The sequence below is a fragment of the Affinirhizobium lemnae genome (assembly GCF_022968395.1).
Classification (GTDB): Bacteria; Pseudomonadota; Alphaproteobacteria; order Rhizobiales; family Rhizobiaceae; genus Neorhizobium; species Neorhizobium lemnae.
Genome location: NZ_JALJQZ010000029.1, coordinates 1 through 53165, shown reverse-complemented (window position 1 = coordinate 53165; position 53165 = coordinate 1). Strand labels below are relative to the sequence as shown.

Genomic DNA, 53165 nt, shown 5'->3' with positions numbered 1-53165 from the left:
CAACTTCATGGGATTCGTCAAACTCGCAGCCATCGCCATCTGGCTCAAATAGCTAAATCGTCACTACCGCCTAGCGCCGTTTGCGGGCATATTTATTGGCGATGTAGAGCGCAGTCTTGCCCTTCAAAAAGCCAACCACATGCGCAACTGAATACTTCGGCGGGATCGAGATCAACATATGCACGTGGTCGGGCATAAGATGCCCTTCGTGGATCTCGCATTCCTTTTGTCGAGCAAGCCTATGCAAAAGCTCACCCAATTCACGACGCACGTCCCCGTAAAGGCGTTTCGTCCGGTATTTGCTTGCAAAAACGATATGGTACTTGCAGTCCCACGTCGCATGCGATTGCGATCGTTCTTCCATAAAACCTCCGTTTAACGTCTCGTCCGCGCTAACGGTCCAAGCCGGAGGTCTCTCCACTACGATGTAGAACTCGTCCAGTCCTCCACCGTAGGTGGAGGTTTACTTTGATTACAAAAAAGGCGGCCGAAGCCGCCTTTCTAGAGAATATGAGCGCTGGGCTCAATGTTCCTTGTTTGCATAAACCGACTTCTTCGTCAGGTAGACCAGGATCGTGAAGATCGCCAGGAAGACCATGACCATGAAACCGGTCCGCTTGCGCTCTTCGAGATGCGGCTCGGCAGCCCACATCAGGAAGGCCGAAACGTCCTTCGCATACTGGTCGAGCGTCTGCGGTGAACCGTCGTCATAGGTCACCTGGCCATCCGACAACGGTGGCGCCATGGCAAGCGCGACAGCATTGGCAAAATACGGGTTGAAATGCGTTCCCGTCGGAACGTCGACACCCTGCGGCGCTTCCTGGTAACCGGTCAGCAGCGAGTATATATAGTCCGGACCGCCTTCCTGATACTGCGTGAAGATGTCACCCACAAAGAGCGGGAAGCCACGGGTAATGCCACGCGCCTTGGCGATCAGCGAGAAGTCCGGCGGAGCTGCGCCACCATTGGCCGCTGCGGCGGCCTGCTTGTTCGGGAATGGTGACGGGAAGTGATCCGAAGGCACGGCCTTGCGGGTGAACATCTCACCATCATCATTCGGGCCGTCCTGAACTTCATATTCCGAAGCGAAGGCTTTCACCTGCGCTTCAGAGTAACCGAGGTTCTCAAGCGTTCTGAACGCCACCAGATTCATCGAGTGACAGGCGGCACAAACTTCCTTGTAGATCTTCAGGCCGCGCTGCAACTGACCTTTTTCGTATTTTCCAAACGGACCGGCAAAGGACCACTCAAGGTTCTTCGGCTTTAGGACGGGAAAGTGGCCACCCTGAATTGCGTGCTGCGTTGCTTCCGCCAGACCGTGTCCCTCTTCGGCCTGTGCCGAAGAGATGCCAAAGGCTGTAAGAGAGGCGACCAGAGCGAGGCTCGTTACAAGCTTTTTCATTATCGTTATCCTCTCTCTCGCTTCAGGCCTGAGCCGCCGCAGGTTTACCCTGCTTCTCGAGAACCGCTTCGGTAATCGAGTTTGGTATTCTGCGCGGCGTTTCCAGAAGGCCGAGAAGAGGCATGATGATGAGGAAGAAGCCGAAGTAGTAGGCCGTTCCGATCTGGGAGAAGATGACGTAGAGGCCATCCGCCGGCATGGCGCCGAGCCAGCCCAGCATGATGGAGTTGGCCACGAAGATCCAGAAGAACAGCTTGTACCAAGGACGATACACTGCGGAACGAACCTTCGACGTATCGAGCCACGGCAGGAAGAACAGCACGATGATCGCGCCGAACATCACCAGAACGCCACCGAGCTTGGAATCGATCGGGCCGACGTTGAAAGTGATTGCACGCAGCATGGCGTAGAACGGCAGGAAGTACCATTCCGGAACGATGTGTGCCGGGGTCTTCAGCGCATCCGCCATGATGTAGTTATCCGGGTGACCCAGATAGTTCGGCATGTAGAAGACGAACCAGGCATAGACCATCAGGAACACCGAAAGACCAAGAGCATCCTTCAACGTCGCGTAAGGCGTGAAGGGAACCGTATCGGTCTTGGTCTTGACTTCAACGCCCGTCGGGTTGGTCTGGCCCGTCACATGCAGCGCCCAGACGTGCAAGATGACAACGCCTGCGATCATGAACGGCAGCAGGTAATGCAGGGCGAAGAAGCGGTTCAGCGTCGGCTGGTCAACGGCAAAGCCGCCGAGCAGGAACTGCTGGATCCACTCGCCAACCAGCGGAAAAGCCGTGAAGAAGCCGGTGATGACCGTTGCACCCCAGAATGACATCTGGCCCCAGGGCAGAACATAGCCCATGAAGGCGGTTGCCATCATCAACAGGAAGATCACCACGCCGAGGATCCACAGGATTTCGCGGGGCGCCTTGTAGGAGCCGTAGTACAAGCCGCGGGCAATGTGCAGATACACCGCGATGAAGAAGAACGACGCGCCGTTGGCATGCATGTAGCGCAGCAGCCAGCCGTGGTTCACGTCGCGCATGATCTTTTCGACGGAATTGAAGGCGACGGTGACTTCCGCCGCATAATGCATGGCCAGAACCACACCGGTCAGGATCTGAACCACCAGCATCACGGCCAGCATGCCGCCGAAGGTGTAGGCGTAGTTCAGGTTGCGCGGAACAGGATAAGCGACGAAGCTGTCATACATCAGGCGAGGCAGGGGAAGCCGCGCGTCGATCCATTTTTCGACAGCCGTCGATGGTTGATAGTTGGAATGCCCACCACTCATGTCGTGTCCCCTCAGCCGATCCGGATCACAGTATCGGAAGCAAATGTAAATGTCGGAATTGCAAGGTTCTGCGGGGCCGGACCCTTGCGAATACGACCCGCCGTATCATAGTGCGAGCCGTGGCAAGGACAGAACCAGCCGCCGAAATCACCGGACTGGCCGAGCGGAACGCAACCCAGATGGGTGCAGGAGCCGACCATGACGATCCAGTTTTCCTTATCCTTGCCCGCGGAACGGTCCAGATCCGTTGCCTTGGCATCGGCCGCGAGGTTGGCGTTGCGCGCGACCGGGTCCTTGAGGTCCGCCAGAGCCACGGCCTTGGCTTCTTCAACTTCCTTCGGCGTGCGGTTGCGGATGAAGATGGGCTTGCCGCGCCACTTCACCGTCAGCGACATGCCCGGCTGGACGCTGGCCACGTTCACCTCGATGGAGGCGAGCGCAAGCGTCGAAGCATCAGGCCGCATCTGATCGATAAAGGGCCATGCAACCGCAACGGCACCAACCGCACCTGCCATACCTGTTGTCAAATAAAGGAAATCACGGCGTGTGGGCTCGCCCACGGTGCCGCTATTCGTGTCGTGCTCGCTCACGTTCAACCCATCCTCTGCGCAGAAATGTACTGAATTTGCATTGCCCCTCACCCTTGCGAGTCCAATTCGGACACAATTGGTCGCTATTCTCCCCGAAATTTGTCTAAGCGTGATCGGAGGATATGTCCAGCCTCCCCACTCAGCTAACGGCAGATTGTCGCGCCCAGAGGGCGCAACGCAACACCGCTCCCCCTGGAGCGATGATCACGGCACGCCCTGCCCCGGACCTTATCAACTGTCACTAGCATGATTCGCTGGAACGGGGCTGTGCGCCAGTGAGATAGAATGTCGCACATCTTGCGAATGTCAGGTTTGACCCCCATGAGGCCGCCCGCACACCACACTTGATATAGATCAAGGCGGGATGGCGTTCCTCAGAGAGTATGCGCTTCAGTCCGTGCCGGGCTCAACCGCAATAAACCCGCCGGATTGCCGCGCCCACAATTCAGAGTAGAGACCGCCGCTCGCGATCAGTTCCGCATGCGTGCCCTGCTCCGCGATGCGGCCCTTGTCCATCACGATCAGCCGGTCGAGAGCCGCGATGGTGGAGAGGCGATGGGCGATGGCAAGCACCGTCTTGCCCTGCATCAGCGCATCGAGATGCGCCTGAATGGCCGCCTCCACTTCCGAATCAAGCGCGGACGTCGCCTCGTCCAGAACGAGGATCGGGGCATCTTTCAGCATGACGCGCGCAATCGCAATACGCTGGCGTTGGCCGCCGGACAGCTTCACGCCGCGCTCTCCCACATGCGCATCAAAGCCCGTTCGGCCCCGCTGGTCCTGAAGCTTCTCGATAAAATCATAGGCTTCGGCGCGTTTTGCCGCCTGCACCAGCAAAGCCTCATTCGCATCCGGACGCCCGAACAGAATGTTGTCACGCACAGAGCGATGCAGCAGCGACGTATCTTGCGTGACCATGCCGATCTGAGCGCGCAGGCTCTCCTGGCGGACCTTCGAGATATCCTGCCCGTCGATGAGAATGCGGCCGCCTTCGAGGTCGTAGAAGCGCAGAAGCAGATTGACCAGGGTGGACTTTCCCGCGCCCGAACGCCCAACGATGCCCACCTTTTCGCCGGGGCGTATCGTGAGATTGAGATGCTCGAGCACGCCTTTCCCGCGACCATAGTGAAAGCTCACATCCTCGAAACGGATTTCCGGCTCGCGCACCACGAGCGCCGGGGCGTTTGGCGGATCTGCGAGATCGATCGGCTGCGAAATCAGGTCGGCCGCATTCTGCACGGTACCGTAGTTTCGCATGATGCCGTTGAACTGCGTCATCAGCCGCCCCAGCAGAAAATTCAGGCGAAGCACCAGCGCCAGCGTAAAGGCCACGGCACCGGAACTGATCCGCCCATCCAGCCAGAGATGGATGCACAGCGCGGCCATGCTGGTGATCATGACGCCGGACAGCAAAGCCATGGACGCGCGCACGCCGGTAATGAACCGCGTGAACATCAGCGTCGTGTTCTGGAAGACCTCGAAGCCCTCGCGCATATAGCGATCATTGGCTTCGTCACGCCCGAACAGGCGCAGCGTCTGGATATTGCTGTAGGCATCGACCATACGCCCGTTCAGCATGGATGCGGCCTCCGCCGTCTCGCGCGAATGGAAACGGATTCGCGGCACGAAATAGCGCGCAAGCATCGAGAAAATGCCGACCCAGACCAACACGATCACCGCAAGGCGCCAATCCAGACCGCCGACGAGCGTCAGCATCGAGACCGAATAAATGCCGACAAACCAGACACTTTCCATGAGGGAGGTCACGAGATCGCCGGTCGCCTGTCCGCCGGACCAGACCTTGGTGACGATGCGGCCCGCGAAATCGTTCTGGAAAAACGAGAGCGACTGGCGCGCCACGTGCTGGTAACTCTGCCAGCGCACGAGATTGTAAAATCCCGGCGTGATGATCTGCTGGTCCACCAGTGCATTGGCCATGGCGACAAGAAACCGGACAAGCGCAATCAGCACCAGCATGCCTGCCAGTTCCCAGCCGTGCGCGGCCAGAAGACCGGCCCATCCGGCGGCTCGGTCCGTTCCCGCCAGAATATCGACCAGCCGGCCTACAAACCAGAAGAGGGCCGCCTCGATGGCAGCCGTCATACCCCCCAGTACCAGCATGGCGACAAAGGGAGATTTGGCTTGGCGTATATAGAACCAGATGAAAGCGATGGTGCCGGATGGCGGGCGCAGATTGTCCTTGTGTGCGAAGGGATCTAGCCAGGTTTCGAAACGGCGCGCGATGGATGAAAATATCATGGAGCCCGATATAGGCGGATTCCATGAAGAGGCAAAGTTAAAGCCTCTTCATCTTGAGGCCAGACCATTGTGCAACCGGCTTGTCTTGCAACAGGTAAGAAAAAATCATGCCTCCAGGACGTGAGCCTTTTCCGCGACATCGAGACGCACATAGGAACCGGGTGACGGAAGCGCTACGCTGGAAGTCTTGATGCGAATAGGCGGCAGCGCTGCGCCATTCAGCGCAACGGCGATGGTGGAGGTCGCGCCTGAAAATTCCACATCGACAACCTGCCCCGTGGTGTCGTCGGAGCCGCTGTCGGTCGCGATACGGATCTGCTCGGGCCGAAGCATAATTTCCACCTTGCCCTTGTGATGACCGGCAATGGACACATTGCCCAGGGCGCAATTGGCGATGCTGCCCTTGGCAATGGCCGGAAGCAGCACGGCATCGCCCATGAAAAGAGCCGTGGCACGATCCTTCGGGTGGAAATAAAGCTCCTGCGGCGTGCCCGCCTGCACCACCCTGCCCTCGCGCATCACCACCACGCGATCGGCGAAGGAAAGCGCCTCCTCCTGGTCATGCGTCACCAGAATTGTGGTGACACCCGCCGACTGCAACAGACGAGATACCGTTTTGCGCATGTTCTCCCGCAGGCCGGTATCCAGCGCGGAGAATGGCTCGTCCAGCAGCATCAGGCGCGGACGACAGGCCAGCGCACGGGCAAGCGCCACACGCTGCTGCTGACCGCCGGACAGCTGGTGCGGACGGCGCGACAGCATGCCCTGATCCAGTTCCACCATATCCAGCAGGGAGAGAATTCGCTCGTTGCGCTGGCGGTCCGTGCGGGAAATGCCGAAGCCGATATTGTCCGCAACCGTCAGGTGGGGAAACAGCGCGCCATCCTGAGCGACGATACCAATCGAACGAAGATGTGCCGGCACGCTTGTCTCGGCGTCAGCCAGCAGCTCGCCACCAACTGAAACGTGCCCGCTATCCGGCGTCTCGAAACCCGCAATCATCCGCAGAAGCGTCGTCTTGCCGGAGCCGGAGGGGCCAACGACGGCGGTGCGCATGCCGGACATGGCTTCGACACTCACCTGATCCAACGCCTGCACCTTGCCATAGCGCTTGGAGACGTTTTCGATGGAAAGCACGGTCATTGTCCCGCCACCCGCTTGGATTGGAGATGAAGATAGAGCGTCATCGGCATGGAAAGCACCACCATCATCACCGCATAGGGCGCGGCGGAAACATAGTCGATCTCGCTCGTCAACGACCAGAAGCGGGTGGCGAGCGTATCCACGCCAAGCGGCGAAAGCATCAGCGTTGCCGTCAACTCATTGGCGATGCCGAGAGCGGCGAGTGCCACGCTGGCCGCGGCTCCCGGTGCCGCAAGCCGGAAGGTAATCTCGAACACTGCCCGCCGCGGTGGTCGCCCAAGCGCGGTCGCAGCTCGCTCCAGCTCCACCGGCGCCTGCGCAATGCTGGCGCGCAAGCCCACCATGGCGCGCGGCAGAAAAAGAAGAACATAGGCCGCCAGAAGTGTAGCGAAGGTCTGGTAAAGCGGCATGAAGTAGCGCACCGTGACAGTCACCAGCGCCAGCGCCACGACGACACCCGGAAGTGAGCCGACATAGTAGTGGCACGCTTCCAGAACCCGCTGCACACGGCCGGGCGCCCGCACGGAGAGCCACGCCATAGGTGCGGCCAGAGCGGTCGCCAGCACACCGCCGACCAGGGACAGCACAAGTGTCTGAAGCAGGGCGTTGCCCAGCATATCGGCCTGCCAGATGGCAAGTCCGCCCAGCCACATCCAGCGCCCCAATGTGTAGAGCGGTACACCGATGGCAAGACCGGCGACGAGGATTGGCAGCAGGAGGCACGGCAGGGTCAGCGCGCCGAGTGCATGAACGACGGACGGACGGGCAGTGCCTGTGCCAACCCGCGCATAGCGCTCGTTGCCGCGCAGGATTATTTCCAGCAGCAGAAGAAGCAGGCAGCAGAGCACCAGAACCCCGCCCAGCATGTTGGAGGCAGGGCTGTTATAGGAAGACTGGAACTGATCGACGATGGCAGTCGCGAAGGTATCGAAGCGGATCATCACGAACAGCCCGTATTCGGACAGCAGATGCAGCGCAATCAGCAATGAGCCGCCGCAGATGGCAAGGCGAAGCTGCGGCAGGACCACACGAAGAAAGACCCGGAGCGGTGACAGGCCAAGCGACGCACCGGCATCTTCCAGCGCGGGATCGAGCCTGCGAAGCGAGGCGGCAACCGGCAGATAGAGAAATGGATAATAGGCGAGGACCGCCACGAAGACGGCACTCCACAGGCCACGCATGCCGGGCAGGAACGTGATCCAGGCATAGCTGTGAACGAAAGCCGGAATGGCAAGCGGCGCGACCGCAAGCCCCGAAAAGAAACGCCGAAACGGCAGATCCGTCCGCTCCGTCAGCCAGGCAAGACCCACCGCTACGACAATCGAGATCGGGATGGTGACGACTTCGAGGTAGACCGTGTTGATCAGCAGTTCGCCAACGCGGGGACGAAACACCAGTTCGCGCACTGTTTCCCAGCCGACATCGAAAGTCACCAGCACAATGAAACCAAGCGGCAGCAGGCTGAAAAGCGCGACACAAAGCGCCAGCAGCGTCGCAACCGGATGCGGACGGAGCGCTGGCAGAAACCGATGTCCGCCGGTGCGGCCGCTTGACCGCCTCAGCGATGAGGCATGCTGCAACAAGGGTTCGCTCGCTCCGTTCAGGCCACGCTCTCAAAACAGCGGGGGAAATGCCAAAACGACCGGGCCTTGCGGCCACGGTCGCTTAATCTGATTAGAAGTTTGTCGGTCAGAACTCAACAGGCTTGAAGCCGATCAGAGAATACCCGCCGCCGTCATGAGTTCGACAACCTTCTTGCTGTCCAGCTTGGAGGCGTCCACCTTGGGCGCCTGAAGGTCCTTGATCGGCACCAGCTTGGCATTGGCATCGCCGTTGATGGCGTATTCGAAGGAGGTGCCGTTCTTCAGAATATCCTGTCCGCCCTGACCGGTTACGAACTTCAGGAATTCCTGCGCTTCCTTCTGATGCTTGCTGGATTTCAGAACACCACCACCGGAAACGCTCAGGAACGCGCCCGGATCCTGATTGCGGAAGTAGTGCAGGCCGACATTCTTGCTGTTCTCGCCGGTCTTGGCCTGATCACCGAACCAGTAATAGTGATAGATGACCGCACCTTCGACTTCGTGCGCGTTGACGGCCTTTATGGCAACGCTGTTGCCCTTGTAGGCAACGGAATTCTCTTTCATTGCCTTCAGCCACTGCGCGGTTGCCTGCTCGCCCTTCGTTGCAAGAAGAGCGCCGACGATCGCCTGGAAATCGGCACCGGCGGGAGATGCACCCCAGCGTCCCTTCCACGCCGGATCGGCGAGATCCAGCATGGACTTCGGCAGCTTGTCTTCCGTCAGCTTCGTCTTGTCATAGGCAAAGACGGTGGAGCGGCCGGCAATACCCGTCCAGTTTCCATTGGCAGGACGGAACTGTTCCGGAACCTGGGCGAGCGTGGCAGCATCCACCGGCGCGAAGAGACCAGCCCCATCGACCAGCGTCATGGCGGGAGAATTCTCGGTCAGGAACACATCCGCCGGAGACGCCGCACCTTCCTGGATCAACTGATTGGCGAACTGCATGTCGCCACCCTGGCGCATGGTTACCTTGATGCCGGTTGCCTTGGTAAAGGCTTCGATCCACTCGCGACCGAGACTCTCGTGCTGGGCATTGTAGACGACGATGCCTTCGCCATCCGCAGCATGGACAATGCCCGCAAAACCGGTGCCTGCAAGCGCAATGGCAAACAGCGTGGACAAGCGGCTGACTGACTTCATCGATAAATCTCCTTCAACGAGACCTGCGGCTCCACAGGCGTGAGGCTCTATAGATTTATTTGATTGTAACTTTCAAGTTTGAACACGTCCTCATACAGGGAAATTGGACGATCTGCGTCAAGATATCGCCGCACCAGATAGGATGCAGCGATCAGAGGATGAGAAGCGCTTTGAATTTCTCGCTTCGATTGAGGCGACCTATTCGGCCGCCTCGGTCTCTTCTTCGGTATCCTCATCGCCGAGGAAGCCGCCGGACTGGCGGTTCCACAGATCGGCATAGACTCCGCCGCGGCCCACCAGTTGGGTATGCGTTCCCTGCTCGATGATCCGACCCTGATCCAGAACGATCAGGCGATCCATCTGGGTCAGCGTGGAGAGCCGGTGTGCGATTGCAATCACCGTCTTGTCCTCGATCAGCTTGAACAGACTTTCCTGAATGGCCGCTTCCACTTCGGAATCGAGCGCGGAGGTCGCCTCGTCCAGAATGAGAATGGGCGCATCCTTGAGGAACACGCGCGCAATCGCGATACGCTGGCGCTGGCCACCGGAGAGCTTGACACCTCGCTCGCCCACATGGGCGCTCAAGCCCGTCCTGCCCTGCTGGTCGACGAGCGTCTGGATGAATTCCCAGGCATTGGCCCGCTTTGCGGCCTCGATAACGTCCTCATCGGTCGCCTCGGGACGGCCATAGGCAATGTTGTCGCGGATCGATCGATGAAGCAGAGAAGTGTCCTGCGTCACCACGCCGATTTTTGCCCGCAGACTGTCCTGCTGGACCTGCGAGATATCCTGCCCGTCGATCAGGATCTGGCCCTTTTCGACATCGTAGAACCGCAGCAGCAGGTTCATCAGCGTTGTCTTGCCGGCACCGGAGCGACCGACAAGGCCGACTTTTTCACCTGCCTGAATCGTCAGCGAAAAGTCTTCGATCACGCCCTTCTTCTTGCCGTAGTGGAAACGGACGCCATCGTAGACGATTTCCCCCTTCGGGACAGTGAGCGCCTTGGCCGCAGGCTTGTCAACGATGTCATGCGGCTTGGTCATCATGCCCATGCCGTCATAGATCGTGCCGATACTCTCAAACAGCGCCGCCACTTCCCACATGATCCATTGCGACATGCCGTTGATGCGCATAGAAAGGCCAATGGCAACAGCAATGGCGCCAACCGAGACATTGCCCTGCAACCAGAACCAGATGCCGAGCGCGGCAACGGAGAACTGAACAAGCGCGTTGTTAACATCGACCGCCATGTTGAGCAGAGAAATCTGCCGCATCTGGCGATGAACCGTGCCCAGGAACTCATCCATGCCTTCTCGCGCATAGGTCTCCTCACGTCCGGCATGGGAGAAGAGCTTCACCGTGGCAATGTTGGTGTAGCTATCCACGATCCGGCCCGTCATCATGGAGCGCGCATCCGCCTGCTCGCTGGAACTCTTCCGCAGCCGCGGAATGAAGAAGCGCAGGATCAGCCCGTATATGACAATCCACACAACCAGCGGCACGCCCAGGCGCCAGTCCACTGTCGCGACCAGCGCAAGCATGGAGACGAAGAAGCTAATGGCGTAGACGAAGACGTCGATGATCTTGATCGTGCCCTCGCGCACGGCAAGCGCCGTCTGCATGACCTTCGTGGACACGCGACCGGCAAATTCGTTGGCAAAGAAGGTCATGGAGTGACGCAGCAGGAAGCGGTGCATCTGCCAGCGCGCAATCATGGGGAAGTTGCCGGCCAGCACCTGGTGCATGGTCAGCGTATGCACGATGCCAAAGGCAGGCAAAGCCAGCAGCAGAAGCGCCGCCATGCCAGCCAAACGCCATCCTTCGTTGGCGAGGAAAGTCGCGCGGTCGGCATTGCTCAACCAATCCACGATATTGCCGAGGAACTGGTAGAGAAACACTTCCAGGACGGCGATGCCCATGGAGCAGATGCCAAGCAGCAAAAGCCAGGGCCAGACCGGCTTGGTGTAATACCAGCAAAACGCCAGCAGGCCCTTCGGAGGCAATGCGGGTTCACCCGCTGGATAAGGGTTCACACGTTTTTCGAACCAGGAAAACATGATGTAAGGCTCCGTCGATCGGAACGCATTGCCGCCGTCCCGTGCACTTGGTGCGGGACATGGTGAGGCAAATGCAGAATTCAATTGGCGAGGCCATGATGCGGCCACGAGACGAAATGAAAGGGAAGTTTGGCGAGAACCGTTAAGCGCTCACACCATTGCCACAAGATTGGGCCGGAGAAGGCGCATACGCACGGTCATATCCATGTAGGGCCTCCTTGTCTGGTGTGCTGGTTGTCTAGCGCTCAGGATGCGAAGCGTGTAGCACCTCCGGGAAAAATTGGAAAGCCGCAATCTCGGAGTGCCCTTGAAAGTCAGCGATCGTGTGAATGTCGCGTGACAGGCCCTGTGGATGAGGCAAACCCCAATACGTCTTCTATCCCTGACTTGGTGACCCCGCATGACCACAGCCCTGCGTATCGCGCTCTATCAGCCGGATATTCCCGGCAACACCGGCACCATCCTCCGCCTCGCAGCCTGCATGGGCATCGGCGTCGACATCATCGAGCCCGCCGGCTTTGTGCTGTCAGACAAGAACCTGAAAAGAGCCGGCATGGATTATCTCGCAAGCGTCACCATGACGCGTCACGTCAACTGGCAGCGGTTCGACGCGTGGCGGCTGAGCGAAGGCCGCAGGCTTGTGCTGGCATCGACAAAGGCTGCCGAGCGCTACACCGATTTTGTCTATGCTGAAAACGACATACTGCTCTTCGGCAGGGAAAGCGCGGGCGTGCCGGATGATGTTCACGATACGGCCGACGCGCGGATTATCATACCCATGGTCGAAGGACAGCGATCCATCAATGTGGCCATGTCCGCAGCCATGATTACCGGCGAGGCTCTGCGGCAAATCGCCTGGCGGTAAAAAGCAGCTACAGGTAGTATTGGCGAACGCGAAGGATTATGACACACTCTGTGTGCAGCGCACAATTGTGGTGGCGTATGTGGGCGTGAGCGTCTTGCCGCACCAGTGTCACGAACATAATTTACGAACGAACACCGAAACCGGAGACACGTCGATGTTCCCTTCAGCATTTACGCATAACATCACGCAGATTGCCCGTACTCTCAGCATGCCGGAGCGTTTCCAGCACTCGCCTTTGCGCAATCTTTCTCTGGAACATCTTCGCCGCCGCAATGCCACGCTCGACACCCTGTTCTATGATGTCAAATGTGTGTCGGCAGAAGAAGCATTCTACATCAGTAGTTGTCTCGCGGCAGAGGGCGCGATCCTCATCGTGCCACCGACGGGCGCAGAGCCACTACGGCTTTGCGATACCGTGGATGATTTCTTTCTGGCGGGCGGAGCAAAGATCGAGACACTGGCGATTGCCGGTGTTGGCAGCTCTGCTCTCGGTTCCGCGGCGCTTGGCCGCAATATCGCAGATGCGACAGGAAAACCGGTAGCCGTTGTCATTTCGGGTTATGGCATTGCAGATGCGGTCACGGAAGCCATGGGCGGAAGTTTCCTGTTCGGCTACATGAACTCAGTGCGCCACGCTTTCGAACGACTGGATGAATTCTTCGGACGTCCGCAATTCGGGGTCGCAACGCGTCTTAGCACAGACAAGCTTTGCCAGGGCAGCCTGGACACACAGACCGTACGGGCTCTACTTGTCGATCCCCGTCTATCGCTGAAGCTCATCGTCGGCCATTCGAAAGGCAACCTGGTTCTAGCGGAAGCGCTAAGCGATCTAGCGGACAATGAAGAAGGACATGCGCGGCGATTAGCTGAAGCGCTCACGATCGTGACGATCAGCGCCCGCATCGCCATGCCGCTCCCGTTCAGGAATGCTATCGACATCATGGGCGAATGGGATTGGTTCGGCGAACTCAATTCACGGAAGTCCGTGTCATCCGCCCACATCGTCCCGCAAGCAATGCATCATACGAACACGGAACTGCCGAACCATATTCCCGTCACCGCGGTCCTGGAAGAAGTGCTTGCCCGGGTTCCGGGCGCCGAGATCGTTCCCACTGTAATCGGGGTTGAAACAGATAAACCATCGGCTCAGCCGGAAACTGCGGAATCGACAACAAGCATGTCTACCGAGAACGCGGCGAGTACGCCCGTAGACAATACAGGAGCTGAGCAAGCGGATACGACGTATGAGCCGAGCCCTGTTGCCACCGATACGGACATAACACGGGAAACCCTTCTCGCAACAACGGCTCCCATCCCTGCAGTCGATGAGGCTGAGGAAAAACCCGTGGCGGCACCCCTTCCCTATAAGCCGAAGCGCGGCTTCCGGCGGGGCAAGTAGTCGTACGGCGATCAACGCGCGATCAATGGAAAGAATAAGCTGAAGGGGCCGGTAGAACGTTCTACCGGCCCCTTCTCTCGAACCACCTCCCTCGACATTACTAGGGACAAGGGGCATACCGAAGGCAGGTTCAAACACAAAAATCTATTGCAGGGCGCGAAGCGTAGCCGCCATGGTTACATTGGTAATATTGAGACCTGTTTCACGAAGCCTCGATTGAACTGACAGGGCAGCAAGCCTTGCAGCATCTTGCTCCATGCCGGTGTCGATCAAACCTCGGACATCGCCGCCGACATTCTCCATGATCCGCGCAACTGTCGCCGATGCGCCGCCGACACGAGCGCCCGCGGCATTTACGTCAACGGAAGCGTCCGTCAGGCCGCGCATCATGCTGCCAACAGCGGAAAGCATGCCTTCTATCTCATCATTCCCCACCGAGCGCGACACCGCTATTTCCCGGGACGATGGAGAAACTGCTATCTGGGCGCCTGCTTCGAGCAGGTGATAATCATAAGGCGCACCTGATCTTGTGATGCCGGAATAGGATCGCGTCAGCAGTCCGTCGCTCGCATCCTCCCTAGCAACGAGGGTGGTTTTCGCCGTATCGAAATCGATGATGTTTATCGCCACATCTCCATTACGATCAGAGCTGACGGAGCCGACCATCGACTGGACTTTGGGCACCTTACCTGCTTCGCTTTGAAGCCAGTTCTGGCCTTGGAAAGACCCCGCTTGGGTGATGTCCACCAGCCGTTCCTTCAAGTCGGAAAGGGCTGAGTTTACACCGTCTTTATCGACGCCGGGGGTCTTTGCGAGATAGAGCTTCGACTGAATGTCGGACATGACCTCGGTCGCGGCATCAAGCGCGACGGAGGCCTTGTCGGTCAACGCCGCAGACAGAGCCTGCGCATCCTCAACGCTGGAAAGAGAAATGCTGCTGGACTTCATCGTCGTTGCGATGGACCAGTAGGATTCACTACCTGCCGTTTCCGCGACCCAGCCTGCTGGCGCGGCCCGCTCTGACCTCACAGGCTGTGCGCGCGTCGCCTCGGTCCGCCCGGAAATCGGTAAACGGGTCAAGTCAGTGAGGATACTCGACATCAAAACTCCGCTGATCAGAAACGGCTACACATGACCGGTTCAGTGCACCTTTTAGCGAAGAATGTTTTTGGGTTCCGTTTCGGAAATATCTAAAGCTTTAACTAAGGATCCCTTCTTGGGAAGCATCCATCTCAAGCACAATCAATCAGCACTGGGCAGCCGCCGCATCGTGAATTCAATCTCGTCGCCGTCAAGCTGACGCCAGCTTTCAACCTCTGTCCAGTAGGCAGCCTTTGGGAAGGCATCGAACCACTCACGTGCCTTCTGGCGCGCTTCCGGTCTGGAAAGACGGAAGGTTTCCCGCACGAAATGGCTCTGACCGGCTTCACTCTGTGACTGCCGGTGTCGGTCGATCCGTCGTTTCAAGCCGTCGAGCGGCGGTGATGTGAATTTCGCCATGCGCTCTTACCTCTGACAGTCAGATAATAGCAGAAAGCGATAAAGCGAGTCGAATCATCTGCGACATCCGTTGTGATTGCGTCCGAGCGATTGCCTGTTTAGAACCCCTCCAATTCATTATGCGCGCATCAGCGGATTTGGAGGACAAAATGGAACGACCGCAGATTCCGATCGGCCTGCCCGACGACATCGAGGACAAGAAACTGCGGGCACGTCGCTGGTTCGAGCATCTGAGGGATGAAATCTGTGCATCGTTCGAGGCCCTCGAAGACGAACTGTCCGGCCCGTTGGCGGATCGCGCTCCAGGTCGCTTCCGACCGAAGGACTGGCTACGCGAAGGCGGCGCCGGTGGCGGTGGTCGCATGTCGATGATGGAAGGTCGCGTCTTCGAAAAGGTTGGCGTCCATACGTCCACTGTGCACGGCGAGTTCTCCGAGGAGTTCCGCAAGCAGATGCCGGGCGCATCCGAGGATGCGCGTTTCTGGGCATCCGGCATCTCGCTCATCGCGCACCCGGTGAACCCGAATGTTCCTGCCGTGCATATGAACACACGCATGGTCGTCACCTCTGGGCTCTGGTTCGGCGGCGGCGCGGATCTGACCCCCGTGCTCGACCGGCGCCGGACGCAGGACGATGCTGATTCGCAGGCTTTCCATCGCGCAATGGAAGAACCCTGTCGCAGACATGCACACGTTGCGGATTACGAGAAGTTAAAATTATGGTGCGACGAGTATTTCTTCCTCAAGCATCGCAACGAGGCACGCGGGATCGGCGGCATCTTCTTTGATTGGCTCTATCCCCGCGAGGAGGCTGGCGGTTGGGAGGCAAACTTCGCCTTCACACAGGATGTTGGAAAGGCATTTCGTGATATTTATCCACAGCTTGTCCGCAAGAACTTCAACACGGAATGGACCGAGCAGGACCGCGATGAGCAACTGGTTCGCCGCGGACGGTATGTGGAGTTCAATCTCCTCTACGACCGCGGAACGATTTTCGGCCTGAAGACCGGCGGTAACGTCGAGTCCATCCTGTCGTCCCTGCCCCCCTTGGTGAAATGGCCCTGACGCGCCCGTGAGGCGGTGTGACTGCAAAGTCCATTGACAAACTAGAGATCCATATCATCCTAATTGTGTCACTACACTGGAGGAGGATCATCATGGTCGCGTCAGGCAGCGTAGCAGTTCCCCCGAATACCCCTAGGCAGACAGAGACCCCTCGTTTGCTGGCAACTCCCGAACTGGTTGATCGATTGGCTGCGGAGCTTAGAGCTCGCAGTGACACAGACCTGCCCCATGCGTTTTATGTCGCGCAGGTTCGCCGGCAACTCGCATCGCAGGCGAATGAAAACATCCCCGGATCGTCGGAACCACAGCGTCGGGCGGGCTCAGCTCACCCCTCCGTTTTCCACGCCTGGGCGCTTTCGGACTAAGCATAGCCTATAGGAACCGGCAGGCTCCCCGCCCGTTTAGACCTCGGAGACACGTTGAGGAGCGCGTCTCCGAGCGTTGAAAACGGGAGATACATCATGAGACAGTTTGAATGCGGGACACTAGTTCCCGGTTGTGATTGGCATACACGCGCGGATCAGGACGCAGAAATTGTGCGCCGAGCTGTTGACCACATGCGCACGACCCATGGCGAAACCGTTATTCGCGAAACCATGGTCGAGCACATCAAGGAGCGTATCCGCGACGAACGTGCCGAGTCTGCACAACCCGCTGGCTGACAGCCGTCAGTCAGCCTGCTCAATGATTGCAGCCAGCCGGGTGGTCAATGCTGCCCGGTCGTCGACAAAATTGCGATCGACCCACTCGGCCTCGAGTTGCCCCAGCACCTTTCCGAATTTCGGACCCGGCGTCAGCCCCAGGTTAACAAGATCCGCACCGCTAACTGGAAATTGCGGCTTCACGAAAGCGATTGCCCGCTTCAACAGGCTGTCAAGCTTGGCCGCCTTCAGCATTTCGTCATTGTCATCAACAGCCTTGGCCCTTGCACTAGCCAGCGCCAGCCGCAGCCGCATGATGATCCCGGTCACGCCCTGCCGATAAAGCGCGCGATCGAGGGCGGCACCCGCCATATCAGGTGTGATTGAGGGCGCTGCGGCAAATGATTGAAGAGCCTCCGCCTCCGCGCGTGACAGGCGCAGCCTGTCCGCCATCACGCGAATACGCTCGCCGTCCGGCGGGATGATCGCCGCCAACCGTAGCATGGGATCCGGCTGCCATTTCAGAGCGGTCTCGGTCGCAACCAGACCATGGATCGCGTCGATGCCCCATTTTTCCGTTTCAGGCAGCACCGCTGTCAGCACGCCGGAGGTGCGCATCCACAACAGGGCGCGCGAAGGATCAGGCGCTGCCAGCAGCTTTCGCAGTTCAGACCACACACGCTCGGCAGACAGACTGTCCAGCTTGTCTTTGGCCCGTGCGCTGGCGCGCAGGCCATCGGCATCCGGTCTTCCCGATCCGTAATAGGCGAAGAACCGGAAGAACCGCAGGACGCGCAGGTAATCCTCGGCAATCCGCTGATGCGCATCTCCAATGAAGCGCAGCGTCTTTGTCTCGATATCCGGCAGACCGTTGACGAGATCGACGACCTCCCCATCGGCTGTCGCATAGAGCGCATTGATGGTAAAGTCTCGCCGCTCTGCATCCGCCTGCCAGTCAGTGCCGAAGTTCACCTTTGCGCGCCGCCCGTCAGTGTCCACGTCCTGCCGAAGCGTTGTGACCTCGAAGCCCCGTCCATCGATCACCAGGGTCACGGTTCCGTGGTCGATGCCGGTCGGCACTGCCTTGATGCCAGCCGCAGCCGCCCGTTCCATCACCACCTGCGGAAGATTGGTCGTGGCGAAATCGACATCACTGATCGGTGCGCCCATCAGGGCATTGCGCACCGCGCCGCCCACCACTCTTCCCTCGCCGCCATCAGTGTTCAACAAGGCAAACACCCGCTGGACAGCCGCATCCTGCAGCCAGGCCTCATGAGCAAGGTTCACCGTCATGCATAAAGCCTTTCATAAAGCGTGCGCAGAATGCCTGCGGTAATGCCCCAGATGTTCCATTCGCCATAGGGCATTCGGTAGAAATAATGGGTTGTACCGTTGAAATCGCGGCTGTCACGCTGATGATTGGCGGGGTCCATCAGGAAGGACAAGGGCACCTCGAATACATGTTCCACCTCTGTCGGGTTCAACTGAAGCTGAAAACCGCGTTCAACCACTGACAGCACAGGCGTGATGCGGAAGCCTGTAGCCGCAAAATAATCCGGCAATCGCCCCACCGGCTGAACAAAGCGTGGATCGAGACCGATTTCTTCCTCCGCCTCCCGCACGGCTGCCCTTTCAACGGAGCCATCCTCTGGATCAACAGCACCGCCCGGAAAGGCAATCTGTCCCGAATGCTTGCGCAATGTCGCGGTACGTTTCGTGAAAATGATCTTCGCGCCGTCGGCGTCATCGACAACTGGTATCAGCACTGCCGCATCCTTCAGCTTGCGGGCAGAAACCTCCGCAATGATCGCAGGGTTGAGTATGTGGTCCCCATGCTCGGCGGATGCGAGGTCAAGTGGGCTGCCCGACTGGTTGAGGGCGCGGCGCCGGAACTCGGCAGCGGAGTAGAAGGCTGGGTTCAGCAGCAGCTCGCTCATTGGCTCAATGCATCCAGTTCATCCGCGGGCATCACCGGAAAAAGACACGCGCCGGATCGTAGCGCGAACATCTCTCTGCCACCGATCTCGACGGTCTCGCCGCGTTCCACCAGATCATACATCACGGCACGCGAAACAAGCGCCTCCAGCCGCCCCCGAACCAGAACATAGGGCTTCAGCTGCCGCTTTTCACCGAGGATCTCGAAGCGGAGGGGATGCTTGGCATCGACAGAGACGAGGTCACCCACATTTGTGCGAAACGTGATGACCGGCAATCCTGCCTTGTCGGCCACATTCATCTCCACGGCCAGAAACGGCGCATCCTCCACGCGGATGCCGACTTTTTCCACAGGTGTGACGAGATAGGTCTTACCGTCCTCATCCTGGCGCAAAACCGTGGAAAACAGGCGCACCAGGGCCGGTCTGCCGATCGGGGTACCGAGATAGAACCAGGTACCATCGGCACGAATTTCCATATCCAGATCACCGCAAAAAGGCGGGTTCCAACGCTCGACAGGCGGTAATCCTCGTTCACGATTGCCGGTCTGATCGGCAGCGCGTGCGATCATGGCTGCCAGTCCCGCAGCGTCGCCTGCCGCTCTTATTGTCTCGTCTGCCATAATTTCATTCACGCTTGCTGTTAATGCAGTGCTCTGTCACGAGATAGTCATTCACAACGTCCTTGTCAGCCGCTATCGCGGGAATAAGTTGAAAAGGGCGAATTCTACACTTGATCGAGACGATTCGTTCGCCCGGCCTGATGCCGGGTCAGAAGAGCCAGATGGAGACCGAAAATGGGCGTCATGACTTCCACCGAAACTCCGCTGGACGAAAAGGCGATCGTCGCTGCCGCCGAGCAGGCGCTCGCCGACATCTCGACGGTTCGATCGGAAGTCTCCAAGGTCATCTTCGGCCAGGAGCACGTTGTCGAAAACACCCTTGTTGCAGTCCTCTCCGGTGGTCACGCCCTTCTCGTTGGCGTGCCGGGCCTTGCCAAGACGAAGCTCGTTACGACGCTTGGTACGGTACTGGGGCTAGATGCCAACCGCATCCAGTTCACGCCGGACTTGATGCCCTCGGATATCCTCGGCACCGAAGTGATGGATCAGGACGAGAACGGCCGCCGCTCTTTCCGTTTCGTCAAGGGTCCGGTCTTCGCGCAGCTTCTGATGGCGGACGAAATCAACCGTGCCAGCCCGCGCACCCAGTCGGCACTCCTGCAATCCATGCAGGAATATCACATCACTGTGGCTGGCCAGCGCTATGATTTGCCCTCGCCGTTCCACGTACTGGCAACACAGAACCCGCTGGAACAGGAAGGCACCTACCCGCTGCCGGAAGCGCAGCTCGACCGTTTCCTCCTTCAGGTGGATGTTCTCTACCCAGATCTCGCCGCCGAACGTCAGATCCTGCTCGATACCACCGGCATTGCCGAGGCACGGGCAACAAAGGTCATCGAGGCATCGCGCCTCCAGGAAATCCAGAAGCTCATTCGCCAGATGCCGGTAAGCGACAAGGTGGTGGATGCGATCCTGTCCCTCGTGCGCTCGGCCCGTCCCGGTCAGGGTAATACGATGACCGATCGTCATGTGGCCTGGGGGCCGGGTCCGCGAGCCGGTCAGGCACTGATGCTGTGCGCGCGCGCGCGTGCGCTTTACGAAGGCAGGCTCGCCCCCTCCATCGATGATGTGCACGCTCTTGCCGAACCTGTTCTCCAGCACCGCATGGCCCTGACATTTGCTGCGCGTGCCGAGGGCATGTCGGTGCGCGATGTCATCAGCGGCCTCGTCAAGCAATCGAATGCCTGAGTGGCGATCCTGTAACATGCGTCATCGTTCAAAGGAGCAGGCGTGGCATCCATAGGCCAGATCGTTTCCCAGACACCCGGCAGTGAAGTTCTTGCGCGCGCCCGCCAGCGGGCAGCACTCGTGCCGGATTGCATGGTGGAGGCGAAGCGGATTGCCAATACGGTGATCTCCGGCTGGCATGGTCGCCGCAAGCGCGGCGTTGGCGAAAATTTCTGGCAGTTCCGCCCCTATACCGATGGTGAAAACCTCTCCCGCATTGACTGGCGACGGTCTGCCCGTGACGATCATGCCTATGTGCGCGACCGCGAATGGGAGGCTGCCCACACGGTCTGGCTCTGGGCCGACATGTCCCCTTCGATGATGTACAAGTCTACCTATGGCATGGTGTCCAAGGAAAGCCGCGCCCTGGTTCTGATGCTGGCGCTGGCTGAAATTCTGGCACGGTCGGGCGAACGCATCGGCTGCCCGGGCGTGATGGAGCCGGTTTCCGCCCGCAACGCCGCCGAAAGGCTGGCAACCGCCATCATGCATGCGCCGCCGACCGAAGGCCTTCCACGAACGAACATGATCCGCGGCGCCAGCGACATCGTTCTCATCGGTGACTTTCTGGACGATGCGGACAAGATCATGGAACGCCTCTCGCCTCTCGCCAAGCGCAGCCTACGCGGCCACGTGATAGAGGTCGCTGATCCGGCGGAAGAGATTTTCCCTTATGCTGGCCGCACGGAATTCACCGATCCGGAAACGGGTGAAAAGCTGACGTCCGGTCGAGCCGAAACGCTGCGGGACGACTATCAGCGCGCCTATCTCGCGCGCCGTGAAAATCTTGGTCAGTCGCTGCGCCGGATGGGCTGGAATTTTGTCTTCCATCGCACGGACCATCTGGCGTCAGAGGCGCTGGTGGCCGTTCACGGTCATCTGTCCGGCAATCCGCCGCGCCTGGCAGGAGGACGCTGATGGGAGCCCTCGCCTTCGCAAGCCCATTCATCCTCATCGCGCTTGTGGTGCTGCCTGCCATCTGGTGGTTGCTGCGCCTGACACCGCCTAAGCCGCGGTCGGAAGTGTTTCCGCCGCTGGCCATTCTCGCCAAGGTTCTGAAGCGAGAGGAAACCCCCGCCCAGAGTCCTTGGTGGTTGACGCTTCTGCGAATGCTGATGGCAGCCGCACTGATCTTCGCCATTGCAAACCCCATTCTGAACCCGCGGACCGGCTCCTTGAACAATGGGGGGCCACTTGCTCTGATCGTCGACAACAGCTGGTCCACGACCGCCGACTGGCAGCGTCGCGTGGAAACGGCTGCAATGTTGATTGATGATGCGGAGCAGGCCAACCTGCCGGTTTCCATCGTGTTCACGGCGGATGCAACGCATGACGCGGTCCCTGCCAGTGCCGCCGCTGCCCGTGAGAAGCTGGCCGCAGCGCAACCCAAACCACTTCCGCCCATGAGAGAACGCGCGGCAGATGCCCTTGTCGAAGCCTTCAACGGCTCGCGTCCCGGCACTGTCGCCTATCTGAGCGACGGCATTGCAACTGCTGAAGACGCGGACATGGTGGCAGACCTCTCCAGTCTGTCGGCGGCAGATGTGCGCCTGATCACCGGTGAAGGATCAAACGCGGTGGCGCTGACGCAGGCTGCGAACGATTCGGGGGCCATGAAAGTGACCGTCGAGCGCCTGTCGCGCGATAGTGCCCGCAGCCTCACCGTCAACGCACTCGATCAGCAGGGTCGTTCACTCGCAACCGCACCCTTGAACTTCGCGGCAGGCGCTTCAACGGCCACGGCTGAAATTGCAGCGCCATTCGAATTGCGCAACGACTTCGCACGGCTTGCAATCGATGGCCTTGCTACCGCAGGATCGACCCATCTTCTGGATGATGGCTTCAAGCGTCGCCGTGTTGCCCTTCTCTCCGGCGATAGCAGCAATGAAGTGCAGCCGCTTCTTCAGCCGCTTTATTATATCAGTCGCGCCTTGCAGCCCTATGCGGACATCATTGAGCCCAAGAGCTCGGATCTGACGGCATCGCTGCCGGAGGTTCTGAACACCAATCCATCCGCCATCATCATGGCAGATATTGGCCGCTTGCCTGCGGAAACCTACGAGCCGCTGCAACGCTGGCTGTCGCGCGGTGGCGTGTTGATTCGTTTCGCCGGTCCGCGTCTCGCAGCGGCACCGGCAGACGATCCGCTGGTGCCTGTCAATCTGCGCCGCGGCGAGCGGGCGCTGGGTGGCGCTCTTTCCTGGGCGGAACCGCAGCCGCTTGCTGATTTTCCAGCGATCGGGCCCTTTGCCGGCATGCCACGCGCGGGAGACGTAACCGTCAACCGTCAGGTGCTTGCCGAACCCTCGCCGGATCTGGCGGAGCGCACCTGGGCAAGCCTTGCCGATGGAACGCCGCTGGTGACGACCCGTGAGGTGAATGCCGGTCGCATCGTGCTTTTCCACGTGAGTGCGGAGGCAACATGGTCAGACCTGCCTCTGTCGGGATCCTTCGTTGAAATGCTGCGCCGCCTGATGCAGGTTGCCCGTGCCGGTGGAGCGCAAACCGCTTCGCAGGGCGGAGAGGCTGCCGTGGCCCTGCCGCCCTATCGGCTGCTGAATGCTGAAGGCGTTCTGACAACTGAGATCGGCTCGGCAAAACCGCTGACGACGGCACCGGGTAAGGTTACATCCGCATCCTTCGATCATCCGCCAGGGCTTTACGGCAATGAGGACGGTTTCAGCGCGGTCAACCTCCTGCCACCAACAGCCAAACTCGAACCCGTCAACATGTCTGCCGAAGGCATGACCGTTGCCCGTGAGGGTCTCATTGGCCGCGAAACCGTGTCGCTGAGGCCTGCGCTTTTCACGTTTGCGCTGATACTCCTACTTCTCGATACGCTGATTGTCCTTGTCATGAATGGTGCCTTTTCCAGAGCTGCAAGGCGTGGCCGGATCGCGGCTGTCCTGGCAGCCTTGATTGCTCTGCCCTTTGCCCTGCCCGCTCCGCCCGCCCATGCAGCAGATGCGCGGCCCGGTGACGAACAGGCGCTGGAGCGGCTGGATACGACCCACCTTGCCTATGTCATCACCGGCGAGCCGGAAGTAGACCGTATCTCGGAAGCGGGCCTCGAAGGTCTCACCCAGTTCCTGACATTCCGCACAGCTCTCGAACCCGGAGCGCCGGTTGGCCTGGACATTTCAAAGGATGAACTGGCCTTCTACCCGATGATCTATTGGCCGATCTCCGCAACAGCGCCTATGCCCAGCGCGGCAACAATTTCGCGGATCGATGCCTATATGCGAAACGGCGGCACGGTTCTGTTCGATACCCGCGACCAGATCTCGTCGTTCGATGGCAGCTCGACCTCAGCCAATGGCCAGCGGCTGCAGGACATTCTGGCCAACGTCGATATTCCGGCATTGGAACCAGCGCCCGCCGACCACATCCTGACGCGCGCCTTTTATCTCCTGTCCAATTTTCCGGGTCGCTACAGCGGAAGCCCCATGTGGGTGCAGGCTCGCCAGGAAGCGCGCAATCCGGATCGTCCGCTCGCCGCGTCCGGGGATGGCGTCAGTCCGATCCTGATTACGGCCAACGATCTGGCGGGTGCCTGGGCGATCGATGCAAACGGCATCCCGCTGCTGCCAACCGTTCCCTCGGACGAAATGCAGCGCGAATATGCCTATCGAACCGGCGTGAACATCATGATGTACATGCTGACCGGCAACTACAAGGCGGATCAGGTCCATGTGCCGGATCTGCTGCAGCGGCTTGGCCAGTAGGATATCGGGATGAATATTGAATTCGAACCCTTTCTGCCCTGGTCTGTTCTCGCCATTCTTGGCGTTTTCGCACTGGTGCTGGTCGTGCTTTCGATTTGGCGCGGCATGCGGGGTGCAACGCTTCGCGCCGTCGCGCTTGCTGTTCTTCTCCTGTCGCTGACCAATCCAACCCTGACGCAGGAAGACCGCGAGCCACTGTCAACCATCGTGCCTGTGATTGTGGACCGCTCCCAGAGCCAGCAAACGGCCGAGCGTACCCGACAGACCGATCAGGCATTACAGGCACTTACCGACCGTCTTTCACGCTTTCCCCGCATCGAGCCACGCATCGTTGAAGTGAAGGATGAGGATACCGACACACCCTCGACCCGTCTGTGGTCCTCACTCAACGCAGCAACCGCGGATGTTCCGCCTGCGCGGGTGGGCGGCGCGATCTTCCTGACGGACGGACAGGTGCATGATCTGCCCGGAACCAATCAGGATCTCGGCTTTACCGCGCCGATCCATGGACTGATCACCGGGCGTGCTGGCGAATATGATCGGCGCGTCCAGGTCGTAAAGGCGCCGCGCTTCGGCATTGTAGGGGAAGAGCAGGAAATGACCCTGCGCGTGGTGGATGAAGGTCCGGCACCGGGCGGGGCTGCATCCGTTACGGTTCGCATGAATGGCGAAGTGATTGGCAACCTGCAGGCAAATCCGGGCGTTCCAATCCCCTTCCGCTTCAATGTGCCGCGTGGTGGCAACAACATCATGGAGTTCTCCGTTCCGGAAGTGGCCGGAGAGGTGAGCGCCGCCAACAATCGCGCCGTCCATGTCATTGATGGCATTCGCCAGAACCTGCGCGTTCTCCTGGTATCAGGCGAACCGCATGCCGGTGAGCGCGCATGGCGTAACCTGCTCAAATCGGATGCTTCCGTCGATCTGGTGCATTTCACCATTCTTCGGCCAAGCTTCAAGCAGGATGGCACGCCGATCAACGAGTTATCGCTGATCGCCTTTCCGACACGCGAATTGTTCATCGAGAAGATCAATGATTTCGACCTGATCATCCTCGACCGCTACCAGAACCTCGGCACGACCCCCATCCTGCCGATGCTCTATTACGATTACATCGCACAATATGTTGAAAAGGGTGGCGCCCTGCTGGTGGCAGCAGGCCCGGAATATGCCGGTGATTCGTCAATTGCGCTCACACCGCTCTCTACGGTTCTGCCTGCCCTGCCGAGCGGCAGCGTCCACAATGCTCCGTTCTTCCCGCGCCTTTCGGATGAAGGCAAGAAGCACCCTGTGACGCGTGGACTCGATGGCGCAGCCGCAGAGCCGCCGGCCTGGGGACGCTGGTTCCGCACGGTGGATGTGGATCCGCCGCAGGGCCAGACAGTGATGCTGGGCGACGGCAGCCGCCCGCTCCTCGTCCTGAACCGAAAGGGCGAAGGACGCATAGCAACGCTGTTGTCCGATCAGGGCTGGTTATGGGCCCGAGGTTTCGAGGGCGGCGGCCCGCATGTGGCGCTCTACCGGCGCATCGCGCACTGGCTGATGAAAGAGCCGGAACTTGAAGAGGAAGCGCTGACTGCGCGCGCCGTCGGCCGAACCCTGGAGGCGACACGCCAGACCATCGGCGACGATCCGGGTCCGGCGACCATTCGCTATCCGTCCGGCAAGACAGAGACAGTCGCCTTCACGGCGGCAGGTCCGGGTCTCTACCGGATCGAGAAGCGGATGGATGAAACCGGCCTGTTCGAAATACGCAATGGCGACCTCTCGACGCTGGTTCATATCGGCAATGTCGATGCGCCCGAATTCCAGGCCATGATTTCCACCGGCGATGTACTTGCACCCTATGCCCAGAAAACGCGGGGTTTGATCAGCCGCCTGGCCAATGGCGACGGCGTGACGATCCCCGATCTCCTGCCTGTGCGTGGCGAGGTCAGGATCAATGATCCGAACCGGATGGTCATCCGCATGACAGATGAAACCGTGCTGAAGGGTATCGATTCGACACCGCTTTTCGCCGGTTTTGCAGGACTGGCAGCGCTTCTTCTAGCAATTTCTGCCATGTGGTGGCGCGAAGGACGATAAATGGCATTTGATCTGGTTGTTTCCGACGTCGTGACGCCGGATATGGAAGAGGCGATTCGAGGGCCTCTGGTCGCGTACAACAATGCGCGGTTCGGCGAGAGCAGCAAACGCGACCTTGGCATCTACCTCCGTTCAGAGGCTGGAGAGATCACGGGCGGATTGATCGGCTGGACGGCGCGCGACTGGCTCTATGTTCAGTTGCTCTTCATACCGGATGAAAATCGCGGCCATGGCCTTGCTGGCCGACTCTTGAGCATGGCGGAAAACGAGGCACGGGCACGTGGCTGTGTCGGGGCCTACCTCGACACCATGAACCCGGATGCGCTCCAGACCTATCTGAAATACGGCTACAGGATCATCGGCAAGAACGGCCCGATGTCCGGCGGCCAATTCATCACTTGGCTGAACAAGGTTTTCTGAGAAGCTTATTCCGCGGCGAGAGCCAGAGCCACCGGTTGCCAATCCTGCCAAGCAATTTCGCCTTTCAGACGGGCATGAACATTTTCGCCAAGTGGCACGACCAGAATGCGCGCCGGATCGGTCGGTCCCGGAAAAGTCAGCGCGTTGTAGGCGACACGCTCGAACCCGAGCGGCATGTAATAGGGAGCGTCGCCGACAAGAATAACGGCCTCGGAGCCCTTGCGCCGTGCGGCCTCGATTGCGATGCGAACCAGTTCACGCCCGATACCCCGGTTCTTGTGCGATGGCCGCACGGCAAGCGGCCCCAGCAGATGCCCGTCAACCCCGCCTGCCTTGACTGCGGTCATCCGCACAGAGGCAATCGTCTCGCCGTCATCGGCGCAGATGAAGGAGAGCGACCGGTCATGCGGGCCCTGTTCGCGAATACGCTGCGATGACTTGGTGAAGCGACCGGGACCAAAGGCCTCGGCATTGATCAACTCGATGATTTCATCGTGGGAACAATCTTCAGTGAGGTAGACGAGATCGTGCTTGTTCATGAGCAGCCAGACCAGATAAGACAAAACAACGGCATTGTGAACGACGCCAAGGGGGCGTCCGGCAGTTCAATCAACGTCGTCGAAGTGTCAGGGTCTGGGCCATTATCGATTTCCTCACTTAGAAGATCGCAATAACAGTAAAATTTATAGTCGTCTATCGAAAACACACTGTCTTCATTGCGGAACTCGCTTTTCATTCGAGGACTTGTATCGTTGCAACGACGACAGCGAGGAGATTAAACGCATGGGAATGCTTGTCGAAGGCCAGTGGCAGAACGTCTGGTATGATACGAAGTCGACGGGCGGGCATTTCAAGCGCGATGCCTCCCGCTTTCGCAACTGGATCACGCCGGATGGCTCTGCGGGTCCGTCCGGTCAAGGCGGCTTCAAGGCAGAAGCGGGTCGCTATCATCTCTATGTGTCACTCGCCTGCCCTTGGGCGCACCGCACGCTGATTTTTCGAACCCTGAAAAAACTGGAAGACATGATCAGCGTCTCCGTCGTCAGCCCTTTGATGCTCGACAATGGATGGGAATTCGAACCGGAGGATGATCCGGATGCAACGCCGGATCATCTGTTCGGCAGTCAGGCACTCTGGCAGGTGTATGTGCGCGCGCATTCTACCTATTCAGGCCGCGTGACGGTGCCGGTTCTCTGGGACAAAAAGAACGAGACGATCGTCTCTAACGAATCGGCGGAAATCATCCGCATGTTCAATTCGGCCTTTGATGCACTGACCGGCTCGACGCTCGACTTCTATCCATCATCGCTGAGAACAGAGATTGATGCGCTGAACGCCCACATCTACGATGCGGTCAACAACGGCGTCTACAAGGCTGGATTTGCGACGACGCAGGCTGCCTATGAGGAGAATGTCACCGCGCTGTTCACCATGCTGGATGAGCTCGACCGCCGCCTGAGAAGCCAGCGCTATCTCTTCGGCAGCCGGTTGACGGAAGCGGACTGGCGCCTTTTCACGACCCTTGTGCGGTTCGATCCGGTCTATGTCGGCCACTTAAAATGCAATATTCGCCGTACCGCTGATTATCCAGCACTCTCGGGATATTTACGGGATCTGTATCAGCACCCCGGCATCAGGCTGACGGTCAACCTTCGACACATCAAGCACCACTATTATCGAAGTCACAAGACCATCAATCCAACAGGTGTGGTGCCGGTTGGACCACAACTCGATCTAGACGCGCCGCACGAGCGTGATCGCCTCTGACCCTACCAGATCTCCTGCTTTGGCCTCTCGCCTGAAAGCTCTCCCAGCCGCCGCAACGTCGCGGCGGTGACATCCACGGGCAGTTGGTCGAGAGAAAAGAACCCGCTCTCGGCAATTTCCCGGTCAGGCGCTCGTGGCGCCGTCTGCCGCACATTTACCCGGTAGAGAATCACGTGGTCGCGTTTGCTGGCGCGACTGTTCTGATAGACCTGGAAGAGATGCGGCTCGCCATTAATCTCGAGGTTGCCTTCTTCGCGCAGTTCCTTCGCAAGCGCAATGGCTACGGTTTCACCATGTTCGACGCCTCCGCCCGGAAGATACCAGCCCGGAACATAGGTATGGCGAACCAGAAAGATGCGGCCTTGCTCATCGAAACAGGCGGCGCGAACCCCAAGCGTCATGCCGCGCGTGAAGGCAAACAGCCGATGCAGGACCGCAACGATAACCCTCGTCCGAAATCCGCTGATTTCCTGTATTCCTTCATTGCTCATGCGGGTTGCCCCCTTGGCCTGCAAGCTCTATGTCTCGAGCAATGTACACCTTCGCGCACATTTCAGATGTTCACCTCGGCCCGCTTCCTCGCCTGACAGTGCGCGAACTGGCCTCGAAACGCATCACCGGCTTTATCAACTGGCACCGCAACAGGCGCAAGCATCTGCTTGTGAATACATTGGATCTCCTGTTGAGCGATATCCGCACGAAACAGCCGGACCATCTGATGATCACCGGCGATCTTGTCAATCTCGCAACCTCCATCGAGATCCGGCTAGCGGGCGAATGGCTGCGCAGCATCGGCGATCCGCTCGAAACGACCGTAGTGCCTGGCAATCACGATGCCTATGTGCCGGGCGCTCATGATCGTTCGGTGCGCGAATGGTACCCGTTTATCGCGGCGGACAACGACCCGAATGACTGGTCAGACGAGGAACACATTTTCCCGACCTATCGCCGCCGCGGACCGATTGCCATTATCGGCTGTTCCACCTCCAATGCGACCCTGCCCTTTTCCGCCAGCGGCCTGTTCAGCAGTCGGCAGGCCCGCGAAACGGTCAATCTCCTGCGCAGGGCAGGAGAAGAAGGTCTGTTTCGTGTTGTGATGATCCACCATCCGCCCATTCGCGGCGCGGCCGCCTCCCACAAACGTATGTTAGGTATACGCCGTTTCAATGCGGCAATCTCCACCGGCGGCGCGGAGCTTGTCCTTCATGGCCACACGCATCTCAACACACTGTACCATTTGAAGACGCAGGCAGGCAGCGTGCCGGTTGTCGGCATTGCGTCAGCCTCGCAGGGGCCGGGTGGACATAAACCTCCAGCCGCCTATAATTTCTTCACATTGTCGGGCCAAGCTGGATCTTGGAACCTTGCATGTGACCGGTACGGACTGACACAGGAAGCGGATGCCATTGCGCACGAGCAACGGCGTGTTCTTTACGGAACACCGGCACCACTTCCGGCGCAGCCACCTCTCGAACTTGAACTCTAGCCAGTTTGGCGAAAGCCTTAGCCTGTAGAGATAATTCGGAAACTTTGACGATTGACAGATTTGGTACCAAGGAATTCATGGACGTAAAGCCACACAACACCGACATTCGACGGGACCTCGTTTCCCTGCTGCCCCGGTTGCGGCGCTTTGCCCTTGTTCTTGCGCAGAACGGGGCAAAGGCGGATGAGCTTGTGTCCAAGGTGTGCGGTCAGGCTCTCCTAAAGGCACCTTTCCAGGATGCGGAAGACCGGCTGGATCTGCGTCTGTTCGGCGCTATCTGCTCCCTGTGGCGAACGGAAATCCGCAAGAAAAAAGCCTCCAGCGAGACCGTCGTCTGCCTCCATTCCGCGACTACCAGTTCACCACAATTGCCGATGATCCTCTCTGCGGAACTGGCTGCGGCCTTTCTGCTCTGTGCGGTCGAAGAACTGTCCTATCGCGAAGCGGCAGCGGTCATGGCAACGACGGAGGATAGTATCGCCGAAACGGTTCTGGCCGCCAGACGCGAACTCGCCATTGTCACCGAAAGCGAAGCGGAGCGCAGAGCCTGATGTCCGACAGTCTGCGCCAGCCTTCACTCGATGCCCGCCTGTCTGCCATGCTGGATGGCGAGGTGACTGAGGCCGAAAAGTCTGAACTGGATGACATTCTCGCGAATGATCCAAATGCAAAACTGACCTCGGACAAACTCAGGCAAGCCACGGAACACGGTCGAACGCTGTTCAATGAAATGCTGAAAGAGCCGGTTTCGCTCAGCCTCGTCAGAAGCATCAAGACGGCGCCGGAAGGACGCCGCGCCTTGCGTTTTCCGAAGCAGGAAACCGTTCGGCAAAAGCTCAAGCCTACCTACCGTCTCGCAATCACCTCGTCCGTCATCATGTTCGCGCTCGGCGCAGCGGCCGGCTACATGGTCGGCGCCCCGTCTCACATGATGACCTATGCGGATATTGCGGGTGATCCAAGCAAAGCCTGGCTGGATGATGTTGCGTCTCACTACCGGCTCTTTTCCCGCCAGTCGCGACATCTCGTAGAAATTCCGGCGAATGAATCCGCGCATATCGTCGAATGGTTGATGGCGACCACGGGCATTTCTTTTCGCATTCCCGATCTCACCTCGGAAAAGCTCGTATTTATGGGTGCTCGCCTGTTTTCGGCAGGTGGAAGGCCGGTGGGGGAACTGATCTACCAGAACCGCGATGGCGAGGTTATCGCCATATCCTTCACCAAATTCATTTCACCCATGCCGGAAAAAGACATGCGCGAGAGCATTCGAGACGATATCGGAATGGTGACCTGGCAGGGCTTGCAGGCAAGTTACGTTCTCACCGGCCCCTCTTCCGATGCAGATCTGGAAGGCCTCGCAACCAAGATCGCTGGCATCATCTGACGGCAGCGTTCATGCAGGAAGCGTTAGGCTGAAAGTCTGGCCTTTGACGTACAACGGAATTCTGCGACAGGCATCAGCCGAGACGAATGTTTCCGAGCAAGAGACAAAGTTCGGCTTGGCGTTGGGTACCTGTTTTCTTCAGGATGGAGCGCATATGTGCCCGAGTGGTTTCGTAATGAACCCCACAGCGTTCGGCTATCGCCCTGATATCTTCGCCTTCATTTAGAAGGCAAGCAACGCGACATTCTGAGAGTGTGAAGCCAAATAACTTGCGTAGTGCATCGTACGATATGGACTGAGATTGGTCAACATCTTCCATAATCACCATAGCATAGGCGTTCGCGAAAACGTCACGAAGATTTGAACCTGCTCGCTCGATGCGTACCAGCAGGGGGTTTTTGTCTCTGCGCGAAAATGTTAACACTTCACTCAGTGCCGGGTCGGAGCCTCCAATGACTTTATCCAGCGCCGCTTCGAAGACGGATGCTTCTCTTGAAGAACTTATTGTTAGCCTGTTGCGGAAAATGTAGACTTCACTCTTCAAAAGTCTTTCAGCTTTTTGATTTGCCGCAACGACCGAACCTCGCCGGTCCACGAACAGACACGCAACATTTGCACGCTCAAAGGCTGCCATATAGCCCTGCATTTCGCTTTCCGCGAAGATGGACATGATACGCGACGCCATCTGTAGCTGAGATCGTAGAGCGTTCAAGTGTTCCCGATCTTCGTCGTGAAAACCTCCATCAGCCAGTTTGCGATGGAGAACAAAGAAACGATCATCGGATCCAGACGAAAAATTGATAACCGCGGAATGCTGAAAGCCAAATTTTGCGACAAATTTGTAGTATTCCAGTTCACGTAGGTCTTTTTCGGATGCGAAATCGGACTCCAGAACGACTCCGGACCGCTTCATCAAAGGCATGAATTTCGCGCGATGATCGCGGTGTGTCCAACCATCGCGCTGGTGTTCGTCCATGATGCCGAACATGCTATTTGTGAACATCAGCCCAGTCACCGAACCGCGATCGGCGGGTGCCATTACGTTGATACCTGCGGCCCCGGTGGCAACGGCTATCTGCTCCAGAAACAGCGGCCATCGTTGGTGATCAACTGCAACATCCTGAAGCTGCCCCAAAAGAGTGTAGAAGCTACCGGCGTCATTCATTGTCGGCACCCTATAGCGGAATTTTTACGGTCTGCGTCATTCCTCCCCCATTGAGAAGAAAGCTTCAGCCCAACGCAATGCTGTCCGAAAAGCAAGACAGTTACGCCTCAGGCCTCCTATATATTGAAAATAAATTTCACTCAGAGCGCCCGGGTTAGAAGCCCGGGCGCTTTCCTTATCAGCTGTTGGCCAGAACGCGGTTCGCAGCGGAGACGATCGCCTCGAGAGAGGCCGTCACGATATTGGTGTTGATGCCCGCACCGAACAGCTTGCCTCCATCGTACTCCATCTCGACATAGGCGATGGCCGACGCATTCGAGCCATGCTGGAGGGAGTGTTCGGAATAATCCGCTACCGAGAACTCCTTGCCGAGATAGATCGACAGGGCATTGATAAAGCCGTCGATCGGGCCCGTGCCTTTGCCTTCGATGCGCTTGGTCTCCCCATTGTCAGTGATTTCAGCCGCAACGATCCGGATCCCTCTCTGGTCAGTTCCGGCAGGATAGGTATGGTGATCCACGAACTTGATGCGGCCTTCCGACTGATTGACATAACGCTCGATGAAGCGCTCGTAGATGCGCCTGGACGGCAGCTCCTTGCCTTCCTCGTCGGTGATCCGCTGAATATCCTCGCGGAATTCGACCTGCAGATTGCGTGGCAGATTGATGCCGTAATCCTGGGAGAGGATGTAGGCGATGCCGCCCTTGCCCGATTGCGAGTTGATGCGAATGATCGCTTCGTAAGTGCGGCCCACGTCCTGCGGATCGATCGGCAGATAAGGCACTTCCCAGACAGGCGAATTGGCCTGCTTGATCGCCTTCATCCCCTTGTTGATCGCATCCTGGTGAGAGCCTGAGAAGGCGGTATAGACCAGCTCGCCAACATAGGGATGACGCTCGGGGATCGTCATCTCGTTTGAATATTCGTAGACCGCCTTAATGCGCTCGATATCGGTGCAATCCAGTTCAGGATCGACGCCTTGCGTATACATGTTCAGCGCCAGGGCCACGACATCCACGTTGCCGGTGCGCTCGCCATTGCCGAACAGCGTGCCTTCCACCCGATCGGCGCCGGCCATCAGGCCCAGCTCCGTTGCGGCGATGCCCGTGCCGCGGTCATTGTGTGGGTGCAGGGAGATGATGACATTCTCGCGGTTGTCGATATTGCGGCACATCCATTCGATCTGGTCCGCATAGATGTTGGGCGTTGCCATCTCAACCGTGGAAGGCAGGTTGAGGATCAGCTTGTTTTCAGCCGTCGGCTTCACTTCGGCAATCACGGCATTGCAGATTTCCAGCGCCACTTCCAGCTCCGTTCCGGTGAAGCTTTCCGGCGAATATTCGAAGCGATAACCACCATTCTCGCTGCTGGCGGCCTTTGAAGACATGTCCATGATCATCTTGGCAGCATCGACGGCGATCTGCTTGATGCCATGCACATCCTTTGCGAACACGACGCGCCGCTGCAATTCGGACGTGGAATTGTAGAAATGGATGATCGGCTTGTAGGCACCTTCCAGAGATTCGAAGGTGCGGGTAATCAGTTCCGGGCGGCACTGGACCAGCACCTGCAGGGACACGTCCCGAGGCACACCGCCTTCTTCCACGCACCAGCGGGCGAAATCGAAATCCGTCTGCGAGGCAGAGGGGAAACCGATCTCGATTTCCTTGAAGCCCATGTCCAGCAACAGCTTGAACATGCGCGCCTTGCGATCATGACCCATCGGGTTGACGAGCGACTGATTGCCGTCGCGCAAATCGACGGAGCACCAGATCGGCGCCTTGTCGATGACCTTGGACGGCCATGTGCGATCCGGAATATTGATCGTCGGGTACGGGCGGTACTTGCGGGATGCATCCGGCATTCCCCGGCTCTGACCCGTAGCCTGGCTCGATGTCGCGGCTTGCGTTGCGGGAGTATTGGCAGTCATTCGTCTTCTCCTTCGCGTCCAGCGTCACGCTAATGGCATCAGCCTGTTACAGCGTTGAAACACTGGATCAAGGCCTCTCTCGAGGCTTTCGGTCTTCAAATCATGGATTTTGTGAAAAGGAGCTCTAGCCGGCAGGCTCTTTCGGCCGCCGGGCGCTCCTTAACGGACCCGGCAACCGCCGATAAGGCCGAGAAGAAGAAGCGAGTTTAGGGCAGCAGAAGACGCACGGTGTGCCATCTGGCCCGCGACGCAAGAAGTCGGAAATGTGCTGCCCGTGATCTTCATGGAGAATTTGATAACGTGGGATGCGATGTTGCGCAAGATGGGTTGCGCCCTCAGTGACCATTTTGCTGAACGAAGCGTCGCAGACCCAACATAAACGCACCTGCGACGAGGCCCCAGAAGGCACCGGAAACACCCAGAAACGCCGTGCCGGACGCCGTAACCATAAAAGTAATCGCCGCCGCCTCGCGGTGATCCGCATCGCGGAAGGCCGCCTGAGCCGAGCTGGAAAAGGCGCCGACCAGCGCAAGCCCCGCGACGGCCTGCAACAGGATCGGCGGAGCAAAAGCGACAAAGGCGATGATGGCGGAAGCCAGAAGTCCGAACAGAATATAGCCAATACCGCCGATGATCGCCGACCAGTAGCGCCGTTTTGGATCCGGATGCGCCTCATCGCTGGCGCACATGGCGGCAGTGATAGCCGCCAGATTGACCGGAACCGCACCGAACAGCGCCGCCACCAACGAAAACGCGCCTGTCGAGGCAAACAGCGGACCGGGCGCAGGCTCGTAGCCATAGACTTTGAGAATGGCGATGCCTGGAATGTTTTGCGAGGCCATGGTCACGACGAACAAGGGAATGGCAACGGAGACGAAGCCATGCCAGGTGAAAGTCGGCATCACCGGAACAAGCGTCGGATGAATGGAACTGCCCAATTTCGAGAGCATGTCGGGCGGCAGGTCCACGCCAAATACAAGCACCAGCGCAAAGGCGCCGAGCGCCGCAGGCACCGCCCAGAGCCGCTTCCACATGAGAAACACCATCCAGGTTCCCACGATCGGCAGCCCAAGCCAGGGGTTGAATGCGATAGCCTTGACCGGTGCAAGGCAGAGGCTGAGCAGGATGCCGGCCAGCATGGCATTGGCAAGCGAAGCGGGTATCATGCGCATGGCCTTGCCGAGCGGCTGAAACAGGCCCGACAGGATGATGAGAACCGCACACATGACGAAGGCACCAGCCGCAGCGGAGAAGCCACCCTCGATCATGCCGACGCTGGTGAGAAGAGCCGCGCCGGGCGTGGACCAGGCGCAGCTGATCGGCATCCGCTTCCAGAGCGGGAAGATGATGCCGAGCAATCCCATCAAAGCTGCCAGCACGAAAAGCGCAGACGCCACCTGATCCGGTGCCGCCCCCATGGCTGTCAACCCCTGCATAATGACGGCGAAGGAACTGATGAAGCCGACAAAGGCAACCAGCATCCCCATGATGGTGGCTTGGATGGAAAAGTCTTTCAGCATGGCATGCAATCCGCGGCAGTGAATCCGTATCGGAAGTCACACCAGATTGCAGCGATGCGAGCAAGCTTATTGCGGGGTAATTCAGTTCTCTGAGCAGATTCTCTGAAAGCCGCCCAAAATCCAAGAATCCTTGAGGTTTGGCTGCTTTGCCTCTTGCCTTCTGCCCCCCTTTTGCATAAGCCCCCAGCCGACGCATTCGGGGCGTCCCGTTCACTTCCGCCGGAAACGGCTGGGTTCACGAAGGATGAAGCCTTGATCCAGACTCCCTATTATCTCATCGACAAGTCGAAGCTCCTGCGCAACATGGAGAAGATCGCGACCTTGCGCGAACTGTCCGGCGCGAAAGCTTTGCTGGCGCTGAAATGCTTTGCCACATGGTCCGTCTTCGACTTCATGCGCGACTATATGGACGGCACCACCTCATCCTCCTTGAATGAGGTGCGCCTTGGCCATGAGCGGTTCGGCAAGGAAACACATGCCTATTCGGTTGCCTATGCCGATTACGAAATCGACGAAGTCGTCTCTCATGCCGACAAGATCATCTTCAACACGATTGGCCAGCTGCAACGCTTCGAGAAGCAGTCTGCCGGCATCATTCGTGGCCTGCGGCTGAACCCCGGCGTCTCGTCATCGAGCTTCGATCTGGCAGATCCCGCCCGCCCCTTCTCGCGGCTCGGCGAATGGGACCTGAAACAGGTCGAACCAGTGATGGACCTCATCACCGGCTTCATGATTCATAACAATTGCGAAAACGGCGACTTCGATCTGTTCGACAAGATGCTCGGCCAGATCGAAGAGAAGTTCGGCCCCCTGCTGAACAAGGCCGAGTGGGTGAGCCTCGGTGGTGGCATCCATTTCACCGGCGAGAACTATCCGCTGGAAAAGTTCGCCGAGCGCCTGAAGCGCTTCTCCGGTGAGTACGGCGTGCAGGTCTATCTGGAGCCCGGCGAGGCCTCCATCACAAAATCGACGACGCTGGAAGTCACCGTTCTCGACAAGCTCTACAACGGCAAGAACCTTGTCGTGGTGGATTCGTCCATCGAGGCACACTTGCTGGATCTTCTGATCTATCGTGAGAATGCCAAGGTTCATCCCAACCAGGGGCCACATCGTTACATGGTCTGCGGCAAGTCCTGCCTGGCCGGCGATATTTTTGGCGAGTTCGATTTCCCGAACGAGTTGAATGTCGGCGACCGCATCTCGATCCAAGACACCGCCGGTTACACGATGGTCAAGAAAAACTGGTTTAACGGCGTGAAAATGCCGGCAATCGCCATCCGTGAACTGGATGGCAGCCTCAGGACGGTCCGTGAATTTTCTTACACGGACTACGAAGAAAGCCTTTCCTGAAATACCTCAGGTTGGTCTCTGACGATTGGACATAGGAGTTGGTCCCTATCATGAGAAAGAACGTGCTCATCATCGGCGCGGGCGGCGTCGCGCAGGTCGTAGCGCATAAATGTGCGCAGAATAACGACGTGCTGGGCGATCTCCACATCGCATCCCGCACCAAGTCGAAGTGCGACGCGATCATCGCGAGCGTACACGAAAAAAAGGCCCTGAAGCAGGCGGGCGTTCTGGAAGCCCATGCGCTCAACGCCCTTGATATCGAAGCCACCAAGGCGCTGATTACCAGGCTTGGCATTCAGATCGTCATCAATGTCGGCACAGCCTTCCTGAACATGTCGGTCCTGCGGGCCTGCATGGATACGGGCGCTGCCTACATCGATACGGCCATCCACGAAGAGCCGAACAAGATCTGCGAAACGCCGCCGTGGTACGGTAACTACGAGTGGAAGCGCGCCGCCGAATGCGAGGAAAAGGGCATTACCGCCATCCTCGGCGCCGGTTTCGACCCGGGCGTCGTCAATGCCTATGCCAAGCTGGCCAAGGACGAGTATCTCGACAAGGTCACCGACGTCGACATCGTCGATATCAATGCCGGCAGCCACGGCAAGTATTTCGCCACGAACTTCGATCCGGAAATCAATTTCCGTGAATTCACGGGCGTTGTTTACTCCTGGCAGAAAGGCCAGTGGCAGGTGAACAAGATGTTCGAGATCGGCAAGGAATATGACCTGCCGGTCGTGGGCAAGCGCAAGGCCTATCTCTGCGGCCATGACGAAGTCCATTCGCTGGCCAAGAACATGGATGGCGCCGACGTGCGCTTCTGGATGGGCTTCGGCGATCACTACATCAACGTGTTCACGGTCCTGAAGTCGATCGGTCTTCTCTCCGAACAGCCGGTCAAGCTGGCAGATGGCTCCGAAGTCGTGCCGCTCAAGGTGGTCAAGGCTTGCCTGCCGGATCCGGCATCGCTCGCACCAGAGTATGAAGGCAAGACCTGCATCGGTGACTATGTGAAAGGCTTGAAGGACGGCAAGGAAAAGACCGTCTTCATCTATAACGTAGCAGATCACAAGGAAGCCTATAACGAAGTAGGCAGCCAGGGCATTTCCTACACCGCTGGCGTTCCGCCGGTCGCAGCAGCCATGCTGGTTGCCACAGGTGAGTGGGACGTCAAGAAGATGGCAAACGTGGAAGAGCTTGCCCCGAAGCCCTTCATCAACCTTCTGAACAAGATCGGCTTGCCGACCCGCATTCAGGATGAGAACGGCGATCGCGCTGTCGAATTCTGAAACGCAATATCTTAAGCGTATTCCGCAATCCGCTGGAGCAATCCGGCGGATTTTTTTTGCCCGGCGTTATGCAACCCGACGCGAAAGATAGGCGGAAAAATCACGCAAGTCCTGGAGCAGGATAATCCTTTCAGGCGCGATAAACGGCTGCGATACCGGACCACCTATAACAATATCCGCACCTGTCGGAACGGCTGCTTGCAGTTCCCCAAGGATCTTTTCAAACGCTCGATAAGCCAAGAAAATGCTGCTGAGACAAACGCATCGGGCGCCATGGCGCCCTGCCGCATGTGCGATCTCGGCGACGGAAAGACCAGGGCCAAGATAAAGCACGTTCCAGCCAGCCTGTCTCGCAAGAACTGCTGCGCAAAGCGCACCGAGCTCATGGGCTTCACCTTCGGGCGTCGTGGCGATAAGGAGCGGTGCGGAAGAACACGGCGTGTCATAAGCATCAAGGCAGTTGAGCAAGAGCTTTTTGATTTGCATGCTAACAAAGTGTTCATCGGCCACCGACAACCGACCTTCAGCCCACAGCACACCCACCAGACTCATCAGGGGTGAAACGGTCGCAAAAATAAATTCCGCCGAACCCTGATGACCCCGGCGCTCGGCCAACCAGAGTGTAAAATCCGTGAACTTGCCAACACGAAGGAGCTCAATCCCAGGCAGCACCGCATTTCGCAGGATGACATCCTGTGTCATGGCTCTCAAATTGTCTGCGTCCAATTCAACGAGCATACCAATCCGGTACCCGGCTTCGATACAAAGTTTGAAGGCTCGCAGCCGCTCGGCATGGCGCAGAGTATAGGTGTGGGGCTTCAGTTCAGCGCTTGTAAAATCGGTTAATCCGTAGCGCTCTTCCCAAAGTCGGATCTGACGGCTCGAGAGGCCAGCATGACGTGCCGTTTCAGCGAGATTCAACAGGGTCTTGGGAGCATCTTCTGTCAACACGTCGAATCATCCGCCGTAATACTTTAGGCGAGTATGGAAATTTTTCCGCAATTTACAACAATTAAGATTAAAAAGATAAAAGTAATAAAACCTGAGCAAGTAGTAGATGTGTGCCACAAGTATTCCCGACAATGACACACATCTGTAACTGGCGCTAAGACATAGAGGATTCAGCGCGGACGCACTGCCTTCTTTGGCATGGGCAGCAGACCTTCGCGCTGCATCTGCTTCTTCACAAGCTTGCGATGACGGCGAACGGCTTCTGCTTCTTCGCGAACACGACGTTCGGACGGCTTTTCGTAGGAAGACCGGGCGCGCATCTCGCGGAAGATACCTTCCCGCTGCATACGCTTCTTGAGCACCCGAAGTGCCTGTTCGACGTTGTTGTCTCTGACGATAACCTGCAAGATGGCTCCTTGGTGCAGACGCGCTGCTACTTTTTGATTTTCATTGAGTTAAGGTTGATCCAGCCGGACGCGGGCTTGTGCTCTTCATCGGCTTTCGGTTGTTGCTTGCTGGAGATAGAAAGGGATGCATCAATATCATCTTCGGCGAGGGTGCGGTCGAAGCTTTCCTCATTGAACCGAACACGGTAGCGCGTTGGCCCACCACTTTGCGACTCGGGCTGGACCGATATGATCCTCCCCTCGCCCTGAGCGTGACCGGAGGCACCTGCCTTCAGAACGATGCGATCACCAGCTATGTAGCGGTTTCTCGCCACGGCACTCTCCTTCTGCATTCCATTGGCTAAACAAAAAATAAAAGGCCGGGATGAACCCGACCTCGTAGTGCTTCCTGCTCCCAACGCCAGTACATCCGTGGTCGAAAAGAGCAGCAATCAGCCAGCAAACCCGCGCGCAAGATGCGCAACGAGCACATCAGGTCTAAGATCCAGACGCCCGATCCTCAAGACGGGATGGGCAATCGGATATCAAGCAGCCTGAAGGTTGTCTGCAGAGCTCTTTCCAGAACGACGGTCCTGAACGATTTCGAAGCTTACCTTCTGGCCTTCGACCAGAGTGCGCATGCCCGCGCGCTCAACAGCAGAAATATGAACGAAAACGTCCGCATTGCCGTTCTCAGGCTGAATGAAGCCAAAACCCTTGGTGGTGTTGAAAAACTTGACTGTGCCGATATTCATAACGATTTCCTTTCATCAAATCGTTGTAGGACCCGCGATACCTTGCGGGCAAAGATCGAAGATTTGAGAGGAAATCTGACGAGAGCGCTAGGCTCTTTGACGACGTCACAAGCAATTGTCGATCAGGTAAGAGTACGCTGTTATCGGATATATTCAACCTCAGAAGCTGTATTTATCTGCATAGTCATACGAAATAAGATGTAACTAGCTGAAATTAAATCCTTAAATTTTCAGTTCAGCTCAACGTCCACGGCACTGCATGAAGATATTCTTATGGACTTAATGACCCGGCTGCAAAGCAACCGGGCCCCTTTCCTCTGCTTCTTCGATGAAGGAAGCTTCAAGATGCCCGGCGCAACGACAGGGATGCTGCGCTGGCGGTTACTTGTTTTGGATGGTGGGTCGTTTCGTCCTTGTCATAACGACCGTGGTTTAGCTGGAATCTGCCAACCATACTGCTGAGTAGGTTCGAGTCAGCGGCCAGAGAATTGCTGATAAAGGTGGTTTCCTCCACCATCGATGCATTTTTCTGGGTCATCTGATCGATCGAGTTAACCGCCTCACTGATCTCAGAAAGACCAATAGCCTGTTCTCTCGATGCAGTTGTGATGGCTTCCACCTTGACGTCGATTTCGCTCACAAATGTCTCGATCTGCTGAAGCGCGCCACCCGTATCGACAACAAGTTGAACGCCAGTGGCAACTTCAGTGCGAGATTTGCCTATCAGGGCATTGATCTCCTTCGCCGCCGCCGCCGAGCGTTGAGCGAGATCACGAACTTCCTGGGCCACGACGGCAAATCCCTTGCCGGCTTCACCAGCGCGTGCTGCCTCTACGCCCGCGTTCAAGGCTAGCAGGTTGGTCTGGAAGGCAATCTGATCAATGACATCGACAATCTTGCCGATTTCGCTCGACGCTCCTTCGATGCGCTTCATCGCCTCGATCGCGTCCGTAACGACACCGCTGGATTTCATGGTGCAGGCCCGCGCATCCCTGACGAGATTGCGTGTTTCCGCGGTTCTATCCACGGACGCCTTCACCGTCGAGGTTACCTCCTCAAGCGAGGCTGCCGTCTGTTCCAGCGCGGCAGCCTGCTGCTCCGTGCGCTTTGAGAGATTGTTCGCAGCCTCGTTCATTGCCATGGCATTGTCGTTGATCTGCCCGGTCTTGAGAAGCACCTGCTCGATTGTTTCCTGGAAGGTGGCAATGGAATCGTTGAAATCAATCCTTAAGGCTTCGAATTGAGCGGCAAATTCCTCATCAAGCGGTTGCGAGATATTGCACTCCGCCAGACGACGGAGCGCCGCTCCCAGGCTGTCGACAACCTGCTTCAGTTGAGCCGCCTCGGCCACACGCTGCCGCTCTTGAAGAGCCCTAGCCTCGTCGGACAGGACACGGCCAGCCTCCATTTCCTCGCGAAGACGCTTGCGCTCCAACGCTGCGCTGCGGAAGGTCTGGACCGAGCGCGCCATATCTCCAATTTCATCGCCGCGCTGTGCGAAAGGAACTTCCTGGCTGTAATCGCCCGCCGCTAGACGACTCATATAACCACCAATCGCGGTCAGTGGGCCGATCGCCCGCATCTTCATGAACCAAAGACCCGCGAGAAAGATCATAAGGGAGAGGATACTTCCACCAATAGCGAGGTTGCTAAATTTGCTATCGGCTTTGGACGCTGCGGCTTCCGTGGATTTCATCCAAGCATTTGACATATCAACGAGGCGAACGACGGCCGCCTGATGATCGCGAAACATTTTCTGCAACATATCGAAGCTTTGTTGCGCGTTCGCCACATCCGAGCCAGCGGCAAGGACTGCAAAACTCGAATCGAGCTGGCTCCAGAAAAGATCTCCCTTCACCAAAACGTCGTTCAAGAGAAAACCCTTAATGTCGTCCGGCAGGTCCGACGCCTGCCAGAATTTGCGCCGATCCTCATAATCCTGTCTGAGCTTGGCGACCTTCTTGACGTTCTCGGAAAGGTCATCACGATGAATTACGACTTCAGTCGCCAACCCGTAGGCTTCCACCAAGTATAGCGGTGGCGGCAAGATATCGGCCACGAGATCTTTACCATCCACGATCTGACTGAAGACAGGCCCCCCGACCTTTAACTCACCAAGTGCCAGACGTTGCACACCAAATGAACTAACAATACCTGTCGTTACAAGGATGCCAAACAAAACGGTCATACGAGAAATGGTCAAGGTGAACATGAAAATCCTCATCGGCGCGATGGAACCTATTCCGATGCCTCCATCCAGGCATTTTTTCTAAATAGAAAATATGCATACACTTATTAACGTAATCTATATCGCTGTAATCGACCTAAGAATAGAAAATACCCCAGCGAGTACAAAAACCTATCTGCAATCAAATTCTTGTAATCTAAGCAATTATTAGCGTTCCAAGAAACACTACCGATTTTCATGCAAAGATTGATTTTTTGTCGCTCATAGTTGCGTGATCAGCCATCTTTCCGTGCACATATCCCTGCAGGACATCCAGTAGTGTGCTTGACTGCAGACCTATCGAGACACGCACCGGTCGCAAATCTCCCGGCAGATTTTTTTGAGCAATGCTCATGAAAATTCAAATTCCACAGAAAAAAGCCGTGCCGGATGAGTTCCGGCACGGCTTGTCACAGAATTAGGCCTTCGCGTGAGGTCAGTCGATCTCGGACTGGCTCTCAACGATGCGGTTGACGAGGCCGTAGGACACAGCGTCTTCCGCGCCCAGCCAGTAATCGCGATCGATATCTTTGGCGATCTTTTCCTCACTCTGGCCGGTAGCCTTGGCGAAGATTTTGATCAGGCGCTGGTTCATCTTTATGATCTCGCGGGCCTGGATCTCGATATCGGAGACCATACCGCGCGTACCGCCGGAGGGTTGATGGAGCAGGAAACGGGTATTCGGCAGGCAGATACGACGCTCTTTCGGCGCCGCGACGTAGATCAATGCACCGGCAGAAGCTACCCAACCCGTACCGATCATCCAGACCTTCGGCTTGATGAACTTGATCATGTCATGAATTGAATCGCCTGATTCGACGTGACCACCGGGGGAGTTCACATAGATGCGAATGTCTTCATCGCTCGCGGCAGCCAGCGCAACAAGCTGGGTACAGACCTTCTGGGCCAGTTCCTGGGTAATCGGGCCATAAATGAAGATCGAACGCGACTTGAAAAGATTCGCCTCCGTTTCTTTGCCGAGCGGCAATTCCTTCGTCTTGTCGTCTTCATTCTCGTCGTTCATCGAACAGTCTCCAGAGTGAATTTGCTCTCCCCGGACATAATGCGTTCGCGCGCACAAAACAATCAGCCAGCGACGTTATGATGAATATGGCCTTCGTCATTTTACGCATAGACAACTTTTTAGGCAGTGCCTAATCTTGCGCCGAACGCAATGAAGACCGTTGCGCTGCGCATTTTGAAGGGGAACATCCATGTTCAAACGTCTTTCTCTGGCCGTCGCAATATCGACTGTGGCCGCAGTCCCGGCATTCGCACATCTGGATCCACTGGAACATGGGTCTATCGCAGCAGGACTATCTCATCCACTCTTTGGTGCGGACCATGTACTGGCCATGGTGGCGGTTGGCCTCTGGGCCGCCCAGATCGGGGCAGATCCCGAGCGTCGTCAGGCTCTGTGGCTTGTTCCCGCTGCCTTCGTGGTCATGATGGTTCTGGGCTTCGGCCTCGCGGTAGCAGGGGCGCCGCTTCCCTTCGTCGAGCCAGCAATCCTTGCCTCTGTCATGGGCCTCGGACTTCTGGTGGCCCTGGCCGTGCGCGTGCCCGTCGCCGCATCTGCCGCTGTCGTCGGCATATTCGCGCTCTTCCATGGTTACGCGCATGGTGGTGAATTGGGGTCCGCAGCGGCACTTCAGTTTGGCCTGGGCTTTGCGGTCGCAACGGCCTTCCTGCACCTCATCGGAGTCGGGCTCGGCATGACGACCGCCCGCCTGGCTCCCGCCATCGGTCGCATTGCAGGCGCCGCAACAGCACTTGCCGGTCTTTCGCTTGCCTTTGGCGGCTGAAGTACGGCTCTTTTACCAAGATTTAAGCTTCGGGCCTGCTGACAAGGCCCGAATTTCTCCCTACTTCCTCCTCATGGCTGTCGTGAAACGAGCCTTGAGGAGCCGACCATGTCACCTGAAGAACGCCAACTTCTGACTGAACTGTTTCAACGTGTCCGAGGTGCCACTGCTACGCCGCGTGACCCGGAAGCGGAAACGCTGATCGCGGATGCCGTTCGTCAGGAACCCGCCTCGCCCTACTATCTGGCACAGGCCGTCATCGTGCAGGAGAAGGGGCTCGAAGCCGCATCCAAACGGATTTCAGAACTTGAGGCCCAAGTCCGTCAGTTGCAGGAGCAGCAGGCAGCGGCACCGCGCGAAACGGAGCAGCGTGGCGGCTTTCTCAGCTCCATCTTCGGCTCCAGCCAGCCGCCACAACAGCCCGTACAAGCACGACAGCAGCCATCGCCCCGTCCGTACAACGGCGCACCAAGCGGTCCATGGGGTCAGTCTCTCGAAGTGCAGCAGCAACCGGCCTATGGACAACCGGGAGCAATGGCACCATCCGGCCCTTGGTCAACGGGCGCATCCGCACCAGCCATGCGGGCGCCATCGGCAGGCAGCAGCTTCCTGACAGGCGCGCTCAGCACGGCCGCTGGCGTTGCAGGTGGCATGCTTCTGGCCAACTCCCTCAGCGGGATCTTCAGTCATCACATGAGCGGTCTTGGCCTCGCCTCTCCCGCAGCCGAAGGGTTTGGCAACAACCCGATCGAGGAAACCACCGTCATCAACAACTACTATGGCGACGCTGCTCCAACCCAGCCCGATCCCATTCCGGAGCAGGCTGATCCGACACCGGACAATGACTTTCAGCAGGCGTCTTACGACGATAGCAATGACGACTGGAGTGCCGACGATGGTGATTCCGGGGGCGACAACAGCAGCTTCGCATGACAGACAAGCCGGGCTCAGCGCCCGGCTTTATTGTTTAACCCTCTTCACCCACGGCCGCGATAGGTCGGTACGCCCTGGTCCGGCAACCATACGCCTTCCGGTGCTGCACCGGTCTGCCAGAAAACATCGATCGGTATTCCGCCGCGTGGATACCAATATGCGCCGATGCGCAGCCATTTCGGCTCCAGCAGATCAACGATCCGCTTGGCGATGTAGACCGAGCAATCCTCGTGGAAGGCGCCATGATTTCGGAACGAGGTGAGGAACAGCTTCAGCGATTTCGATTCCACCAGAAAACCGTTCGGGATGTAATCGATCACGATGTGCGCGAAATCCGGCTGCCCGGTCATCGGGCACAGCGACGTGAATTCCGGTGCGGTGAAACGCACGACGAAATCCGTTCCAGCATTGTTATTCGGCACCTTCTCCAGCACCGCTTCTTCCGGGCTGGTTGGCGCATCCACCTGACGGCCGAGCTGCGACAGCCCGCTGACATCGGTCTTGCTCATCTGACTAACCTTCTATCTGAACCTTGACACCATGGGCACGCTCGCCCTCGGGCTCCACGTGAATGGCCAATGATGCGCCGGGAATAGCCTGCTTGATCGCATCTTCCAAGCGGTCACAAATATCGTGCGCCTGGCCCACTGTCATCATGGCTGGCACCACAAGATGAAAATCGATGAACGCAGCGGCACCGGCGCGCCGGGTTCTGAGATCATGAACGCCCAGCGCTCCGGCGGAATGGGCGGCTATTGCTTCCTTGATCGCAACCTCTTCTTCTGGCTCAACCGCCTTGTCCATCAGCGCGCCAAGAGAGGAGGTAATCAGCTTGTATCCCTGCCAGAGAATGTTGACCGCCACGATCAGCGCCAGCAGCGGATCGAGGATGGCGTAACCCGTCAGAACAGCCAGGACCAGACCGACGAAGACGCCGCCGGACGTCACCACATCCGACATGACATGATGACCGTCTGCCTTCAGGGCCGGAGAACGGTTCGCTGTGCCCACGCGGATGAGAACGGTCGCCCAGACCGCATTGATGACGCCTGCGAAGCCATTGATGCCAAGACCGAGCCATGGCGCTTCCGGCAGAGCGGGCTGCATGATGCCGGCATAGGCTTCCTTCACGATCAGAAGTGCGGCAACCACGATCAGCACGCCCTCCAGGACTGCAGATATATATTCCGCCTTGTGATGTCCGAACTGGTGGTCGTCATCGGCGGGGCGCTGCGCATACCGAATGACGAAATAGGCGACCACCGCCGCGGTCACATTCACCGATGACTCCAGCCCGTCTGAAAGAAGCGCCACGGATCCTGTGACCCACCAGGCCAGAAGCTTCAGGCCCATGACAGCTAAGGAGAGTGGAATACCCCAGAATGCAAGGCGCTGAACGAGTGTGTGGTTTGGTTGTGACATCATCTTCTCTGCGTATGCGAATGATTTGCAATAGCCCTGAAACGGCGAAACCGCCGAGGCGTCAGCGCCCGGCGGTTTCTGTTGTGGGCCTCTATCGCTCACTTTTGCACGGCTGTCAAAGCATCGTGGTGCAGGTCCAGTGGCAGCCTAGGGCGGATATGGTCGTGGGCTTTGCAAAAGACATAAATTCGCCACAGGCCAGGCTCTCAAGTCGTAACCGCTCCAGACAAGTCGAAATCATGACAGGACGCATATTCTCATGCTAATCATCAGCATTGCAAAAAAAGTTACACTGGTGGTTGGTGCCGCAGTGCTTGGCCTTGGTGTCTATCTTGGATATTTGCAACTTGTCGGAAATTTCCATGAAGTGCTTCCCGGGAAATTTTATCGCTCCGCGCAGCTTTCTCCTGATACTCTTGGCAAGTACATCGATGAGTACAAGATCAAAACTGTCATCAACCTACGCGGCGGCAACCCCAGTGCAGACTGGTATCGTGCAGAAGAAGCCATGGTGACAGAGCACGGCGCGAAGGAACTTAACTTCGAGATGTCCGCGCGCAAACCGCTAGGGCTTGATCGCACATTCCAACTGCTGGACCTGATGCGCAGCGCGGAGGGCCCGGTGCTTGTTCACTGTCGCAGCGGCGCCGATCGCACGGGCTTCGCCACCGTCCTTTACCTTCAGCAGATCGCCGGCGTGGATGAGGAGACAGCAGAATGGCAACTTTCGCCACTCTTTGGTCACCTGAACCTGCCCTTCCTCAAGGAGTATGCGATGGACGATACCTGGGAAGCCTTCGAAAAGGTCATCGGACTACACAGTTGATCCGACAAGAAAAGGGGCGAGGAACCGCCCTTTTCTAAGACAGTGAAGGTGAGGCAGCGATTACGCCGCCTGCTCCTTGGCCTTCCGCGCCAGATGCGCCACGACGTTTTCAATCATCCGCATACCGGCGTCACCGCCCAGCGTCATGATCGATTCCGGATGGAACTGCACAGCTGCGACCGGCTCCTTGGCATGCTCGATGCCCATGATGGTGCCATCTTCGCTTTCGGCCGTGATGATGAAATCTGGATGCAGCGTTTTGGGGTCGGCAAAGATGGAGTGATATCGACCAACGGTAACTTCCTTGCCGAGGCCTGAGAAAACAATCCCCGGCTCCAGCACGCGAATACGTGAAGGCTTGCCATGCATCGGCACGGCCAGATGTCGTAATTCGCCGCCATAGGCTTCGGCCAGTGCCTGTAGCCCCAGGCAAACACCAAAGATCGGCAGACCCTTGGCACGCGCCGCCTTGATCGTGTTCTTGCAGTCGAAATCCTGCGGATTGCCCGGTCCGGGTGATAGCACTACGAGATCCGGCTTGATGCGATCATAGATCTCGGCAGGCACCGGCGTACGCACTGTGGAGACTTCGGCACCTGTCTGGCGAAAATAGTTCGCCAGGGTATGAACGAAGCTGTCTTCGTGGTCGACCAGCAGGATTTTCACACCCTTGCCAACAGCCGCGACATCGCGGCCCGCCTTGGCCGTATTGCCCGCGCGCGCATCACGGATTGCAGAAATCATGGCAGATGCCTTCAATTCGGTTTCAGCCTCTTCCTCATGCGGATCGCTGTCGTTTAGCAGCGTCGCTCCGGCGCGGACCTCCGCGATGCCATCCTTGATGCGGATGGTGCGCAGCGTAAGCCCCGTATTCATGTCGCCGTTGAAGCCCACCATGCCGATGGCGCCGCCATACCAGGCGCGCGGGCTCTTCTCATGCTTTTCGATGAACCGCATGGCCCACAGCTTCGGGGCACCCGTCACGGTCACTGCCCAGGCATGGCTGAGGAAACCGTCGAAGGCATCCATGTCGGGGCACAGACGGCCCTCGATATGGTCCACCGTATGGATGAGGCGCGAATACATTTCGATTTGGCGACGGCCGATGACCTTGACGGAACCGGGTTCGCAGACACGGCTCTTGTCGTTACGGTCGACATCCGAGCACATGGTCAGCTCGGATTCGTCCTTCTTCGAGTTGAGCAGCTTCAGGATCTGCTCGCTGTCGGAAATCGCATCCTCGCCGCGGCGGATGGTCCCTGAAATCGGGCACGTCTCGATGCGTCGGCCCGATACGCGGACGAACATTTCCGGCGAAGCACCCACCAGATATTCCTGATGACCGAGATTGATGAAAAAGGAATAAGGCGACGGATTGATCGCCTTCAGCCGATTGGAGATCTGCGAAGGCTTGCTGTCGCACCGCTCCATGAACTTCTGCCCCGGGACCACCTCGAACAGGTCGCCGCGGCGGAAGCTTTCCTTCGCCTTGACCACGAGTTCGGAATATTCGCCGGGACGATGATCGCCCTTCGGCGGGATGACATCCGTGGTGCGGAACGGATCGGGTGCGATTTCCTCGCTCTTGCCCGCGGTCGTCAGGTCGCCGCGGCTGAAGTCGTAGCGGTCGATCCAGGCCTTGGCGGAATAGTGGTCCACGACGAGAATCTCGTCCGGCAGGAACAGCACCATATCGCGCTGATCGTCGGGTCGCTTCAGGGAAAGCTGGATGGAATCGAACTGGAACGCGAGATCGTAGCCGAAGGCACCGAACAGGCCGATTGCACTATCGGCATCGGAGTAGAAAAGATCAACGACTGCACGCAGCACCGTAAAGACGGTCGGCATTTTAGAGCGCTCTTCTTCCGTGAAGGCGCGCGTTGGCAGATTAACAGAGACATCGAGGCGGCGCGCAGTGCGCTCACCCAGCGTCAACTCGGTCTCGCTTGCCAAACGCTGAGCGATCAGTTCCAACAACACTTCACCGCGCCCGTTATAGGCCTCGATCCAGACCTGGCGGCCGAAGGAAGAGATGCCGAGCGGTGGATCGACGATGGCCGTATCCCAGCGCGTGTAGCGACCCGGATACTCATAGTTCGATGAGAAGACTGCGCCGCGACGCTCGTCCAGCTTGTCAACATAGCTGGAAATCGCATCGGCATAGGGTGTTGCGCGACGCTTGCGACTGACCGTTATCCCACCGCGGGTCTCGTAGACCTCGGACCCATCATCTTCAATAATCGTGACCATAATCCACCTCTGAACATCCCGCGTTCTTATCCTGTCCTGCACTGCCGCGAAAGCGGTTTTGCAGCGCCAGGTTTTAGCATTTGCCCGGTTTGCGAGGGGAACCTTGGGAACAAGAAAGCCGCCTCAGTGATCGGGCGGCTTTGTCTTGTCTTTGAACATGACTGGTCAAGGCCGCTTAATTGCGAGCCCACCGCCAGATAGCAATGATCAAAGACGTTTTCATGACTGGATTGATAGCGGCTCCGAACTCGCATCGCAAGAGCCTTCGGGAGGAGCATGCGACCAATTTGATCCTGATACGTTGTCTGATCGTCACGTGGAGGACGATGTTCATGATGATGCGCATAGCTGCAGCCCTGTTGGCCACCATTTCCCTGACGGCAGCAAACCTGCCTATCGAAGGCCCGCTTCCTGAAGCAAAGCCAGTTGAGGCCCAACGCTCGTCAGACAAATCCCTGCCGGACAATACCAAAATTCCGGAGACGAAAGACATTCCGACGCCGGTGGCGAAGCCGCAATCCACGACTGAGCCTGGGGCGCAAGTCGAGAGCAAGACACCGGAAGAGCCTGCCGTCCAAAACATCGTCAAGGAAGATCCACAGGCCTATGCTGTCTGCCTATCGCAATTGAAATCCCTAGGGGCCGAATTTTCCGAGGCAGAGTCGATCTCCGACGAAGACGGCACTTGCGGCATCGAAAAGCCGATCAGGCTCACAAGGCCCCTTCCCGGCATCAAACTCTCCGATCCTTCCCCCTTGCGATGCAAGGCAGCGCTGGCCCTGTCGCACTGGCTGAAGGACACGGTACAGCCGACCCTGAAGGTTGCGTTTCCGGACAAGAAAATCACCGGTGTTCGCAATGCTGCATCCTATACCTGCCGCAAGCGCAATCATGCCGAAACAGGCAAGATTTCAGAGCATGCGAAAGGCAACGCCATCGATGTGATTGCGCTTGAATTCGATAAGGGTGACGCGATTGAAATGAAGCCGAAGACAGAGGACCCGACAATGGAGGGCGCTTTCCAAAGAACCGTAACCGCCGGTGCCTGCCTTCACTTTCGAACGGTTCTCTCACCGGGCAGTGATGCGACCCATGAAGATCACCTGCATCTCGATATACTGGAGAGAAAGGGTGGATACCGGTATTGCCGCTAAACTTTCATCTTTAGGCGTGCTCAGGCCGGAACCTTTGAAGCTTCCGCGTTCGAGGGATCGTGAAGCAGCGCGCAACCACGGCCCGCACGCTTTGCGCGGTAGAGCGCTTCGTCGGCCTCCACCATGGCGCGCTCAAGATCGACCGTTTTCGGATCGAACAGGGAAATGCCGATACTGACACCGACATACGCCTGACCTGCGGATGTAACGCTCGGAAGGGAAATTGTCTGAATGATCCGCGCGCCAATGACTGCGGCCTCCTGCCGACTATGACAGTCGGCCAGTACGATGAACTCATCTCCGCCCATACGACAGATTGACGCATTCGGGAGACAAATGGAAAGACGCCGTGCAGCCTGCCTAAGAATTTCATCCCCTACGCCGTGCCCAAACCGGTCATTAACCTGTTTGAAACCATCAAGATCGAGGTACAAGAGAGCTTTGGTCGTTGAGGTCTGCCGCATTGACTGCGTCCTTTCCTCCAGGCCTCGCCTGTTCAAAAGGCCAGTAAGCGGATCCAGCAGAGATTGAGTCCGGCTCTCGATCTGACCCGCAATTGCCCGTACAGTCGTTTCACGCTGCTGACGCATGATCCAGACAGCAATGCCGATGAAGCCCATACCCTGTATTACAATGAGCGGAGTGAATTCGGGATGATTAAGACAGAAAGGAATCTTGAACGATGTATCGATCAGGATCACTTGAATTAGCGCCAGTCGGGGCGCCGCATAATTGCGTGCAATGATGCCTGCACAAGACCCGAGGCCGGAAGCGACCACCACAATGAGCATTGGCGTATCATTGCTGAAACCAACGACAACCATGGTCGCGGCTATCATTGTTGCCCAACCAATGCCTGAGATGACGACGAGATCGGCCGCGATGACACGCACCCAGTTGATGTTCGTTGCAGCAGCGCGCGCTATACCGAAGGCAAGATCGAAGAACGCGATCCATAGAAGAACCGGGTTCTCGATCCGAGCATAGGCTAGCAAGGTGATAAAAATGGAGTTGAGAGAACCAAGAATAGCCGGAAGCGTAGACGCCGCCAGCGTCCCGCAGAGCCTGCTGCGGATTTCCTCCGAAATATCAGACCCCATGTCGGCAATCCAGTTGAGGATTGGCGTTCTGGGTTGCAGCAGATTGGGATTATGCGATAGCGACATGCTTCACTCCATCTATAGCAGGAAGCATAACCGTCAATTACTGAAGACACGTTATCAAAAAAGTGCAAATAAACGACTATCGCAGAACATGATTCAATCGTGAAGAAGGCTTTAATATTTAAAATTTTATTAAAAATACTTACAAGTAAAATGATCCTTGAGCATTTCCGACAAACGCGCACGCGGACAAACCTGCCGATCGCCTTTGCCGCTTCGCTAGAACGAATCGGGGCGATCGGTGGGACAGGCGCTTTTGTGCGGATTTCCACGCCGATACACTCGAACGCATCAAGGGATATGCCCTTCGTGTGTGTCGGCATGATCTCGTCACAAAATTGCTCCGTCAGAATGATCCTGAGTTTGCCGGAATACTCTAGGCGGTAGTGACGATTTAGCTATTTGAGCCAGATGGCGATGGCTGCGAGTTTGACGAATCCCATGAAGTTG

General features: G+C 57.7%; 47 protein-coding genes and 1 pseudogene. 19 read left to right on the top strand and 29 right to left on the bottom strand.

The window, feature by feature from the left end; all coding sequences use genetic code 11:
- Positions 1-73 precede the first annotated feature (73 nt).
- The 9 genes and pseudogenes from tnpA to MUU53_RS16500 form a co-directional block, all read right to left on the bottom strand.
- A pseudogene (gene tnpA / locus MUU53_RS16540) lies at positions 74-364 on the bottom strand (IS200/IS605 family transposase); the annotation flags it as partial.
- A gap of 159 nt (positions 365-523) precedes the next feature.
- Entirely contained in the window at positions 524-1402 is an 879-nt protein-coding gene (locus MUU53_RS16535; RefSeq protein WP_247261880.1) for a cytochrome c1, read from the bottom strand.
- 22 nt (positions 1403-1424) lie between these two features.
- Positions 1425-2696, bottom strand: coding sequence for a cytochrome b (locus MUU53_RS16530; RefSeq protein ID WP_247261879.1), 1272 nt, complete (start codon positions 2694-2696; stop codon positions 1425-1427).
- Positions 2697-2707: 11 nt separating this feature from the next.
- Entirely contained in the window at positions 2708-3286 is a 579-nt protein-coding gene (gene petA / locus MUU53_RS16525) for a ubiquinol-cytochrome c reductase iron-sulfur subunit (protein ID WP_062554737.1), read from the bottom strand.
- Positions 3287-3676: 390 nt separating this feature from the next.
- The gene (locus tag MUU53_RS16520) at positions 3677-5545 is read right to left on the bottom strand and encodes an ABC transporter ATP-binding protein (RefSeq protein ID WP_247261878.1); all 1869 of its coding nucleotides are present in this window, start codon (positions 5543-5545) and stop codon (positions 3677-3679) included.
- A 105-nt stretch (positions 5546-5650) separates the two neighbouring features.
- Complete coding sequence (locus MUU53_RS16515; protein WP_247261877.1) at positions 5651-6688, bottom strand: ABC transporter ATP-binding protein; 1038 nt, start codon at positions 6686-6688, stop codon at positions 5651-5653.
- Positions 6685-8250, bottom strand: coding sequence for an ABC transporter permease (locus tag MUU53_RS16510; protein WP_377307187.1), 1566 nt, complete (start codon positions 8248-8250; stop codon positions 6685-6687). Before MUU53_RS16510 ends, MUU53_RS16515 begins: the two co-directional genes overlap by 4 nt.
- Positions 8251-8403: 153 nt before the next feature.
- On the bottom strand, positions 8404-9411 hold the full coding sequence (locus MUU53_RS16505) for an iron ABC transporter substrate-binding protein (protein WP_247261876.1): 1008 nt from the start codon (positions 9409-9411) through the stop codon (positions 8404-8406).
- A 198-nt stretch (positions 9412-9609) separates the two neighbouring features.
- Positions 9610-11469 (bottom strand): ABC transporter ATP-binding protein, encoded by a 1860-nt coding sequence (locus MUU53_RS16500; protein WP_247261875.1) that lies wholly within the window; start codon positions 11467-11469, stop codon positions 9610-9612.
- Between the two features lie 400 nt (positions 11470-11869).
- On the opposite strand from MUU53_RS16500, the gene MUU53_RS16495 reads away from it, so the two are divergent.
- Positions 11870-12334, top strand: coding sequence for a tRNA (cytidine(34)-2'-O)-methyltransferase (locus MUU53_RS16495; protein ID WP_247261874.1), 465 nt, complete (start codon positions 11870-11872; stop codon positions 12332-12334).
- Between the two features lie 154 nt (positions 12335-12488).
- Positions 12489-13733 carry a hypothetical protein gene (locus MUU53_RS16490; protein ID WP_247261873.1) on the top strand — a complete coding sequence of 415 codons (1245 nt, stop codon included), beginning with the start codon at positions 12489-12491 and terminating at the stop codon, positions 13731-13733.
- Between the two features lie 144 nt (positions 13734-13877).
- Here MUU53_RS16490 and MUU53_RS16485 read toward each other — a convergent pair whose 3' ends face one another.
- Both MUU53_RS16485 and MUU53_RS16480 read right to left on the bottom strand, forming a co-directional pair.
- On the bottom strand, positions 13878-14834 hold the full coding sequence (locus tag MUU53_RS16485; protein ID WP_247261872.1) for a flagellin N-terminal helical domain-containing protein: 957 nt from the start codon (positions 14832-14834) through the stop codon (positions 13878-13880).
- A gap of 141 nt (positions 14835-14975) precedes the next feature.
- A complete protein-coding gene (locus tag MUU53_RS16480; RefSeq protein ID WP_247261871.1) occupies positions 14976-15233 on the bottom strand; it encodes a hypothetical protein in 258 nt (85 codons plus the stop codon).
- A 149-nt stretch (positions 15234-15382) separates the two neighbouring features.
- Between MUU53_RS16480 and hemF the strand changes: the two genes are divergently transcribed.
- Positions 15383-16297 carry an oxygen-dependent coproporphyrinogen oxidase gene (hemF, locus tag MUU53_RS16475; protein ID WP_247261870.1) on the top strand — a complete coding sequence of 305 codons (915 nt, stop codon included), beginning with the start codon at positions 15383-15385 and terminating at the stop codon, positions 16295-16297.
- Positions 16298-16758: 461 nt separating this feature from the next.
- The gene (locus MUU53_RS16470) at positions 16759-16959 is read left to right on the top strand and encodes a DUF1059 domain-containing protein (RefSeq protein ID WP_247261869.1); all 201 of its coding nucleotides are present in this window, start codon (positions 16759-16761) and stop codon (positions 16957-16959) included.
- A gap of 6 nt (positions 16960-16965) precedes the next feature.
- Here the strand turns inward: MUU53_RS16470 and MUU53_RS16465 are convergent, their stop codons facing one another.
- Genes MUU53_RS16465 through MUU53_RS16455 form a run of 3 tightly spaced genes read right to left on the bottom strand, consistent with a single transcriptional unit; the run spans position 16966 to position 19495 of the window.
- Positions 16966-18231: a CCA tRNA nucleotidyltransferase gene (locus MUU53_RS16465; protein ID WP_247261868.1), complete on the bottom strand. Its 1266-nt coding sequence runs from the start codon at positions 18229-18231 to the stop codon at positions 16966-16968.
- Positions 18228-18875 carry a CoA pyrophosphatase gene (locus MUU53_RS16460; RefSeq protein ID WP_247261867.1) on the bottom strand — a complete coding sequence of 216 codons (648 nt, stop codon included), beginning with the start codon at positions 18873-18875 and terminating at the stop codon, positions 18228-18230. The genes MUU53_RS16465 and MUU53_RS16460 overlap by 4 nt, the downstream gene beginning before the upstream one ends.
- Positions 18872-19495, bottom strand: coding sequence for a DUF1285 domain-containing protein (locus tag MUU53_RS16455; RefSeq protein WP_247261866.1), 624 nt, complete (start codon positions 19493-19495; stop codon positions 18872-18874). Before MUU53_RS16455 ends, MUU53_RS16460 begins: the two co-directional genes overlap by 4 nt.
- Positions 19496-19669: 174 nt before the next feature.
- Between MUU53_RS16455 and MUU53_RS16450 the strand changes: the two genes are divergently transcribed.
- The 5 genes from MUU53_RS16450 to MUU53_RS16430 are packed head-to-tail and all read left to right on the top strand — an operon-like array spanning position 19670 to position 26949.
- Positions 19670-20683: an AAA family ATPase gene (locus tag MUU53_RS16450; RefSeq protein WP_062553974.1), complete on the top strand. Its 1014-nt coding sequence runs from the start codon at positions 19670-19672 to the stop codon at positions 20681-20683.
- Between the two features lie 42 nt (positions 20684-20725).
- On the top strand, positions 20726-21640 hold the full coding sequence (locus tag MUU53_RS16445; protein ID WP_247261865.1) for a DUF58 domain-containing protein: 915 nt from the start codon (positions 20726-20728) through the stop codon (positions 21638-21640).
- Positions 21640-24447, top strand: a complete 2808-nt coding sequence (locus MUU53_RS16440; protein ID WP_247261864.1) for a DUF4159 domain-containing protein — start codon at positions 21640-21642, stop codon at positions 24445-24447. Before MUU53_RS16445 ends, MUU53_RS16440 begins: the two co-directional genes overlap by 1 nt.
- A gap of 9 nt (positions 24448-24456) precedes the next feature.
- The gene (locus MUU53_RS16435) at positions 24457-26529 is read left to right on the top strand and encodes a hypothetical protein (protein WP_247261863.1); all 2073 of its coding nucleotides are present in this window, start codon (positions 24457-24459) and stop codon (positions 26527-26529) included.
- Positions 26530-26949, top strand: a complete 420-nt coding sequence (locus MUU53_RS16430) for a GNAT family N-acetyltransferase (protein ID WP_247261862.1) — start codon at positions 26530-26532, stop codon at positions 26947-26949.
- A gap of 5 nt (positions 26950-26954) precedes the next feature.
- Here the strand turns inward: MUU53_RS16430 and MUU53_RS16425 are convergent, their stop codons facing one another.
- Entirely contained in the window at positions 26955-27488 is a 534-nt protein-coding gene (locus MUU53_RS16425; protein WP_247261861.1) for a GNAT family N-acetyltransferase, read from the bottom strand.
- Positions 27489-27732: 244 nt separating this feature from the next.
- On the opposite strand from MUU53_RS16425, the gene MUU53_RS16420 reads away from it, so the two are divergent.
- Complete coding sequence (locus tag MUU53_RS16420; protein ID WP_247261860.1) at positions 27733-28716, top strand: glutathione S-transferase family protein; 984 nt, start codon at positions 27733-27735, stop codon at positions 28714-28716.
- 2 nt (positions 28717-28718) lie between these two features.
- On the opposite strand, the gene MUU53_RS16415 is transcribed toward MUU53_RS16420, so the two are convergent.
- The gene (locus tag MUU53_RS16415) at positions 28719-29207 is read right to left on the bottom strand and encodes an NUDIX domain-containing protein (RefSeq protein ID WP_247261859.1); all 489 of its coding nucleotides are present in this window, start codon (positions 29205-29207) and stop codon (positions 28719-28721) included.
- A 41-nt stretch (positions 29208-29248) separates the two neighbouring features.
- On the opposite strand from MUU53_RS16415, the gene MUU53_RS16410 reads away from it, so the two are divergent.
- From MUU53_RS16410 to MUU53_RS16400, 3 genes are all read left to right on the top strand, one after another.
- Complete coding sequence (locus MUU53_RS16410) at positions 29249-30202, top strand: metallophosphoesterase family protein (RefSeq protein ID WP_247261882.1); 954 nt, start codon at positions 29249-29251, stop codon at positions 30200-30202.
- Positions 30203-30279: 77 nt separating this feature from the next.
- Positions 30280-30753, top strand: coding sequence for a hypothetical protein (locus MUU53_RS16405; RefSeq protein WP_247261858.1), 474 nt, complete (start codon positions 30280-30282; stop codon positions 30751-30753).
- A complete protein-coding gene (locus MUU53_RS16400; RefSeq protein ID WP_247261857.1) occupies positions 30753-31589 on the top strand; it encodes an anti-sigma factor family protein in 837 nt (278 codons plus the stop codon). The genes MUU53_RS16405 and MUU53_RS16400 overlap by 1 nt, the downstream gene beginning before the upstream one ends.
- A 73-nt stretch (positions 31590-31662) precedes the next feature.
- On the opposite strand, the gene MUU53_RS16395 is transcribed toward MUU53_RS16400, so the two are convergent.
- From MUU53_RS16395 to MUU53_RS16385, 3 genes are all read right to left on the bottom strand, one after another.
- Positions 31663-32754, bottom strand: coding sequence for a helix-turn-helix transcriptional regulator (locus MUU53_RS16395; protein WP_247261856.1), 1092 nt, complete (start codon positions 32752-32754; stop codon positions 31663-31665).
- Positions 32755-32932: 178 nt separating this feature from the next.
- Positions 32933-34684 (bottom strand): 2-isopropylmalate synthase, encoded by a 1752-nt coding sequence (gene leuA, locus MUU53_RS16390; RefSeq protein ID WP_247261855.1) that lies wholly within the window; start codon positions 34682-34684, stop codon positions 32933-32935.
- Between the two features lie 335 nt (positions 34685-35019).
- Positions 35020-36204, bottom strand: a complete 1185-nt coding sequence (locus tag MUU53_RS16385; RefSeq protein WP_247261854.1) for a benzoate/H(+) symporter BenE family transporter — start codon at positions 36202-36204, stop codon at positions 35020-35022.
- Between the two features lie 252 nt (positions 36205-36456).
- Between MUU53_RS16385 and MUU53_RS16380 the strand changes: the two genes are divergently transcribed.
- Together MUU53_RS16380 and MUU53_RS16375 are read left to right on the top strand one after the other, a co-directional pair.
- Positions 36457-37554 (top strand): carboxynorspermidine decarboxylase, encoded by a 1098-nt coding sequence (locus MUU53_RS16380; RefSeq protein ID WP_247261853.1) that lies wholly within the window; start codon positions 36457-36459, stop codon positions 37552-37554.
- Positions 37555-37604: 50 nt separating this feature from the next.
- Entirely contained in the window at positions 37605-38843 is a 1239-nt protein-coding gene (locus MUU53_RS16375; protein WP_247261852.1) for a saccharopine dehydrogenase family protein, read from the top strand.
- Positions 38844-38909: 66 nt separating this feature from the next.
- Here the strand turns inward: MUU53_RS16375 and MUU53_RS16370 are convergent, their stop codons facing one another.
- The 6 genes from MUU53_RS16370 to MUU53_RS16345 form a co-directional block, all read right to left on the bottom strand.
- Positions 38910-39764 carry a MerR family transcriptional regulator gene (locus tag MUU53_RS16370; protein WP_247261851.1) on the bottom strand — a complete coding sequence of 285 codons (855 nt, stop codon included), beginning with the start codon at positions 39762-39764 and terminating at the stop codon, positions 38910-38912.
- Positions 39765-39964: 200 nt separating this feature from the next.
- Entirely contained in the window at positions 39965-40201 is a 237-nt protein-coding gene (gene rpsU, locus MUU53_RS16365) for a 30S ribosomal protein S21 (protein WP_247261850.1), read from the bottom strand.
- A 26-nt stretch (positions 40202-40227) separates the two neighbouring features.
- Positions 40228-40515, bottom strand: a complete 288-nt coding sequence (locus MUU53_RS16360) for a cold-shock protein (RefSeq protein WP_247261849.1) — start codon at positions 40513-40515, stop codon at positions 40228-40230.
- A 210-nt stretch (positions 40516-40725) separates the two neighbouring features.
- Positions 40726-40935: a cold-shock protein gene (locus MUU53_RS16355; RefSeq protein WP_062553960.1), complete on the bottom strand. Its 210-nt coding sequence runs from the start codon at positions 40933-40935 to the stop codon at positions 40726-40728.
- Positions 40936-41275: 340 nt separating this feature from the next.
- Positions 41276-43147 (bottom strand): methyl-accepting chemotaxis protein, encoded by a 1872-nt coding sequence (locus tag MUU53_RS16350; protein ID WP_247261848.1) that lies wholly within the window; start codon positions 43145-43147, stop codon positions 41276-41278.
- A 451-nt stretch (positions 43148-43598) separates the two neighbouring features.
- Positions 43599-44186 carry an ATP-dependent Clp protease proteolytic subunit gene (locus MUU53_RS16345; RefSeq protein WP_165135178.1) on the bottom strand — a complete coding sequence of 196 codons (588 nt, stop codon included), beginning with the start codon at positions 44184-44186 and terminating at the stop codon, positions 43599-43601.
- 190 nt (positions 44187-44376) lie between these two features.
- On the opposite strand from MUU53_RS16345, the gene MUU53_RS16340 reads away from it, so the two are divergent.
- Both MUU53_RS16340 and MUU53_RS16335 read left to right on the top strand, forming a co-directional pair.
- Positions 44377-44967: a HupE/UreJ family protein gene (locus MUU53_RS16340; protein ID WP_247261847.1), complete on the top strand. Its 591-nt coding sequence runs from the start codon at positions 44377-44379 to the stop codon at positions 44965-44967.
- Positions 44968-45075: 108 nt separating this feature from the next.
- On the top strand, positions 45076-45900 hold the full coding sequence (locus MUU53_RS16335; protein ID WP_247261846.1) for a DUF2076 domain-containing protein: 825 nt from the start codon (positions 45076-45078) through the stop codon (positions 45898-45900).
- A gap of 44 nt (positions 45901-45944) precedes the next feature.
- Here MUU53_RS16335 and queF read toward each other — a convergent pair whose 3' ends face one another.
- Together queF and MUU53_RS16325 are read right to left on the bottom strand one after the other, a co-directional pair.
- Complete coding sequence (gene queF / locus MUU53_RS16330) at positions 45945-46409, bottom strand: preQ(1) synthase (protein ID WP_062553955.1); 465 nt, start codon at positions 46407-46409, stop codon at positions 45945-45947.
- A gap of 4 nt (positions 46410-46413) precedes the next feature.
- On the bottom strand, positions 46414-47322 hold the full coding sequence (locus MUU53_RS16325) for a cation diffusion facilitator family transporter (protein WP_247261881.1): 909 nt from the start codon (positions 47320-47322) through the stop codon (positions 46414-46416).
- Between the two features lie 259 nt (positions 47323-47581).
- Between MUU53_RS16325 and MUU53_RS16320 the strand changes: the two genes are divergently transcribed.
- Positions 47582-48148 (top strand): tyrosine-protein phosphatase, encoded by a 567-nt coding sequence (locus tag MUU53_RS16320; RefSeq protein ID WP_247261845.1) that lies wholly within the window; start codon positions 47582-47584, stop codon positions 48146-48148.
- Positions 48149-48208: 60 nt separating this feature from the next.
- Here the strand turns inward: MUU53_RS16320 and MUU53_RS16315 are convergent, their stop codons facing one another.
- Complete coding sequence (locus MUU53_RS16315; RefSeq protein ID WP_247261844.1) at positions 48209-50398, bottom strand: anthranilate synthase; 2190 nt, start codon at positions 50396-50398, stop codon at positions 48209-48211.
- Positions 50399-50730: 332 nt separating this feature from the next.
- Between MUU53_RS16315 and MUU53_RS16310 the strand changes: the two genes are divergently transcribed.
- Positions 50731-51552, top strand: coding sequence for an extensin-like domain-containing protein (locus MUU53_RS16310; RefSeq protein ID WP_247261843.1), 822 nt, complete (start codon positions 50731-50733; stop codon positions 51550-51552).
- A 20-nt stretch (positions 51553-51572) separates the two neighbouring features.
- Here the strand turns inward: MUU53_RS16310 and MUU53_RS16305 are convergent, their stop codons facing one another.
- On the bottom strand, positions 51573-52718 hold the full coding sequence (locus MUU53_RS16305) for a GGDEF domain-containing protein (protein WP_247261842.1): 1146 nt from the start codon (positions 52716-52718) through the stop codon (positions 51573-51575).
- Positions 52719-53165 lie beyond the last annotated feature (447 nt).

Coding starts and splice junctions, on each gene's coding strand:
- MUU53_RS16535 (WP_247261880.1), bottom strand. CDS start 1,402: ATGAAAAAGCTTGTAACGAGCCTCGCTCTGGTCGCCTCTCTTACAGCC.
- MUU53_RS16530 (WP_247261879.1), bottom strand. CDS start 2,696: ATGAGTGGTGGGCATTCCAACTATCAACCATCGACGGCTGTCGAAAAA.
- MUU53_RS16520 (WP_247261878.1), bottom strand. CDS start 5,545: ATGATATTTTCATCCATCGCGCGCCGTTTCGAAACCTGGCTAGATCCC.
- MUU53_RS16515 (WP_247261877.1), bottom strand. CDS start 6,688: ATGACCGTGCTTTCCATCGAAAACGTCTCCAAGCGCTATGGCAAGGTG.
- MUU53_RS16505 (WP_247261876.1), bottom strand. CDS start 9,411: ATGAAGTCAGTCAGCCGCTTGTCCACGCTGTTTGCCATTGCGCTTGCA.
- MUU53_RS16500 (WP_247261875.1), bottom strand. CDS start 11,469: ATGTTTTCCTGGTTCGAAAAACGTGTGAACCCTTATCCAGCGGGTGAA.
- MUU53_RS16495 (WP_247261874.1), top strand. CDS start 11,870: ATGACCACAGCCCTGCGTATCGCGCTCTATCAGCCGGATATTCCCGGC.
- MUU53_RS16490 (WP_247261873.1), top strand. CDS start 12,489: ATGTTCCCTTCAGCATTTACGCATAACATCACGCAGATTGCCCGTACT.
- MUU53_RS16485 (WP_247261872.1), bottom strand. CDS start 14,834: ATGTCGAGTATCCTCACTGACTTGACCCGTTTACCGATTTCCGGGCGG.
- MUU53_RS16480 (WP_247261871.1), bottom strand. CDS start 15,233: ATGGCGAAATTCACATCACCGCCGCTCGACGGCTTGAAACGACGGATC.
- hemF (WP_247261870.1), top strand. CDS start 15,383: ATGGAACGACCGCAGATTCCGATCGGCCTGCCCGACGACATCGAGGAC.
- MUU53_RS16470 (WP_247261869.1), top strand. CDS start 16,759: ATGAGACAGTTTGAATGCGGGACACTAGTTCCCGGTTGTGATTGGCAT.
- MUU53_RS16465 (WP_247261868.1), bottom strand. CDS start 18,231: ATGACGGTGAACCTTGCTCATGAGGCCTGGCTGCAGGATGCGGCTGTC.
- MUU53_RS16460 (WP_247261867.1), bottom strand. CDS start 18,875: ATGAGCGAGCTGCTGCTGAACCCAGCCTTCTACTCCGCTGCCGAGTTC.
- MUU53_RS16455 (WP_247261866.1), bottom strand. CDS start 19,495: ATGGCAGACGAGACAATAAGAGCGGCAGGCGACGCTGCGGGACTGGCA.
- MUU53_RS16450 (WP_062553974.1), top strand. CDS start 19,670: ATGGGCGTCATGACTTCCACCGAAACTCCGCTGGACGAAAAGGCGATC.
- MUU53_RS16440 (WP_247261864.1), top strand. CDS start 21,640: ATGGGAGCCCTCGCCTTCGCAAGCCCATTCATCCTCATCGCGCTTGTG.
- MUU53_RS16435 (WP_247261863.1), top strand. CDS start 24,457: ATGAATATTGAATTCGAACCCTTTCTGCCCTGGTCTGTTCTCGCCATT.
- MUU53_RS16430 (WP_247261862.1), top strand. CDS start 26,530: ATGGCATTTGATCTGGTTGTTTCCGACGTCGTGACGCCGGATATGGAA.
- MUU53_RS16425 (WP_247261861.1), bottom strand. CDS start 27,488: ATGAACAAGCACGATCTCGTCTACCTCACTGAAGATTGTTCCCACGAT.
- MUU53_RS16420 (WP_247261860.1), top strand. CDS start 27,733: ATGGGAATGCTTGTCGAAGGCCAGTGGCAGAACGTCTGGTATGATACG.
- MUU53_RS16415 (WP_247261859.1), bottom strand. CDS start 29,207: ATGAGCAATGAAGGAATACAGGAAATCAGCGGATTTCGGACGAGGGTT.
- MUU53_RS16410 (WP_247261882.1), top strand. CDS start 29,249: ATGTACACCTTCGCGCACATTTCAGATGTTCACCTCGGCCCGCTTCCT.
- MUU53_RS16405 (WP_247261858.1), top strand. CDS start 30,280: ATGGACGTAAAGCCACACAACACCGACATTCGACGGGACCTCGTTTCC.
- MUU53_RS16400 (WP_247261857.1), top strand. CDS start 30,753: ATGTCCGACAGTCTGCGCCAGCCTTCACTCGATGCCCGCCTGTCTGCC.
- MUU53_RS16395 (WP_247261856.1), bottom strand. CDS start 32,754: ATGAATGACGCCGGTAGCTTCTACACTCTTTTGGGGCAGCTTCAGGAT.
- leuA (WP_247261855.1), bottom strand. CDS start 34,684: ATGACTGCCAATACTCCCGCAACGCAAGCCGCGACATCGAGCCAGGCT.
- MUU53_RS16385 (WP_247261854.1), bottom strand. CDS start 36,204: ATGCTGAAAGACTTTTCCATCCAAGCCACCATCATGGGGATGCTGGTT.
- MUU53_RS16375 (WP_247261852.1), top strand. CDS start 37,605: ATGAGAAAGAACGTGCTCATCATCGGCGCGGGCGGCGTCGCGCAGGTC.
- MUU53_RS16355 (WP_062553960.1), bottom strand. CDS start 40,935: ATGAATATCGGCACAGTCAAGTTTTTCAACACCACCAAGGGTTTTGGC.
- MUU53_RS16350 (WP_247261848.1), bottom strand. CDS start 43,147: ATGTTCACCTTGACCATTTCTCGTATGACCGTTTTGTTTGGCATCCTT.
- MUU53_RS16345 (WP_165135178.1), bottom strand. CDS start 44,186: ATGAACGACGAGAATGAAGACGACAAGACGAAGGAATTGCCGCTCGGC.
- MUU53_RS16340 (WP_247261847.1), top strand. CDS start 44,377: ATGTTCAAACGTCTTTCTCTGGCCGTCGCAATATCGACTGTGGCCGCA.
- MUU53_RS16335 (WP_247261846.1), top strand. CDS start 45,076: ATGTCACCTGAAGAACGCCAACTTCTGACTGAACTGTTTCAACGTGTC.
- queF (WP_062553955.1), bottom strand. CDS start 46,409: ATGAGCAAGACCGATGTCAGCGGGCTGTCGCAGCTCGGCCGTCAGGTG.
- MUU53_RS16325 (WP_247261881.1), bottom strand. CDS start 47,322: ATGTCACAACCAAACCACACACTCGTTCAGCGCCTTGCATTCTGGGGT.
- MUU53_RS16320 (WP_247261845.1), top strand. CDS start 47,582: ATGCTAATCATCAGCATTGCAAAAAAAGTTACACTGGTGGTTGGTGCC.
- MUU53_RS16315 (WP_247261844.1), bottom strand. CDS start 50,398: ATGGTCACGATTATTGAAGATGATGGGTCCGAGGTCTACGAGACCCGC.
- MUU53_RS16310 (WP_247261843.1), top strand. CDS start 50,731: ATGATGATGCGCATAGCTGCAGCCCTGTTGGCCACCATTTCCCTGACG.
- MUU53_RS16305 (WP_247261842.1), bottom strand. CDS start 52,718: ATGTCGCTATCGCATAATCCCAATCTGCTGCAACCCAGAACGCCAATC.